This window comes from Kitasatospora sp. NPDC058063 (assembly GCF_042885395.1).
In the GTDB taxonomy this organism is placed as follows: Bacteria; Actinomycetota; Actinomycetes; order Streptomycetales; family Streptomycetaceae; genus Kitasatospora; species Kitasatospora lactacystinica.
On the sequence record NZ_JBHVSD010000004.1, the window covers coordinates 244,538 to 302,208 of the forward strand.

At 74.0% G+C, this 57,671-nt stretch carries 48 protein-coding genes (1 of these 48 cut by a window edge); 21 read left to right on the forward strand and 27 right to left on the reverse strand.

Going from position 1 to position 57,671, the window contains the following annotated elements:
* Window positions 1-333: 333 nt before the first annotated feature.
* Both ACFVUY_RS09045 and ACFVUY_RS09050 read left to right on the forward strand, forming a co-directional pair.
* Window positions 334-789, forward strand: coding sequence for a DUF6325 family protein (locus tag ACFVUY_RS09045; RefSeq protein WP_387686459.1), 456 nt, complete (start codon window positions 334-336; stop codon window positions 787-789).
* A gap of 103 nt (window positions 790-892) precedes the next feature.
* Window positions 893-1,183, forward strand: a complete 291-nt coding sequence (locus ACFVUY_RS09050; protein WP_387728459.1) for an SHOCT domain-containing protein — start codon at window positions 893-895, stop codon at window positions 1,181-1,183.
* A gap of 104 nt (window positions 1,184-1,287) precedes the next feature.
* Here ACFVUY_RS09050 and ACFVUY_RS09055 read toward each other — a convergent pair whose 3' ends face one another.
* Window positions 1,288-1,809: a hypothetical protein gene (locus ACFVUY_RS09055; protein WP_387728461.1), complete on the reverse strand. Its 522-nt coding sequence runs from the start codon at window positions 1,807-1,809 to the stop codon at window positions 1,288-1,290.
* Window positions 1,810-1,987: 178 nt separating this feature from the next.
* On the opposite strand from ACFVUY_RS09055, the gene ACFVUY_RS09060 reads away from it, so the two are divergent.
* From ACFVUY_RS09060 to ACFVUY_RS09075, 4 genes are all read left to right on the forward strand, one after another.
* Window positions 1,988-3,817, forward strand: coding sequence for a glycoside hydrolase family 15 protein (locus ACFVUY_RS09060; RefSeq protein ID WP_387686465.1), 1,830 nt, complete (start codon window positions 1,988-1,990; stop codon window positions 3,815-3,817).
* A gap of 12 nt (window positions 3,818-3,829) precedes the next feature.
* On the forward strand, window positions 3,830-5,242 hold the full coding sequence (locus ACFVUY_RS09065) for an MFS transporter (RefSeq protein WP_387728463.1): 1,413 nt from the start codon (window positions 3,830-3,832) through the stop codon (window positions 5,240-5,242).
* Between the two features lie 74 nt (window positions 5,243-5,316).
* Window positions 5,317-5,670, forward strand: coding sequence for a hypothetical protein (locus ACFVUY_RS09070; RefSeq protein WP_387686469.1), 354 nt, complete (start codon window positions 5,317-5,319; stop codon window positions 5,668-5,670).
* Window positions 5,667-7,073, forward strand: a complete 1,407-nt coding sequence (locus ACFVUY_RS09075; protein WP_387728465.1) for a DUF2252 domain-containing protein — start codon at window positions 5,667-5,669, stop codon at window positions 7,071-7,073. The genes ACFVUY_RS09070 and ACFVUY_RS09075 overlap by 4 nt, the downstream gene beginning before the upstream one ends.
* Window positions 7,074-7,144: 71 nt before the next feature.
* On the opposite strand, the gene ACFVUY_RS09080 is transcribed toward ACFVUY_RS09075, so the two are convergent.
* Window positions 7,145-8,752 (reverse strand): MFS transporter, encoded by a 1,608-nt coding sequence (locus tag ACFVUY_RS09080; protein ID WP_387728467.1) that lies wholly within the window; start codon window positions 8,750-8,752, stop codon window positions 7,145-7,147.
* Between the two features lie 317 nt (window positions 8,753-9,069).
* Here ACFVUY_RS09080 and ACFVUY_RS09085 point away from each other — a divergent pair, with 317 nt between their 5' ends.
* Both ACFVUY_RS09085 and ACFVUY_RS09090 read left to right on the forward strand, forming a co-directional pair.
* Window positions 9,070-9,960, forward strand: a complete 891-nt coding sequence (locus ACFVUY_RS09085) for a YhjD/YihY/BrkB family envelope integrity protein (RefSeq protein WP_387686475.1) — start codon at window positions 9,070-9,072, stop codon at window positions 9,958-9,960.
* A gap of 148 nt (window positions 9,961-10,108) precedes the next feature.
* Window positions 10,109-12,832: a LuxR C-terminal-related transcriptional regulator gene (locus ACFVUY_RS09090; protein ID WP_387728469.1), complete on the forward strand. Its 2,724-nt coding sequence runs from the start codon at window positions 10,109-10,111 to the stop codon at window positions 12,830-12,832.
* A gap of 33 nt (window positions 12,833-12,865) precedes the next feature.
* Here ACFVUY_RS09090 and ACFVUY_RS09095 read toward each other — a convergent pair whose 3' ends face one another.
* The gene (locus ACFVUY_RS09095; RefSeq protein ID WP_387686479.1) at window positions 12,866-13,729 is read right to left on the reverse strand and encodes a hypothetical protein; all 864 of its coding nucleotides are present in this window, start codon (window positions 13,727-13,729) and stop codon (window positions 12,866-12,868) included.
* A gap of 307 nt (window positions 13,730-14,036) precedes the next feature.
* On the opposite strand from ACFVUY_RS09095, the gene ACFVUY_RS09100 reads away from it, so the two are divergent.
* The 4 genes from ACFVUY_RS09100 (at window position 14,037) to ACFVUY_RS09115 (ending at window position 17,508) form a co-directional block, all read left to right on the forward strand.
* Window positions 14,037-14,432, forward strand: a complete 396-nt coding sequence (locus tag ACFVUY_RS09100) for an SHOCT domain-containing protein (protein ID WP_387686481.1) — start codon at window positions 14,037-14,039, stop codon at window positions 14,430-14,432.
* An 89-nt stretch (window positions 14,433-14,521) separates the two neighbouring features.
* The gene (locus tag ACFVUY_RS09105; protein WP_387728471.1) at window positions 14,522-15,193 is read left to right on the forward strand and encodes a HEAT repeat domain-containing protein; all 672 of its coding nucleotides are present in this window, start codon (window positions 14,522-14,524) and stop codon (window positions 15,191-15,193) included.
* Window positions 15,194-15,196: 3 nt separating this feature from the next.
* The gene (locus ACFVUY_RS09110) at window positions 15,197-16,201 is read left to right on the forward strand and encodes a HEAT repeat domain-containing protein (protein WP_387728473.1); all 1,005 of its coding nucleotides are present in this window, start codon (window positions 15,197-15,199) and stop codon (window positions 16,199-16,201) included.
* 65 nt (window positions 16,202-16,266) lie between these two features.
* Window positions 16,267-17,508, forward strand: a complete 1,242-nt coding sequence (locus ACFVUY_RS09115) for an MFS transporter (RefSeq protein WP_387728474.1) — start codon at window positions 16,267-16,269, stop codon at window positions 17,506-17,508.
* 110 nt (window positions 17,509-17,618) lie between these two features.
* On the opposite strand, the gene ACFVUY_RS09120 is transcribed toward ACFVUY_RS09115, so the two are convergent.
* On the reverse strand, window positions 17,619-18,434 hold the full coding sequence (locus tag ACFVUY_RS09120) for a hypothetical protein (RefSeq protein ID WP_387728476.1): 816 nt from the start codon (window positions 18,432-18,434) through the stop codon (window positions 17,619-17,621).
* A 145-nt stretch (window positions 18,435-18,579) separates the two neighbouring features.
* A complete protein-coding gene (locus tag ACFVUY_RS09125; protein ID WP_387686491.1) occupies window positions 18,580-19,122 on the reverse strand; it encodes a hypothetical protein in 543 nt (180 codons plus the stop codon).
* A gap of 177 nt (window positions 19,123-19,299) precedes the next feature.
* On the opposite strand from ACFVUY_RS09125, the gene ACFVUY_RS09130 reads away from it, so the two are divergent.
* The gene (locus ACFVUY_RS09130) at window positions 19,300-21,480 is read left to right on the forward strand and encodes a BTAD domain-containing putative transcriptional regulator (protein ID WP_387728478.1); all 2,181 of its coding nucleotides are present in this window, start codon (window positions 19,300-19,302) and stop codon (window positions 21,478-21,480) included.
* 35 nt (window positions 21,481-21,515) lie between these two features.
* Here ACFVUY_RS09130 and ACFVUY_RS09135 read toward each other — a convergent pair whose 3' ends face one another.
* Window positions 21,516-22,502, reverse strand: coding sequence for a LuxR C-terminal-related transcriptional regulator (locus ACFVUY_RS09135; RefSeq protein ID WP_387728480.1), 987 nt, complete (start codon window positions 22,500-22,502; stop codon window positions 21,516-21,518).
* 334 nt (window positions 22,503-22,836) lie between these two features.
* On the opposite strand from ACFVUY_RS09135, the gene ACFVUY_RS09140 reads away from it, so the two are divergent.
* The 5 genes from ACFVUY_RS09140 to ACFVUY_RS09160 all read left to right on the forward strand — a co-directional run bounded on the left by ACFVUY_RS09140 (window position 22,837) and on the right by ACFVUY_RS09160 (window position 34,002).
* Complete coding sequence (locus ACFVUY_RS09140) at window positions 22,837-23,073, forward strand: hypothetical protein (protein ID WP_387686497.1); 237 nt, start codon at window positions 22,837-22,839, stop codon at window positions 23,071-23,073.
* A 6-nt stretch (window positions 23,074-23,079) separates the two neighbouring features.
* A complete protein-coding gene (locus ACFVUY_RS09145) occupies window positions 23,080-23,343 on the forward strand; it encodes a hypothetical protein (protein WP_387728482.1) in 264 nt (87 codons plus the stop codon).
* A 217-nt stretch (window positions 23,344-23,560) separates the two neighbouring features.
* Entirely contained in the window at window positions 23,561-29,764 is a 6,204-nt protein-coding gene (locus tag ACFVUY_RS09150) for a DNRLRE domain-containing protein (RefSeq protein WP_387728484.1), read from the forward strand.
* A gap of 147 nt (window positions 29,765-29,911) precedes the next feature.
* The gene (locus tag ACFVUY_RS09155) at window positions 29,912-30,466 is read left to right on the forward strand and encodes a hypothetical protein (protein WP_387686503.1); all 555 of its coding nucleotides are present in this window, start codon (window positions 29,912-29,914) and stop codon (window positions 30,464-30,466) included.
* A gap of 257 nt (window positions 30,467-30,723) precedes the next feature.
* Window positions 30,724-34,002 carry an SdrD B-like domain-containing protein gene (locus ACFVUY_RS09160; RefSeq protein ID WP_387728485.1) on the forward strand — a complete coding sequence of 1,093 codons (3,279 nt, stop codon included), beginning with the start codon at window positions 30,724-30,726 and terminating at the stop codon, window positions 34,000-34,002.
* An 86-nt stretch (window positions 34,003-34,088) separates the two neighbouring features.
* Here ACFVUY_RS09160 and ACFVUY_RS09165 read toward each other — a convergent pair whose 3' ends face one another.
* A complete protein-coding gene (locus tag ACFVUY_RS09165) occupies window positions 34,089-34,565 on the reverse strand; it encodes a hypothetical protein (protein ID WP_387728754.1) in 477 nt (158 codons plus the stop codon).
* A gap of 435 nt (window positions 34,566-35,000) precedes the next feature.
* On the opposite strand from ACFVUY_RS09165, the gene ACFVUY_RS09170 reads away from it, so the two are divergent.
* The gene (locus tag ACFVUY_RS09170; protein ID WP_387728487.1) at window positions 35,001-35,783 is read left to right on the forward strand and encodes an alpha/beta fold hydrolase; all 783 of its coding nucleotides are present in this window, start codon (window positions 35,001-35,003) and stop codon (window positions 35,781-35,783) included.
* Between the two features lie 87 nt (window positions 35,784-35,870).
* On the opposite strand, the gene ACFVUY_RS09175 is transcribed toward ACFVUY_RS09170, so the two are convergent.
* Window positions 35,871-36,275 (reverse strand): cupin, encoded by a 405-nt coding sequence (locus tag ACFVUY_RS09175; protein ID WP_359898292.1) that lies wholly within the window; start codon window positions 36,273-36,275, stop codon window positions 35,871-35,873.
* Complete coding sequence (locus ACFVUY_RS09180) at window positions 36,272-37,753, reverse strand: MFS transporter (protein ID WP_387728489.1); 1,482 nt, start codon at window positions 37,751-37,753, stop codon at window positions 36,272-36,274. Before ACFVUY_RS09180 ends, ACFVUY_RS09175 begins: the two co-directional genes overlap by 4 nt.
* Window positions 37,754-37,945: 192 nt before the next feature.
* On the opposite strand from ACFVUY_RS09180, the gene ACFVUY_RS09185 reads away from it, so the two are divergent.
* Complete coding sequence (locus ACFVUY_RS09185; protein ID WP_387728756.1) at window positions 37,946-38,566, forward strand: TetR/AcrR family transcriptional regulator; 621 nt, start codon at window positions 37,946-37,948, stop codon at window positions 38,564-38,566.
* A 137-nt stretch (window positions 38,567-38,703) separates the two neighbouring features.
* Here the strand turns inward: ACFVUY_RS09185 and ACFVUY_RS09190 are convergent, their stop codons facing one another.
* From ACFVUY_RS09190 to ACFVUY_RS09235, 10 genes are all read right to left on the reverse strand, one after another.
* On the reverse strand, window positions 38,704-39,501 hold the full coding sequence (locus tag ACFVUY_RS09190; RefSeq protein ID WP_387686511.1) for a metal-dependent hydrolase: 798 nt from the start codon (window positions 39,499-39,501) through the stop codon (window positions 38,704-38,706).
* Between the two features lie 198 nt (window positions 39,502-39,699).
* Window positions 39,700-40,521: a lipase family protein gene (locus ACFVUY_RS09195; protein ID WP_387728491.1), complete on the reverse strand. Its 822-nt coding sequence runs from the start codon at window positions 40,519-40,521 to the stop codon at window positions 39,700-39,702.
* Window positions 40,522-40,795: 274 nt separating this feature from the next.
* Window positions 40,796-43,240 carry an ATP-binding protein gene (locus ACFVUY_RS09200; protein ID WP_387728493.1) on the reverse strand — a complete coding sequence of 815 codons (2,445 nt, stop codon included), beginning with the start codon at window positions 43,238-43,240 and terminating at the stop codon, window positions 40,796-40,798.
* Window positions 43,241-43,252: 12 nt separating this feature from the next.
* Window positions 43,253-43,870 (reverse strand): DUF6879 family protein, encoded by a 618-nt coding sequence (locus ACFVUY_RS09205; RefSeq protein WP_387728495.1) that lies wholly within the window; start codon window positions 43,868-43,870, stop codon window positions 43,253-43,255.
* A complete protein-coding gene (locus ACFVUY_RS09210; RefSeq protein WP_359898299.1) occupies window positions 43,863-44,132 on the reverse strand; it encodes a hypothetical protein in 270 nt (89 codons plus the stop codon). The genes ACFVUY_RS09205 and ACFVUY_RS09210 overlap by 8 nt, the downstream gene beginning before the upstream one ends.
* Window positions 44,133-44,556: 424 nt before the next feature.
* Complete coding sequence (locus ACFVUY_RS09215) at window positions 44,557-45,213, reverse strand: LuxR C-terminal-related transcriptional regulator (RefSeq protein ID WP_387728497.1); 657 nt, start codon at window positions 45,211-45,213, stop codon at window positions 44,557-44,559.
* On the reverse strand, window positions 45,177-46,607 hold the full coding sequence (locus ACFVUY_RS09220; RefSeq protein WP_387728499.1) for a sensor histidine kinase: 1,431 nt from the start codon (window positions 46,605-46,607) through the stop codon (window positions 45,177-45,179). Before ACFVUY_RS09220 ends, ACFVUY_RS09215 begins: the two co-directional genes overlap by 37 nt.
* Window positions 46,604-46,870: a hypothetical protein gene (locus ACFVUY_RS09225; RefSeq protein ID WP_387728501.1), complete on the reverse strand. Its 267-nt coding sequence runs from the start codon at window positions 46,868-46,870 to the stop codon at window positions 46,604-46,606. Before ACFVUY_RS09225 ends, ACFVUY_RS09220 begins: the two co-directional genes overlap by 4 nt.
* Window positions 46,871-47,402: 532 nt before the next feature.
* Window positions 47,403-47,942, reverse strand: a complete 540-nt coding sequence (locus ACFVUY_RS09230) for a hypothetical protein (RefSeq protein WP_387686519.1) — start codon at window positions 47,940-47,942, stop codon at window positions 47,403-47,405.
* A gap of 122 nt (window positions 47,943-48,064) precedes the next feature.
* Window positions 48,065-48,652 (reverse strand): restriction endonuclease, encoded by a 588-nt coding sequence (locus tag ACFVUY_RS09235; protein ID WP_387728503.1) that lies wholly within the window; start codon window positions 48,650-48,652, stop codon window positions 48,065-48,067.
* A 444-nt stretch (window positions 48,653-49,096) separates the two neighbouring features.
* On the opposite strand from ACFVUY_RS09235, the gene ACFVUY_RS09240 reads away from it, so the two are divergent.
* Window positions 49,097-49,507 (forward strand): hypothetical protein, encoded by a 411-nt coding sequence (locus ACFVUY_RS09240; protein WP_387728505.1) that lies wholly within the window; start codon window positions 49,097-49,099, stop codon window positions 49,505-49,507.
* A 74-nt stretch (window positions 49,508-49,581) separates the two neighbouring features.
* Here ACFVUY_RS09240 and ACFVUY_RS09245 read toward each other — a convergent pair whose 3' ends face one another.
* The 8 genes from ACFVUY_RS09245 to ACFVUY_RS09280 all read right to left on the reverse strand — a co-directional run.
* Window positions 49,582-50,022, reverse strand: coding sequence for an SRPBCC family protein (locus ACFVUY_RS09245; protein WP_387686525.1), 441 nt, complete (start codon window positions 50,020-50,022; stop codon window positions 49,582-49,584).
* A gap of 227 nt (window positions 50,023-50,249) precedes the next feature.
* The gene (locus tag ACFVUY_RS09250; protein WP_359898307.1) at window positions 50,250-51,161 is read right to left on the reverse strand and encodes a DUF5133 domain-containing protein; all 912 of its coding nucleotides are present in this window, start codon (window positions 51,159-51,161) and stop codon (window positions 50,250-50,252) included.
* Window positions 51,162-51,292: 131 nt separating this feature from the next.
* Complete coding sequence (locus ACFVUY_RS09255) at window positions 51,293-51,613, reverse strand: hypothetical protein (protein WP_387728507.1); 321 nt, start codon at window positions 51,611-51,613, stop codon at window positions 51,293-51,295.
* A 142-nt stretch (window positions 51,614-51,755) separates the two neighbouring features.
* Window positions 51,756-52,691, reverse strand: coding sequence for a SigB/SigF/SigG family RNA polymerase sigma factor (locus tag ACFVUY_RS09260; RefSeq protein WP_387728509.1), 936 nt, complete (start codon window positions 52,689-52,691; stop codon window positions 51,756-51,758).
* Between the two features lie 352 nt (window positions 52,692-53,043).
* Window positions 53,044-54,726, reverse strand: coding sequence for a multicopper oxidase family protein (locus ACFVUY_RS09265; RefSeq protein WP_387728511.1), 1,683 nt, complete (start codon window positions 54,724-54,726; stop codon window positions 53,044-53,046).
* Between the two features lie 83 nt (window positions 54,727-54,809).
* Complete coding sequence (locus ACFVUY_RS09270; protein WP_387728513.1) at window positions 54,810-56,027, reverse strand: ABC transporter ATP-binding protein; 1,218 nt, start codon at window positions 56,025-56,027, stop codon at window positions 54,810-54,812.
* A 99-nt stretch (window positions 56,028-56,126) separates the two neighbouring features.
* Window positions 56,127-56,960 carry a carbohydrate ABC transporter permease gene (locus ACFVUY_RS09275; RefSeq protein WP_387686537.1) on the reverse strand — a complete coding sequence of 278 codons (834 nt, stop codon included), beginning with the start codon at window positions 56,958-56,960 and terminating at the stop codon, window positions 56,127-56,129.
* A protein-coding gene (locus ACFVUY_RS09280) for a sugar ABC transporter permease (RefSeq protein ID WP_359898313.1) crosses the window boundary here: on the reverse strand, window positions 56,957-57,671 show its 3' portion. Its footprint extends 218 nt past the window's final position; the window shows 715 of its 933 coding nt (coding positions 219-933); its start codon lies off the right edge, out of view — the gene reads right to left on this strand; its stop codon occupies window positions 56,957-56,959. Before ACFVUY_RS09280 ends, ACFVUY_RS09275 begins: the two co-directional genes overlap by 4 nt.

The following is a 57,671-nucleotide window of genomic DNA, read 5'->3' on the forward strand; positions in this document are numbered from 1 at the left end:
GCGCCTCCGTTCACCGGCCCGCCCGTCGGGGGCTCGGACGGCTGGGGTTCACTCGGCCCGTTCAACGGCCCTCCCGGCATTCGCTGCGCGGCCACGGCGCCGCTGGACACCATTCACGCCGCAGGAGCCCCCGCCCGGCACCCCGGGCTGGGCCACCCGGACGAGGAGCGCGACCCGGCCGCCCGCCCTCCGCCCGGTCCGGGGCGTGCCCGGCACCGGGCCACCGCCTCACCCCGGACAGGTGATCCGCCGGCGCCCCGGCGGCCCCTACGGTCGGTACCAGCGGCCGGCCCGCCGGGCCGGGCGAGGGACTCCCCCGAAAGGAGCACCGCCATGGCCGAGGACGTCCTCGCCGAGACCGGGCCCATCGACTACGTGGTGGTCGAGTTCCCCGGCAACCGGATGACCGGGGAAGCGCTCCCGCTGCTGGTCGACCTGGTGGAACGGAATGTGATCCGCATCCTGGACTTCGCGTTCGTGCGCAAGGACGCCGACGGCACCGTCACGGGCATGGAGATCGCCGATTTCGACGGCGACGGCCGACTGGACCTGGCCGTCTTCGAGGGCGCCGGGTCGGGACTGCTCGACGCCGGCGACCTGAGCGAGGCCGCCGGGGTCATCGAGCCCGGCAACTCGGCCGGTGTGCTCATCTACGAGAACACCTGGGCCGCCCCGTTCGCCACCGCCCTGCGCCGGGGCGGCGCCCGGGTGGTCGCCAGTGGCCGGGTGCCGATGCCGGAGCTGCTGCACTCCCTGGACGAGCTGGACGGTACCGAAGGGACGACCTGACGGACGCGCCGGGCGGGCGCCGTCTCCGGGCCGTCCGCCACCGCGCGAAGCCACCGGAACGTGAAGCCACCGAGATCCGAAGCCACCGAGAGGAGTACGCGTCATGCCTGGACTGCTGCGCGGTGTCGCGCGCACCGCCGTCGTCGCCGGAACGGCGACCGCCGTGTCCAACCGGGTGTCCCGTCGCCAGGCGGGCCGCTGGGCGCACCAGGAGGAGATGGCCGAACCCGCGCCGCCGCCCCCGCCGCCGGCTCCCGTTGCACCCGCCGCGCCCGCCCCGCCGGGGATGGACGCGAAGATCTCCCAGCTGCAGCAGCTGGCGCAGCTGAAGGAGCAGGGAGTCCTCACCGAGGAGGAGTTCGCCACGCAGAAGCAGCGGCTCCTGGCCGGCTGACACCGTCGGCACGGTACGGAGCACCGTCGGCACGGCGCCGAGCACGGTCGGCACGGCGCCGAGGACGGTCGGCACGGCGAGCGGCCCCACCCGCCGCGGGTGGCTCAGTGCCCGACGGCGACCTTGGCCGCCACGATGACCAGACCCAGGAGCAGGTTGACCACCCCCTCGGCGGCGATCTGGCGCGGCGAGGCGCCCGCCCGGCGGGCGCCCAGCGTCGCCCAGGCCACCTGCTGCGCCACGGCGACACCGAGGGCGAGCCAGGCGTTCTCCCCCGCCCCCAGCCACGGGCTGACCAGCACCGCCAGGGCGGGCAGCGCCGACGCCTCGACCAGCGGCCATTCGTGCCGGCCGACCTCGCGCACCTGGCTCCAGGTGACCTGGCGGCCGGCCTCGCGCTCCCCGGCCACCAGCGCGTAGACGTGCGCGATCCAGAACACGATCCCGGTGATCACCAGCAGCAGGATGAGCGACAGCCGGGGGTGCGGTTCGGTGAGGCTGGAGGCCGCGATCACGGAGGCGGCGAGCATCGAGCCGTACACCGCTCCGGCGTAGTCGGTCCGCTTCCGGATTCCGCCCCGGGCCGGGTCGCGCGGGGAGGGGGCAGGACCGCGGGACGTTGTCACGACGCCTGCTCCCGTCATCGCCGCGGAGACGGCCGTTGGGGTCCGTCGCGGCCATCATCACCCGCGCCGCGGGTTCCGGCACGGCCGCGGTCACCCACGCCGGGTGACCCGGGCTCCGGCCACCGCCCCTAGCGTGAGGGGAAGGATGTTTCCCTGGTCGTCCGCCGAGGAGCTCGCCTTGAACCCCTACCCCCCGATCGCCGAGCACGGGGTCATCGGCGACCTCCAGACCGCCGCGCTCGTGGCCACCAGCGGCGACATCGACTGGTGGTGCGCCCCCCGCTTCGACTCCCCGAGCCTGTTCGCCTCCCTGCTGGACCACGCCGAGGGCGGCCGGTGCGGGCTCGCCGTCGACCGGGACGCGGTGCCCGACGCACAGGTGAAACAGCTCTACCTCGCCGATACGGCCATCCTGATCACCCGCTTCCTCGCCCCGCAGGGGGTGGCCGAGGTCGTCGACTTCATGATCCCCGACACCTCCGCGACCCCGAGCGACCGGCACCGGATCATCCGCACCGCCCGGGTGGTGCGCGGACGGGTGCCCTTCCTGCTGGAGTGCCGGCCGCGCTTCGACTACGGCCGGGCCTCCCACCGGCTCACCCTGACGGACGAACGCTGCGCGGTGCTCCGCGGCCCGGACCAGGAACTGTGCGTGCAGGCCACCGGCCCCGTCGTGCTCCACCCCGACGGCTCCGACGTGACCGCGCGGTTCACGCTGGACGCGGGAGAGATGGCCACCGTGCTCCTCACCGCCCGGCCGGCCGGCGCCGCCGCTACCGCCGCGCCCACCGAAGCGGAGCACCTCGCCACCTTCGACGCCTGCCGCGAGTTCTGGTACGGATGGCTCAAGTCCTCCAGCTACCACGGCCGTTGGCGTCAGATGGTGGACCGCTCGGCGATCACGCTCAAGCTGCTCAGCTACCACCCGACCGGGGCGATGATCGCCGCCGCGACGATGGGGCTGCCGGAGCAGATCGGCGGGGAACGGAACTGGGACTACCGCTACACCTGGATCCGGGACGCCTCGCTCTCCGTCCGCACCCTCATCGGCCTCGGCTTCCACGACGAGGCGCGCGCCTTCCGCCGCTGGGTGCGGGACCGGATCGAGGCCGCCGGCTCCGGGGGAGAACGGCTCCAGATCATGTACCGCATCGACGGTGACCCCCACCTGACCGAGGAGTCCCTCACCCAGTGGGAGGGCTACCGCGGCTCGTCCCCGGTGCGCGCCGGGAACGCCGCCGCCGACCAGCTCCAGCTCGACATCTACGGCGAAGCCGCCTACGCGTTCGCCGCCGACGAGAGCGACATGGGGGCACTGCGCGGCTGGGCGGCGTTCCGCGGGCTCATGGACTGGCTGACCGAACAGTGGGACCGCCCGGACGAGGGCATCTGGGAGACCCGCGGCGGACGCAAGGACTTCACCTACAGCCGCCTGATGTGCTGGGTGGCCTTCGACCGCGCCGTGCGCATCGCCCGCCGGTTCGCCCGCCCCGCGGACCTCGACCGCTGGGCTTCCGAGCGCGACGACATCCTGCGCCAGATCGTGCAACGCGGCTGGAGCCCCGAGCGCGAGGCCTTCACCCAGCACTACGGCACCGACGTCCTGGACGCCTCGCTGCTGCTGATGCCCAAGGTCGGCTTCCTCTCCCCCACCGATCCGTCCTGGCTGTCCACCCTCGACGCCATGGACCGGGAACTGGTCCAGGACAGCCTGGTCTACCGCTACGACCCGGCCGCCTCCCCCGACGGGCTGAGCGGCTCCGAGGGCACCTTCAACCTCTGCACCTTCCTCTACGTCGAGGCCCTGGCCCGGGCCGGCCGGGTCGACCGGGCCCGCTACGCGTTCGACAAGATGCTCACCTACGCCAACCACGTCGGCCTGTTCGCCGAGGAGATCGGCCCGTCCGGCGAGCAACTGGGCAACTTCCCCCAGGCGTTCACCCATCTCGCCCTCATCGACGCGGCACTCGCCCTCGACGAGGAACTCGACCGCCACGGGGCCTCCTGAGGGGGACGCGGGATGACCTCCACCGTCGCCACCGCCGCCGCCACGGCCGGACGCAAGGTCCTGGTCCCGCTGGCCCTGGCCCAGTTCATCTGCAGCTTCGCCGGCTCCAGCATGAACGTGATGATCAACGACATCAGCACGGACCTGGACACCAGCGTCCAGGGCGTCCAGGTCGCCATCACCGTCTTCCTGCTGGTGATGGCCGCGCTGATGATCCCCGGCGGCAAACTCACCGACCGCTGGGGCCGCAAGCGCTGCCTGATGGCCGGCCTCGCCGTCTACGGCGTCGGCGCCCTGCTCAGTGCGGCCGCCCCCGGACTCGGCGTCCTCATCCTCGGCAACTCCGTCCTGGAGGGCGTCGGCACCGCCCTGCTGATCCCCCCGGTCTACATCCTGACCACACTGCTGTTCACGGGTACCGCGGCCCGGGCCCGCGCCTTCGGCACCATCATGGCCCTCGGCGGCATCGGCGCCGCGGCCGGACCGCTGCTCGGCGGCCTGCTCACCACGGCCATCGACTGGCGTGCCAACTTCGGCTTCCAGGCCGTGATCGTGGCCCTGATCCTGTTCCTCACCCGCACGCTGGAGGACCCGCTCCCCGCCGACCCCACCCGGCCGTTCGACACCGTCGGCGCCGTCCTGTCGGCGGCCGGGCTGATCCTGCTGGTCACCGGCATCCTCGCCGCCGACAACAACACCTGGCTGATGATCGCGCTGCTGCTCGCCGGCGCCGCGGTGCTGGCCGGCTTCTTCCGCTGGATCCGCCGGCTGGAGCGCACGGGACGCGAACCGCTGCTGGCCACCAGCCTCTTCCACAACCGCACCTCGAACCTGGGGCTGGTCACCCAGAACGCCCAGTGGCTCGTCCTGATGGGCGTCTCGTTCACCGTCGGCGCCTACCTCCAGGTCGTCCGCGGCTACAGCGCCATCGCCACCGGCGGCGTCTTCACCGCCGCCACCCTCGGCCTGCTCGCCACCTCGCTCGCCGCCGAGCGCCTGGCCGAGCGCCACTCCCAGCGCACGCTGATCCTCACCGGCTTCGCGCTCACCACCGCCGGCATCGTCGTGCTGCTGCTCCTGGTCCGCGCCGTCGACAGCGTCTGGGCGTTCACCCCCGGCCTGCTGCTGATCGGGCTGGGCATCGGCCTGATGCTCACGCCCTCGGTCAACATCGTCCAGTCCGCCTTCCCCGACAGCCGTCAGGGCGAGATCTCCGGCCTCTCCCGCAGCATCTCCAACCTCGGCTCCTCGCTGGGCACCGCGATCGCCGGAACCATCCTGGTCTCGCAGCTCACCCGCAACGGCTACGCGGCGGCCATGGCCGCCCTCGCCGTCTGCGGCCTGGCCGGACTCTGCGCGGCGCTGTTCCTGCCGCACGACCGGACCACCGCGGCGGGCACCCCGGGCCCCGGACCCGGAGGATGAATGCCGAAGGAGGGCCGCTCCACCACCCCGACGACCCCGACGACCCTGTCGAACCCCCGAAGGAGGCGAGCCCCGTGCTCGGTATCCACCACCAGGCGTCACGTCCCACCACCACGACCTCACCCGACGAGCTCGGACGCGTCGGATGGATCGTGCTCGGCACCTCGATGCTCATGGCCGGCGCGATCGCCCACGCGCTGTCCGGCATCGTCGCGATCGCCAGGGAACTCCTGCGCCCCGCGCCGCAGCGCGCACCCACGCCGGTCCGCCCGGTGCACGCGGCCGACCTCGGCGTCGAGGAGAAGAACGGCTGGATCCTCATCACCGTCCTGTTCCTCCTGACCGGCACGATGGCCCACGCCGTCGCGCACGTCGTCGAGACCATCCGACAGGCCACCCGCACGACACACGGGCAGGTGCGGGCATGACGTCGGCACCGGCCGGGGCTCCCGGCCGGCCCCCGGGAGCCGACGGCGCCGAGCAGGTGGACCCGTCGGCCTCCGACCCGGTCTCGGCGGGGCGGCGGGTCCGCCGGAACGTGCCGCGCTCGGCCCACGGGACCTGGACCCCCGGGCCGGACCGCGCGGACCCCGTCGACATCCTGGAGGCCCAGGCCGCCACCCGCGTCCCGGAGCTCGTACCGATCCGCTACGGCCGGATGGCGGCCTCCCGGTTCGCCTTCCTGCGCGGCGCGCCCGCCATCATGGCCGCGGACCTCGCCGCCGCCCCGAACACCGGCCTCACCGTCCAGCTCTGCGGGGACGCCCACCTGTGCAACTTCGGGCTCTTCGCCTCGCCGGAGCGCGCCCTGCTCTTCGACCTCAACGACTTCGACGAGACCCTGCCCGGCCCCTTCGAGTGGGACGTCAAACGCCTGGCCGCCAGCATCGCCGTGGCCGCGCGCGAGAACGGGGAACCCGACGACTCCGCCCGGGCCGTGGCGCAGTCGTCCGCCCGGGCGTACCGGCTCGCCATGCGTCGGCTCGCCGGCCTCGGTGAACTCGACGTCTGGTACGAGCGGGTGGACACCGCCGAACTGCTGCCGCTGATCCAGGCGTCGAAGTACCGCAAGCGGGTGCGGACCACGATCGCGAAGGCACGCGCGCGCACCAGCCTGCAGGCCCTGGCCAAACTCACCGAACCCGGCCCGGACGGCGAGCCCCGGATCATCCACGACCCGCCGCTGCTGGAGCCGATCAACCGCGACGACCTGCCCCGCCTGCAGCAGATCCTGCTGGACTACCGGGACACCCTGCCGGAGGAGCGGGCGGCGCTGCTCGACCGCTTCGAGCTGGTCGACGCGGCCCGCAAGGTGGTCGGCGTGGGCAGCGTGGGCACCCGCTGCCACATCGGCCTGTTCCGCGCACGCGCCACCGGCGAACCGCTGTTCCTCCAGGTGAAGGAGGCCGAACGGTCCGTGCTGGAACCGCACCTCGCGCCCAGCGCCCACCGGCACCAGGGCCGGCGGGTGGTCGCCGGCCAGCGCCGCCTCCAGGCCGTCAGCGACATCTTCCTCGGCTGGGCCACCGGCCCCGCCGGCCGCCACTTCTACTGGCGCCAGCTGCGCGACATGAAGGGCTCCGCCGTCATCGACGGCATGCCCAGGGAGCTGCTGGACGGGTACGCCGAGCTGTGCGGCCGCACCCTCGCCCGCGGACACGCCCGCACCGGGGACCGCGTCGCCATCGCGGCGTACCTCGGTTCCGGAGACGTCTTCGACCGTGCCATCGCCGACTTCGCCCTCACGTACACCGACCTGACCGGCGCCGACCACGCCGCGCTCACCGCCGCGATCGACAGCGGCCGGATCACCGCCCGGCCCGGGGTGTGACACGGCCCCCGGGGGCGGGGCGGCCGGCGTCGGCGTCCCGGGCGAGCCGCCGCGCGGGAACCGGTGCGGCCCTACGCCCCGGCCGTCCCCCCGCCCCGGCGCTTCGGCCCGCTCCCGCCCGGCGCCCGCCGGGCGGGCAGGTGACCGGTGAAGGCGAAGCCGGTGAGCGTGATCGCGGCGGCGGCCAGCAGTGACACCTTGAGGCCGTCGAGCTGGGCCGCGCGGTAGGAGTCGACGACGGCGGCCGCCTCCTGCGGCGGGACGGTGGTCTGCGCGAGCGCGGTGGCGAGCTGGTCCGCGGGCACGAAGGCGACGCCCGCCTCGATCCTGATGCCCGCCTGCTGCTTCACGGCGTCGGAGATCTCCGGGTTCCCGGCCACGGCGTTGCCGAACGCCACCGTCAGGGCGCCGATCAGGATGGCGCCGATCAGCGCGGTGCCCAGCGACGAGCCGAGGTTCTGCGCGGTGTACTGCAGCCCGCCGACCTCGCTGCGGTCCTCCTCCCCGACACTCGACTGCACCACGTTGCCCAGCTGCGAGGCGAGCAGCCCCATGCCGATCCCCAGGGCGGCCATCGCCAGCGCGAACGACAGGTCGTCGAGCTCCGGCTGGACGGTGCCCACCAGCCACAGGGACGAGGCGAACAGCACCAGCAGCCCGATCCGCACCACCGTCCTCGGCGAGGCGAAGCGGGTGAGCAGCGGGCCGGACATGGAGGCGGCGAGCATCGTGATCGACACCGGCAGCAGCCGCAGACCGGTCTGGAAGGCGTTCTGGCCCTGCACGGCCTGGAGGTAGAGCGGGATGACGAAGAACAGCCCGAGGAGGATCAGGTTCTGGCTGAAGAGCATCAGCAGCCCGGACCTCAGCGGTGGGATGCCGAACAGCGCGAACCTGACCAGCGGATGCTCCCGGCGCAGCTCCCACGACCGGAACAGCACCAGGAGCACCCCGCCGAGCGCGACGGCGAAGAGCGTCGGTGAGAATCCGAGGACGGTGAACGGCGGATTGCGCGGCTGGAGCCAGCCCCAGGTGCTGCTCTGCAGCACGGCCAGCACCACCAGCCCCAGCCCGGACACCGACAGCAGCACACCGACCAGGTCGATCCGCTCGTGGTGCTCCGGTACGGGTTGCCGCTCGATCCAGCGCAGCAGGAAGAGGATGACCACCACCAGGACGACCTCGCCGGCGAAGACCAGCCGCCACGTCAGGTAGGTGGTCAGCCATCCGCCGAGCAGCGGCCCCACCGCGATGCCCGCCCCGGCCAGGCCGCCGATGACGCCGTAGGCGGTCGCGCGGTCCCGTCCCCGGTAGGAGCCGGCCACCAGCGCGGCCAGCGCCGGGAGGACCAGTGCCGCGCCCAGCCCCTCGATCACCGACCAGCCGAGCGCCAGCAGCCCCAGGGTGGGCGCCACCGCCGTGATCGCCGATCCCACGGCGTAGACCACCAGCCCCACCGTGAACATCCGGCGGCGCCCGAACATGTCGCCGAGCTTGCCGCCGGTGATCATGAACGCCGCCATCACCAGCGTGTAGAGCGTGATCACCGCCTGGATCGCCGTGACCTCGGTGTCGAAGTCCTCGACCAGCTGGCTGATGGACACGTTCATCACCGACGCGTCGAGCACCATCAGGAACTGCGCCATGCCCAGGACGATCAGCGCCCTCCAGCGTTTCACCGTGACTCCTCCCGCACACCGGCCCACGCGGTCCGTACGCGCCTGCCTCGTACCCTCGTCCCCCCGTGACCGGGTCGCCCGTCGAGGGCGCCGCCGCGGCGGGCGGTCACCCGCGGCGCGCCGACGCGCGGCCCGGTCCCACCGGATCGGCCGGGCCCGCCGGAGCGGGTGGGCACCGGTGCCCGCGGGTTGCGCCGAACGGCGGACCACCCGACGTGCCGCCCGCCGTCCTGTCGCCCAGTCTTGAAATCCTCGGCGCTCGGCCGACGACGGGCCGCGACGGACCGGGGGCAGGCATCGACCGGAGGGAGCCCGGGGTGGCGGCACAGCGTGGTGAGCCCGGCCGCGCCGAATGGTTCCGCGCCCGGACCGCCTGGCTGAGAGGGCGGACGGCCACCCTGCGCGACGTGCCGTTCCTGCGCCGGCTCGCGGCCCAGCTGCTCCACGTCCGGGTTCTGGACATGGCCACCCGCCTCGCGGCCCAGACCTTCCTGACCGCCATCCCGGTGCTGTTCGTGCTGGCCGCCTTCATGCCCCAGGAGGTGCGCAACACCGTCTCCGAGTCCCTGCGCACCGTCCTGGGGCTCCAGGGCGAATCACTCGACGAGATCAAGGGGGCCCTCCACCCCAGCGGCAAGGAGTCCACCACCGACACCTTCGGCGGCATCGGGATCCTGGTGACCCTGCTCTCGGCCACCAGCTGCAGCCGCATCCTGCAGCGCCTGTGCGAGCAGAGCTGGTACCTGCCCCACCTGGCGGGGCGCCTGGCGGCCTGGCGGTGGCTCGCCTGGCTCCTGGTCTGGCTCACCGCCCTGATCCTCCAGGGCCAGGTGCGGTCCGGGTTCGGGGCGGGCACCGGCCTCGGGGTCCTGGTCTACCTGGTCACCGCCACGCTGCTCTGGTGGTGGACCCAGCACCTGCTGCTCGGCGGCCGGATCCCCTGGCTCCCGCTGCTGCCCGGGGCGGTGCTGACCGGGGCCGCGCTGACCACGCTCGCCTGGGCGTCGCGGCTCTACGTCCCCCGCTCGCTGAACCGCAGCGTGACCCAGTTCGGCCCGCTCGGCCTGGTCTTCACCCTGCTCAGCTGGCTCATCGTGGTGTTCACGGCCATCACCCTCGGCATCGGCATCGGGTACGTGGTGGCGAGCCAGGGACGACTGGCCCGGCTCCTGGGGACTCCGGAGCCGGTCCCGGCGGACGAGGACTGAGCGGCCGCCGGACGGGACCCGAAGCGGCGGGCGGCCCCCACCGGTGGGCCGGGAGGCCCCTTTGCCAGGTCGGACGGCGTCGGCCAGGATGGGATCTGTCAGCGATCCGCGCTCACCATGCGCCGTACCCCACCCTGAGGTGAGCACCATGCCCCTCAGCCCAGCCGTCGACTCCCCCGTCCGTCCGGCGGACGCACCTCGACACCGCTCCGCCCGGCCGGCCCGGATACCCGGCGGCAACCCCGTGCTCGCGGCCCGCTTCGCCGTCCCCCCGGTTCCGGGAACCTTCGTGCACCGGCCGCGGCTGGCCGAGCGCCTCGGCGACGGTCTCCGGACGTCCCTCCTGCTGGTGAACGCCCCGGCGGGCGCCGGGAAGACCCTGCTCGTCGCCGACTGGCTGGCCACGACGCGGCTGCGCGGTTCGGCGGTCTGGCTCACCGCGGAGCGGGAGGACAACGCGCCGGGGGTCTTCTGGGCCTACCTGCTGGAAGCCCTCCGGCACCACGGCGTCGCCCTGCCGGACGACATCGGCACCCCCGCCCGGGCCGACGAGGTCGATCACGCGCTGCTGGCCCGGCTGGCCGCCCACCTGAGCCGCCGCGAGGCGCCCGTGGTCCTCGTCCTCGACGAGTTCGACCAGGTGTCGTCCGCCGAGGTGGCCTCCGGACTCCACTTCCTGCTCGGCCACGCGGGCCAGGGGCTGCGGCTGGTCCTGATCGGCCGCACGGAGCCGCGCCTGCCGCTCCACCGCTACCGCGCCTCCGGCTGCGCCACCGAGATCCGGGCCGCCGACCTGGCCTTCCGCCCGCGGGAGACCGCCGCGCTGATGCGGCGGCACGGCCTCGCCCTCTCCGCCGGAACCGTCCGGACGCTGACCGAGCGGACCGGCGGCTGGGCCGCCGGTCTGCGGCTGTCCGCCCTCGCCGCCCAGGGCGCCGCCGACCCCGAGGCGTACCTGAAGGAGTTCGAGGCCTGCCGCAGCACGGTCGCGGACTTCCTGCTCGCCGAGGTCCTCGACACCCAGCCCGCCGAGACCCAGGACCTTCTGCTGCGCACGAGCGTCCTGGACCGGATCCACCCCGAGCTGGCCGACGCCCTGACCGGCCGGCCGGACGGCGCGCGGATCCTCGCCGGCCTCGCGCGCGCCGACACCTTCGTCGAACCCGTCGGCCGCTCCTGGTACCGCTGCCACCCGCTGTTCGCCGAGATCCTGCGCGTCCAGCTGGCGGCCCGCAGCCCGGGGCTGGACCGGGCGCTCCACCGCAGGGCGGCCCGCTGGCTCACCGCCGCCGGACACCTGACCGACGGGCTGGTGCACGCCGCCGCGGCCGGTGACTGGGAGTTCGCCGCGACGCAGGTCGTCGACCGGCTGGCCATCGGACGGCTGTTCACCGGCCGCGACGCGGACCGGCTCGACCGCCTGTTCGCCGACATGGCGCCCGACGCCCGGGGGCCCGCCCCGGAACTGGTCCGGGCGGCCCGCGACCTCGCCCGCCACGACGTGGACCGCGGACTCGACCACCTCCGGCGCGCCGAGACGCTGCTGTCCGAACGCGGTGCCGAGGACGTTCCGACGGCCCTGCTCAGCGCGGCCCACCTCCGGGTGCTGGCGGGCCGGCTGCTCGGCTCGGCCGACATGGCCCGGGCCGCCGCCGTCCAGGCCGCGCGACTGGAGGAGGACGTCCCGCCGGCGCTGCTCGGCGAGCACCCGGAACTTCCCGCGCTCCGGCTGGCCGACCTCGGATCCGCGCTGCTCTGGAAGGGCAGCCTCGACGCCGCCGCGGCGGCCCTGTCCGCCGCCGCCGCGGCGGCCGACGACCCCACCACGGCCTGTCCGCGCCACGAATCGCTCACCCGGCTCGCCCTGATCGACGTGCTGCGGGGCAGGCCGGGGCCGGCGGAGGCCCACCTGCGGAAAGCGGGGGCCGAGGCCGAACGCTCCGGGCTGTCCCCGGAATCCCGCACGGGGGCCGGCCAGCTCGTGCTGGCCGCGCTCGCCGTCGACCGCGACGACCTGCCCACCGCGCGGGCGGCGATCGACCGGGCCGCCCGGTCGGCCGCGGCCGACCACGACCCGGCCGTCACCGCGGGAATCGCCATCGTCCGGGCGAGGACGCTACTGGCCGAGGGCCGCCCCCGCGCGGCCCTCGACCTCCTCGGCGGGCTCGCGGACGGCGGTCCCGCCGCCGACCCCCCGCCGCCCTGGGTGCGGGAGGCCGTGGCCGTGGCCGTTTCGGCCGGGCACCTCGCCGAAGGGGACCCGGCCGCCGCGCTGGAGGCGCTGGAGCGCAGTGGCGCGGACGGTCCGGAACACGCCGTCGCCGCCGCCCGGGCGCACCTCGCCGCCGGGGAGAACCGGGGCGCCCTGCGGATCCTGGAGGCGGTCCCGGAGCGCGACGGCCACGGGCCCGCGATCACCGTACGGGTCCTGCTGGCCCGGGCCCAGGCGGCCGCCGCCCTCGGCGACGAGGCCGCGGCCCAGCGCCTGCTCGCCCGCGCCCTCGCGGTCGCCCGGCCGGAGCGGCTGCGCCGGCCGTTCCGGGACGCCGGGCCGTGGCTGCGGCACCTGCTGCAGGCCCGGCCCGAGCTGGCGGACTCCCACGGCTGGCTGCCCGCCGACCTGCTGCCCGGCCTCCCGGCCGGGGCGTCCGGGAACACCACCGCGACCGACGCCCTGGTCGAACCGCTGAGCGACCGCGAACTGGACGTCCTGAGGCTGGCGGCCCAGATGCTGTCCACGGAGGAGATCGCCGCCGGGCTGTTCCTCTCGGTGAACACGGTCAAGACGCACCTCAAGAGCATCAACCGGAAGCTCTCCGTCACCGGGCGCAACCGGGCCGTACGCCGGGCGCGCGAACTGGACCTGCTCTGACCTCGTGCCGCCCCCGCGGCGGGCGGACCGCGCCTACCCCGCCCGGGTGCGCCGGTGCCTCCGGTCACGGAACCAGCGCCAGCCGACGGCCAGCGCACTCGCCCCGAGCAGCAGGAGGAACACCGCGAGCCACGCGTGGCCGACGACCCGGGCCCCGGTGAGCAGCACGACCACCACCGCGCCCGCGGTGGCCAGACACGCCAGCACGGTCCGCAGCGCCACCAGGAGCATGCCCGGGCGCAGGATCGACGAGGTCCTCCTCGCCTGGGCGGCCGCGGACGCCGTCAGCCCGAACCGGAGGAGGGCCCGGTCGGCGAGCTCGCCGGTGGCGCGGCAGTACATCTGTCCGCAGGCGGGCACCCACACGAACGGCACCACGGTTCCGACGAGGAGCAGTACGCCCAGGCCGGCCCAGCCGAGCCACTTGCGCACGGCCGAGCGCGCCGGGTCCTCGGGGGTCAACAGGCCGATCAGATAGGCCTGGCGGCGGACGACGGCCGGCCAGGAGGCCTTGTCCCGCCCCCCGGTTCCGGCCCGCGCCGCCTTCCGCAGGGCCTCCTGCGCCTGCTCCACCGTCGGATGGACCCCCTGCACCACCAGGATCTGTGCCGCCGCGTCGTCACCGCAGGGGTCGTGGCCGGCCAGGGCCGCGAGCTCCAGCACCATGCGCAGCTGGGCGAGCAGCGCGGCGACGAACGCGACCGGGAGCAGGAGCAGGAACGGGCCCCCGAGGAAGGAGCCCTCCACCACGGTCCGGCGCACGCCCCGGTCGATGATCTGCTCGGTGGGATCCTGCCGGGCCGTCCCCTCCTGCCCGGGCCCGCGCAGCGCCGCGGCCGTCTCGGCCGCCTGGGGGCCCAGGTAGTCGACGACGAAGGCCGCCAGCCGCTCGGGCATGTGGGAGGGATCCGCCCGGAGCGCCCTCAGCAGTCGTCCCACCACGCCGGGCTGTCGTCGCCGCGCACTCTCCGATCCGCCCATCAGCCGCAGAATAACCCCGCCGGTGGGCGGCCGCCCCGGGGCCGGACCACCCGGCCCGGGTGATGACGGGACGAACCCGCGGCGCGTCCCTGGAGGGTGGAGCACGTCACGGCTTCCCGCCCGGACCCCGACACCCCGGGTGGCCGCTCGGGGCGCACCCGCCCGGCAGACCGCGCCCGCGGCAGCCCGTTCGGGGCACGCCGTCGATGTCAGGAGGCTCGCGGTGGACTACCCACTGCTCGACATCTTCTTCACCACCATGTGGATCTTCCTGTGGATCATGTGGTTCTTCCTGCTGTTCCGCGTCTTCGGGGACCTCTTCCGCGACGACAGCGTGAGCGGCTGGGGCAAGGCCGGCTGGTCCGTGTTCCTGCTCGTCCTGCCCTTCCTCGGCGTGTTCGTGTACCTCATCGCGCGGGGCAAGGGCATGGGGCGGCGCGAGGTCCTGCGGGCGACCGACGCGGAGCGGGAGTTCCGCGACTACGTCCGGCAGACGGCCGCCGACAGCCCGGCACCCGCCTCCCACGTCGACGACCTGGCCCGGCTCGCGGAGCTCAAGGACAAGGGCGCCATCACCGAGGACGAGTACCAGCGCGCCAAGGCGAAGGTGCTCGCCTGACCGTCCCGGCCCCGCCCGGTTCCTCCCTCCCGGCCGTTTGACCTTGACACGGTGACAAGGTCTTCACTGCTGCCGAGGAGGTGGTCCTGATGGTCGGGACGGAAGAGGACACGAACACCCTGCGGGCCCTGCGGGGTCTGGCGCACGAGGACTCGTCGGTACGGCTGCGGGCGGCGATGGCCGTCGGCAGCGAGCCGGACCCGCGGTTCGTCGGCGGGCTCGTCGAACGGTGCGCGGTCGAGCCCGAGTTCACCGTGCGGGAGACGCTCACCTGGGCGCTCACCCGGCACGAGGCGGCCGTGACGGTCCCGCTGCTGCTCGACGAGGTGCGCGCGGACGGTGCCCAGGCACGGAGCCAGGCCCTGCACACCCTCTCCAAGATCGGGGACCGGCGGGCCTGGCCGGCGATCACGCCGGCGCTGCTGGCCGACGCGGACGAGGAGGTGGCCCGCAGCGCCTGGCGGGCCGCGGTCGTGCTCGTGCCCGAGGGTGGGGAGCGCGAGTTGGCCGTAGTCTTGGCCGCTCAGCTCGGACGCGGCGGACGCGAGACGCAGTTGAGCCTCAGCCGGGCGCTGATCGCGCTCGGGGAGGCGATGCTGCCGGCACTGGACGCCGCGGCGGCGGACCCCGACCCCCGGGTGCGCGCCCACGCACTCGCCACGGAGCGGCTGTGGCGCGACCCGGACGCCGGATTCGAGTTCGCGATCGAGGAGGCGAAGCGCACGGCGGTCCTCGGCGAGGGCCGCCGGGAGGGACGGTAGGCAGTGTTGATCGGCGACGTCGCGCGGCGGTCCGGGGTCAGCGCCCGCATGCTCCGGCACTACGAGTCGCTCGGGCTGGTGCGGCCGACGGGCCGTACCGGCTCCGGCTACCGCCGGTACGCCGACGAGGACATCCGGCGGATCTTCCACATCGAGAGCCTGCGGTCGCTGGGCCTGTCGCTGCGCGACGTCGGGCGGGCCCTCGACGACCCCGGTTTCGCGCCCGCCGAACTCGTCGACGACCTCATTCTCCGCACCCGCGAACGCATCGCGGCGGAGACCGAGTTGCTCACCCGGCTGCGGCGGATCGACGCCGCGGGACCGGCCGGCTGGGAGGAGGTGCTCCAGGTCGTCGCGCTGCTCCAGGCCCTGGAGTCGAAGAGCCCGGGGGCGCGGCAGCGCGCCGCGCTGTCCGCGGGCGAGGACGTCGCGGTGCCGGTGGAGGCGCTGGTCGAGGCCGTGCTGGGCGAGTCGGACCCGAATGTGGCCGGCGCCCTCCGCTGGGCGCTGGCGCAGACCGGAGGCGACGGTGCGGCCCTGCTCGCGCAGGGCCTGGGCTCGCCTGCGGCCGAGGTCCGCGAACGTGCCGTGCGGTCCCTCGCCGAGCTGCCGGACGGCGCCGCGACCGCACTGCTGCGGGACGCCCTCGGCAGCCCCGACGCCGTGGTCCGCAGGTACGCGGCGCTGGCGCTCGGCGCCCGTGGCGTCGCCGACGCGGTCCCGACGCTCATCGACATGATCGTCGAGGCGGCGAACGACGCCGACGCGGCCGACACCCTGGGCGCGCTGGCGAACGACCCCGCGCTGGCGGACCGGATCGCCACCGGGCTGGTGGACCGCCTCGCCCTCGACGGCCTCGGACCGGACGCCCGCCGGAGGCTGGCCCAGGCCCTCGCGGACGTCCCGGGGAGCACGACGTCGCGCGCCCTCGCGGAGCTGACGCGGGACGAGGACCGTGCGGTCGCGCTGACCGCGACGTACATTCTCAAGCTGCGCGACACGCGGTAGTCGCGACCGCGATCGGGGGGTCCGATCGGGGCAGGGGTGACCGGGGGTTCGAGGGTGGGGGTGGCGTGACAGGGGCCGGGCGGTTCCGTCGGCAGCGGCGGCTGTTCCTCTCGGTGGCGATCGACACGTTCGGCTCCGGCGTCTTCCTGCCGCTGTCGCTGCTGTTCTTCGTCACCGTCCAGCACTTTCCGGCGGCCGCCGCGGGCACCGCCGTGACGGTCGGGTCGATCGCGTCCTTCGCCGTCGTGCCGCTCTGCGGGCGGCTCGTCCAGGCGGCGGGGCCCAAGTCCTGCCTGCTCGTCAGCAGCGTCCTGACCGCGCTCGGGTACGGCCTGTTCTTCGCGGCCGGGAACCTGCCCGCCGTGGCCGCCGTGAGCTTCCTCGTGACGGCCGCCGACCGCCTCTACGGGGCCGCCTGGCCCACGCTGGTGGCACGGTTCGCGAAGCCGGCGGAGCTCACCGCGTGGTTCTCCGCGGTCACCGTGCTCAAGACCACCTCGCTGGGGGTCGGCACCCTGGGGGCGACCGCCCTGATGGCGCTCGCCGGCGGACACGGCCTGCAGGTCGCGCTCGCCCTGAACAGCGCGAGCTCCCTGCTCGCGGCCGTCCTCCTGCTCGGGGTCACCGTACCGGCCGCCGAGCGGCCCGCGCGCAGGGCAGCCAGGTCGAACACCCGGGCGGCGCTGCGCGACCGGCCCTTCATGTCCCTGGTCGCGTCCCAGACACTGCTGTCGGCGGCCTGGCTGATCCCGACGGTCGCCTTCCCCGTGTACCTCGTGGAAAGCCTCCACCAGGCCGCCTGGTGGCCGACCGTGGTGGTCGCCGTCCGCTACGCCACCGCCACCACCCTGCAGATGCGGATCAGCCGCCGGCTCTCCGGCTGGAGCCGCTCGCGGGTCCTGCGCCTGTCGATCGGCGCGGCGGCCGTCGCCATCGCGCTGACCGCGACCGTCTCCACCGCCCCGCACGCCGTCCAGGGCCCGCTCGCCGTCCTGGTGGCGGCGGTCCTGGCCCTGGCCGAACTGGCCTCGAAGCCCACCGCGGCCGCGGCGGCGGTCGCCATGGCCCCCAAGGGCGACGAAGGCCCGTACATGTCCCTGTTCCAGCTGACCTGGACGGTGTCCTACGCGGTCGGGCCGGCCGTCATCGGCCTGGGCCTGCAGAACCCCCCGCTGCTCTGGACCGCACTGGCCCTCTGCGTGGCCGCCGCCGCCCTGGCCCACCGCCTCCGCGGCCCACTGCGCCGCCCCGCGGTGCGACTCCCGCACGCCGCAGGCGATCTGCGGGAGGAGGCCGAAGTCCCGTAGACCGGCGCCCGCCCTTTCCATCATCCTTCGGTGTCTCCGCACGCCGACTCCCCGCACCGAACAGGGGATCCGCACCAGCGGGCCGAACCCTCCGGCGGGCACGGCAGGCGTCAGCGGCGTACCGGCAGCCCGTCGGTGAGCCCGTAGGCGCGCAGCTGGTACGGGAGCGCGGCCGGGCGGCGCCACTGGAGGTCGAGGCCGCAGGCGCCGAGGACGGCACCGAAGGCGTGCCGCATCGCGTCCTGGACGGCGGTGCGGGCCCGGGCGGCCCGCTCCGCGGCGGGGGTGTCGCCGTCGGCGGCGGCGGACAGCCGGCGGGAGGGGTTCCAGCGGAGGTCGGCGACGCCGGTGGTGTCGTCCCCGTCCTCGACGGCCGGGCACGGCGTGAGGGTGATGCCGGGCGCGTGGAGGTGGTCGGCGACCGGCAGGCCGGCGAGCCCGGCGGTGCGGCGCACCGCGGCGACGACGTCCGCGCCGATGCCGAGGTCCTGCGGGCGGGAGCCGGCCGGGGCCGGGGCGGCGGCGTCCTGGCCGGTGGCCGGGGCGGGTCCGTCGGCCCGTCCGACCCTGGTCTCCCCGTCGAGCCGGCCGGCCACGACCTCGATGCCGAAGGCCGGCAGGAACTCCGCGAGCGCGTTCCGCATGGTGCTGCCGACGACCCGTCGGGCGGCGAACGCCGGCTGCTGGGGCTGTTCCATGGCCGCGGCGGCCGCCAGCCGGGGGCCGGGCTCCCAGTGCAGGGCGATCAGGCCGGCGCAGTCGTCGGAGTCGTCGTACGGCCGGGCCGGGCGCAGGTGGACGCCGTGCCCGTGTCCGCCGTACCCGACGGGCAGGCCGGCCAGCAGGAGCGCCTCGGTGACGCGGTCGACGAGCGCCGGGTCGGTCCGGGGCCCGCCCGGGGACGTGCGTTCCGCAGCCGTGTCCACGCCGTCCTCCTCCGGGTCCCGGGCGGCGGCCGACCGCCGGCGCCCCGAGCGTACGGCGTACCCGGGCGGCCCGTCGGCGAATCCCGAAACCGGCCGCCGCGGCGCGCCCGCCGGGAGGGCGGGCGCACCGGCGGCGTCCGTCCGGTCAGTTCCAGGGGTTGGCCGGCTGGTCGTTGATGGCCGTCCAGAAGCGGGTGTTGTTCGGGATGTTGCCGTAGGCCCAGAAGGTCCAGCCGCCGGTCTGCGACAGGTCGGTGCCGTAGTGGCCGTCGTGGAACTCGGCCTCGCGCCAGCCGGCGCCGAAGGCGGCCTGGCAGACGCTGTCGGCCGCGGCCCGGCTGTTGAGGCGGGAGCCCTTGACCGGCTGGCTGAGGGCGACGGTGCCCTGCGCCCAGCCGTTGTAGAAGCCGAGGCTGATCCCGGACGGGGCCGGGCTGCCGTCGACGTTGAGGCAGAGCACGGGCAGCGAGACGGACGGCGCGGTGTCGCCGCTGTAGGCGTTGCTCGGGCTGCCGCCGGGGCCGCCGACCTGGACGGTGCCCTCGGGGCCGTAGGAGACGGCGGACCAGGTCATCCCCAGGTGGGTGGCCGGCCCGGTGGTGGCGGAGGCCGGGGCGGCGGTGAGCGGGATCAGGACGGCGGCGGCGACGGCGGTCGCGGTGGCGACGGCCTTCTTCAGACGGTTCATCGACTGCTCCAGGGTTCGGGTGCCTCGTGGGTGACCGGCTCGTTTCAGCCGGTGCACGACAAAGCTCTCAACCGAACGCACACAACTGGCATCATCTGATCATCACTTCGTCACACTCGTGCCCATCCACGCACAGCGGCGGTCCGGTCCGGCCCCGCGGCCCCCAGGGAGGGACGCATGGAGTTCAGGATCCTCGGCTCGCTGGAGGTGTGGACCGGCGACGGCCGACGCGTCCCCTCCGAAGGCTCCCGGCAGGAGCGGCTGCTCGCCACCCTCCTGCTCAACGCGGACAGCTCCGTGCCGGTCGCCCGCCTCGTGGACACCGTCTGGGAGGAGCGGCCGCCGGCCACCGCCACCCGCCAGGTCCGCAACCTCGCCGGCGTACTGCGCCGCCGCTTCGCCGAGGCCGACCCGGCCGCGCCGCCCGTCCTGCTCACCGACGGCCGCGGCTACCGCATCACCCTCACCGGGCACCGGCTGGACGCCCGCGACTTCACCGACCGGCTCGCCCTCGCCCGCGGCGAGGCCGCCGCCGGACGCACCCCGGAGGCCGTCGACGGGCTCCGCGCGGCACTCGCCCTGTGGCGCGGGCCGGCCCTGGACGGACTCGCCGTGGACGCGGACGCCCCGGGCGCGGTCGCCCTGGACGAACTGCGGCTGACCGCCTGGGAGGAGTGCCTCGACCTGGAGCTCGCCCTCGGCCGGCACCGCGCGGCCGTCCCCGAACTGACCGCGCTGGTGGCCGACCACCCGCTGCGGGAACGCTTCACCGGACAGCTGATGCGAGCCCTGCACGGCTCCGGACGCGCCCCCGAGGGGCTCGCCGCCTACCGCCGGTTCGCGGACCGGCTGGCCGACGAGCTCGGGCTCGACCCCGGTCCGGGGCTACGGGCGCTGCACCTGGAGCTGCTGGCCACCGAGCCGGTGCCCGCCGCCCCGGCCCGCGCCGAGGAAGCGCCGACCGCGCCGGCCCCGCCGCCCGCCCCGCCCGCTCCGCCACCCGCCGCCCCGGCGCAGGCGCCTCCCCCGCCGCCCGCCCAACTCCCGCCCGCCCTGGCCACCTTCGTCGGACGCGACCCGGAACTGCGGGCCCTGGACGCGCTGCTCACCGCCCCGGCCGGTGAGGAGCCCGGGCCGGCCGCCGCCGTGTGCGCCGTCTCGGGACCGGCCGGGGTCGGCAAGACCACCCTCGCCGTCGACTGGGCCCACCGCGTCCGGGACCGGTTCCCGCACGGCCAGCTCTACGCCGACCTGCACGGCTACTCCGTCGACGCCCCGCTCGCCCCGCACACCGTCCTGGCCCGCTTCCTGCGCGCCCTCGGCGTGCCCGGAGACCGGATCCCCGCGGCGGCGGACGAGGCGGCCGCGCTCTACCGCTCCCTGCTGGCCGACCGCCGGCTGCTGGTGGTCCTCGACAACGCCCGCGACGCCGAGCAGGTCCGCCCGCTGCTGCCGGGCGCCCCGGACTGCCGCACGGTGGTCACCAGCCGCACCCGGCTCGACGGGCTGGCCGTCCGCAACGGGGCCCGGCCGCTGGTGCTCGACGTGCTGCCCGCCGACCGGGCCCTCGAACTGCTGGCCCGCATCGTCGGCGGGCACCGCGTCCGCGCCGAGCCGCGCGCCGCCGCCGAACTCGCCGCCGCCTGCGGCCGGCTGCCCCTCGCCCTGGCCGTCACCGCGAGCCGCCTCGCCGCCAGCCCGGAGCGCGGCCTCGCCGACTACGCCGCCGAACTCCTCGACGCGGAGCACCGGTTGAGCGCCCTGCAGATCGAGGGCGACGACACCTCGGCGGTCCGCGCCGCCTTCGACCTCTCCTACCGCTCGCTGCCCGCCGAGGCCCGGTCGCTGCTCCGGCTGCTCACCCTGGTCCCGGCCGTCGGCATCGGCTCCGACGCGGCCGCCGCCCTGGCCGGCGCCCCGGCCGCCGCCGTCCGGCCCGTCCTCGACCGACTGGCCGCCGCCCACCTGCTCGCCCCCGAGGAGCACGACCGCTACCGGCTCAACGACCTCCTGCGCCTCTACGCCACCGAGCGCTGCTCCGTCGAGACCGGCGCCGCGGAGCGCCGCGCCGCCCTGGAGCGCCTCGGCTCCTGGTACCTGCACCGCGGCCGCTCCCCCGCCTTCCTCCCCGCCCCGCCCGCCGCCGGCCGTCCCGGTCGCCCCGGCAGGCCCGCGCACCCCGAAGACCCGGGCCACCGGACGACCGGCCCGCATCTCGACGAGTGGGTCGAGGTCGACCGCCTGGCAGCCGCGGCCGCCGACGCGACCCGGGCACCGGACCCGCCCGAGCCCACACCTGAGCCCGAGCCCGAGCCCGTGCCGGACCGGCGCTCCGCCACGGCGCCGACGCCCCCGTGACCGGCCCGCGGCGGTCCCGCCCGACCGGACGGCGGCTACAACCAGCCGCGCCGGGCGGTCTTCAGCCCGGCCTCGAAGCGGCTCGCCGCGTCGAGGCGCTCCATCAGGGCGGCCATCTGCCGCCGGACGGTCCGCACCGAGACGCCGAGCCGCTTGGCCGCCGCGTCGTCCGTGAGCCCGGTGGACAGCAGCCGCAGCAGCTCGCGCTCCCCGGCGGTCAGGCTCAGCGGGGCCGCCCCGTCCCGGTCGTCGGCGATCGGGACGGCGGTCTCCCAGGTCTGTTCGAACAGGGCGACCAGGGACGCGACGATCCCCGGCTCACTGGTGCACAGCGCGCCGGCCCGGGTGTTCTCCGGGTCGATCGGCACCACGGCCGTGCTCCGGTCGAAGACCAGCATCCGCGGCGGCAGCACCGGCGCGGTCCGCACCTCGCCGCCGAGGCCGGCCATCCAGCGGACGTAGTCGAGCGTCTCCGGGGCGTCGTGGATGCTGTCCTGGTAGATGGTGCGCAGGCTGACCCCGCGCCGCAGGGCGTCCTCGTCCAGCGGCCGGGACGCGGCCAGGCTGGCCGCGGACTGGGCGCCGCCGGGCATCACCGCCAGGACCTCGCTGGTCAGCCGGGAGGTCAGCACCTCCAGCTTGTCCTGGATGGCGTCCAGGCCGAGCAGCCGCTCGCGGTCGCCCACCGGGGTGTCGGCCCGCACCTTCGCGTACTCCCCCAGGGCGCGCGCGACGGCGGCCTTGGAGGCGGCGACCTCCTGCTGCCGGCGCGCGAGTTCCTCCTCCTGACGACGCAGCAGGATCTCCAGTCCGCGCTCCGGGCTGACCGGCCGCAGGGTGCCGGGCCGTTCGCGGGAGGCGCGCAGCAGGGTGAGGTCGGCGAGCCGGTCGAGGGCCGCGCGCACGGCGGCCTCGGGGAGGCCGAGCCGCTCGCAGAGTTCCGCGACCCCTCCCTCGGGGTCGGCGAGCATTTCCCGGTAGACGGCTTCCGCAGTGGCATCGAGCCCCAGCAGTTCCAGCACTTCTCGACCCCTGATCCCCGTGGACGGTTCCGTATGCCCGGCCGGCCCGGAGCTGATCATTCCTTCGGCCGGAACGCCCTCGCAAGGGCATGATCCGGTCAACGCCCCACCCGGGCCGTCGACACCCTCGGCGGGGCCCGCACGAGGGCGGAATTCCGGTCGCTGCCCGGCGCGGTGTTGCAGCATGCTGCCTGTCCTGATCCTGCCCGCGGATTCGCTTCCCGTGGCGGGCCGGGGAACGGGAGGATTCCCGGTGCGCGCACTCCCCGTTTCCCCGGACACCCAGAACTGCGGTCTCCCTCAGCGCAGTTCCCGCACAGAACAGGACCCTCCCGTGTCCGTCCGTCCAGTCGCCGCCGTCCTCCTGACCCTCGCCCTCGCCGGCTCCGCCGCGCAGGCCCTCGCCGCCGGTCCGACCGCCCCCGACGCCGCCCCGTCCGCCGCCCAGGGCCCGGGCGGAGGGATCGGCTGGGACGGCCCCGCCGCTCTCTCGATCGGCTGGGACACCCCCTCCACCCGGTCGATCGGCTGGGACGGCCCGTCGGCCGACGCCGCCGTCGGGCAGGTCTGACCTGCGGTGTTCGCGGTCCATCTGACCCTGCCGACCGATGCCGCCGCCCCCTCGGGAGAGGCGGCGGCCGCGGAGGTCCAGGCCGGACTGTGGGCGTGCGCCGGCCCGGGCGACGGCCTGGAGCACGTGCGTGCCCGCGCCGTCCCCGACGGCATCGGCCTGGTGCTCTACGTCCGCGCCCCCGACGAGACGGCGGCCCTGGCACGGGCGCGGGGCCTGCTGGACCGGGCGCTGGCGCGCACCGGCCGGCTCCCGTCCGGCCTCCGGTAGTCCCGCCGACCGACGGGGTCCGCGTCGGCCACCCGCCGTCCCGCCCGAACGGTTTCCGCTGTTCCGGACGGGTTTCCACCAATCCCACCCGGCCGGGAAGTTGGCTGGTTCATTGCTACCGCTTTACCCCGGCATGGCCGAAGGACCGTCAGCGGCCCGGCCGTGCCCCCGTTTCTCCACCCCCCTTCCCTCCCGCACAGAACAATCGAGGAGTTCCATGTCACGCCCCCCGGGCGGATCATCACGGCACCGGTCCGAAGCCGGCTCGCCGCCCCCCTCCACGCAGCGCCGTCGCAACGGCGTGCTGCGCAACACCGCCGTCGCGCTGGCCGTGGTGCTCTCCGTCGAGGCCGCCGCCGTCATCATGACGACCGGTCAGGCCGTGGCCGTCACCACGGAGCAGGCCCCGAAGCCCGCCAAGGCCCTGGGCCCGGCCGAGGCCAAGGACATCGCCACCGCCCACCTCAAGGCCCGGCTGGAGAACCGCCGGATCGAGGTCGTGGACGAGCGCACCGAGTCCACCACCAGCTGGATCAACCCGGACGGCACCACCACCCTGGACCTCGCCTCCGGGCCGGTGCGCTACAAGGACAGGTCCGGCAGGCTCCAGCCGATCGACACCGACCTCGCCCGGCAGCCGGACGGCAGCGTCAAGGCCAAGGGCCACCCGCTCAACCTCTCGCTGGCCGGCGCCACCCCGCCCGCCGCCGCGTCGGCCTTCAAGGCGGCCGGCGCCCCGGCCGGGGACCCGAAGGCCCCGACCACCCCGCTGGTCTCGCTGGACAACGGCAACGGCACCGCCATGTCGCTGTCCTGGCGCGGCGCCCTGCCCGAACCCTCGGTGGACGGCGCCAGGGCCCGGTACGCGAACGCGCTCACCGCCACCGACCTGGTCGTCGAGTCCACCCGGACCGGCTTCGAGCAGTTCCTGGAGCTCAAGGACCGCTCGGCGGTGGCCGCCAACGGCAGCGTGACGCTCACCCTGGACGCGGCCGGCCTGCAGGCCCGCCACAATGCGGACAACTCGGTGTCCTTCCTCGACCCGAACACCGGCGAGGAGAAGGGCCAGCTGCCCGCCCCGGTGATGTGGGACGCGCAGGTCGACGAGCGCAGCGGCGACCACACCCGCACCGCGCCGGTCGCGCTGAAGGTCACCCAGAACGGGAACGCGATCGACCTGACGCTGACCCCGGACGCCGCCTTCCTGACCGACCCGAAGACCAAGTACCCGGTCACCATCGACCCTGCGGTCAACATCGGCGTCGGCTTCGACACCTTCGTGCAGCAGGGCTACGCCACCGACGTCTCCTCGCAGACCGAGCTGAAGCTGGGCAACAACGGCTCCGGCCAGGTCGCGCGTTCGTTCCTGCAGTTCCCGATGGCGAAGATCAGCGGGAAGCAGATCACCGGCGGCAAGCTCAACCTGTGGAACTTCCACAGCTGGTCCTGCACCGCGAAGAGCTGGGAGGTCTGGGACACCGGCACGGCCACCACGGCCACCCGCTGGACCGCCCAGCCCGGCTGGAACAAGAAGTGGGCCACCTCCACCGCGACCAAGGGCTACTCCAGCTCCTGCAACGACGGCTGGGTGAACCAGGACATCACCGCCCTGGTCAAGGCCTGGGCCGCCAACGGGAACACCAACAACACCCTGGGCATCCGGGCCACCGACGAGAGCGACCCGTACGGCTGGAAGAAGTTCAACTCCGGCAACGCGACGTCCAACACGCCGTACCTGTCGGTCACCTACAACACCCCGCCGGCCGTCTCCACCCTGATCTCCCCGGCCGACGCCGCACTCACCGGCGACTCCACCCCGACGCTGTCCGCCAAGGCGACCGACCCCGACGGCGGCAACATAGCCCTCGACTTCGAGGTCTGGGCGTCCAACGGCACGGCCGCGCTGCAGTCCGGCCGCACCGCCATGGCGGCCTCGGGCTCCACCTTCACCTGGACCCCGGGCACCGCGCTGCCGGCCGGCGCCTACAAGTGGCGCTCCCGCTCCTGGGACGGCACCGCCAACAGCGCCTGGTCCGCCTTCCGCACCCTCACCGTGGACACCACCGCGCCCGGCGCGACCACCGTCTCCTCCGGCGACTTCCCGGCCGGCCAGTGGGCGGGCACCCCGGACGCCAACGGCGACTACAGCGGCACCTTCACCTTCACCCCGCCGAGCAGCGACGTGAAGGACGTCCAGTACAAGCTGGACGGCGGGGCCTGGGTCACCGCGGCCACCACCGGCACGCCGGTCAGCGCCAAGCTCACCTTCAAGGCGGGCGCCCACACCGTCACCGCGCACAGCCGGGACGCCGCGGGCAACGTCTCCGCCGACCGGACCTACGCCTTCTACGCCGGCAAGGGCTCCGCCCTGGTCGCGCCCGGCGCGGGCGAGCGCCCGGCCCGCCGCACCTCGCTGCAGGCCGAGGGCAACAGCACCTACACCGGGGTGCGCTACCAGTACCGCCGCGGCGAGACGGACGCCTGGAAGGACGTCCCGGTCGCCAACGTCACCACCACCGCCGGCCAGCCGGTGACCGCCTGGCCGCATCCCGCCCCCGGCGGCAAGCCGGCCGCGCTGACCTGGAACATCACCGACACCCTGGCCGAGAACGGCCCGGTCGACGTCCGCGCGGTGTTCACCGACGGCACCGCCACCGACGCCACCGAGCCGAACACCGTCACGGTGGACCGCAACGCGGGCACCGCGCCGGAGACCAAGGTCGGCCCGGGCTCGGTGAACACCCTCACCGGCGACCTCACCCTGTCCGAGACCGACGCCGAGGCCTTCGGCCTGCACGCCGAGCGCTCCTTCTCCTCCCGCCGGCCCGCCAACGGCTCGGCCCAGGAGGGCCAGGCGGCGATCTTCGGCCCGCAGTGGAGCTCCGGCACCACCGCCGAGATCACCGACGCCGACTACTCCTACGTCCGCAAGACCTCGGCGACCTCCCTCTCGGTGGTCTCCGCGGACGGCTCCGAGGTCGGCTTCACCGCCACCGGCTCCGGCGGCTGGAAGCCCGAGCCCGGGGCCGAGAACCTCACCCTGACCGGCGCGTTCACCGCTGCCTTCACCCTGAAGGACACCGAGGGCATCACGGTCACCTTCGCCAAGGTCGACCCGGCCGCCACCACCTGGCAGGCCTCCGGCTCCTCACTGCCCAGCGACAACTCCACCACCTCGGTGGTCTCGGAGAAGGTCGTCTCCGGCGGAAAGACCCTGGCCCGCCCGAAGTACGTGGTCGCGCCCGGCTCGGCGACCGCCTCCGCCAACTGCGCCGCCGTGCCGTCCACGGCCGGCTGCCGGGTGCTGGAGTACGTCTACGCCGACACCACCACCGCCACCGCGTCCGCCCCGGGCGACACGGCCGGCCAGGTGAAGCAGATCCGCCTGTGGTCCACCGACCCCGGCGCCGCGACCGCCACCCCCGTCGTCGTCTCGCAGTACGCGTACGACGACCAGGGCCGGCTGCGCGAGGTGTGGGACCCGCGGACCGGCCCGGCGCTGAAGACCGCGTACGGCTACGACGCGGCCGGCCGGGTCACCACCGTGACCGACCCCGGCGAGCTGCCGTGGACCCTGGAGTACGGCAAGGCCGGCAACGCCGCCACCGCCGGCGACGGCATGCTGCTCGCCGCCTCCCGTCCCACCCTCAAGCAGGGCAGCAAGGACGTCACCGACGGCACCGCCACCACCTCGGTGGTCTACGACGTCCCGCTGAGCGGCGCCAACGCGCCGTACCCGCTGGCGCCGTCCGACGTCGCCGCCTGGGGCCAGACCGACGCCCCGACCGACGCCACCGCCGTGCTGCCGCCCGACGCCGTCCCGGCCACCCACGACGGCAAGGCGCTCGGCACCGCCGGCTACAACCGCGCCTCGGTGACGTACACCAACGCCTCCGGCCGCGAGGTCAACACCGCCACCCCCGGCGGCGGCATCACCACCACCGAGTACAACGCCTACGGCAGCCCGGTGCGGACCCTCTCCGCGGAGAACCGCGTCCTCGCCCTGGCCACCACCGGCAACGACCTCAACAAGCTGCGCGCCCTCGGCATCGCCGGCCGCTCGACGGCCGACCGCGCCCAGGTGCTCTCCTCCACCTCGCTCCACTCGGCCGACGGCAAGCGCCTGCTGGAGCAGTACGACCCGCTGCAGCTGGTCACCCTGGAGCACGACGTGGCCGCCTCCGGCACCTCCCCGGCGCTCGCCGCCGGCGCCGAGGTCGCGGCCCGCGCCCACACCGTCAGCGGCTACGACGAGGGCCGTCCGGCGGGCGCCGCGGTCAGCGACATGGCCACCTCGGTGACGGTCGGCGCCCGGATCGACGGCTACGCCGCCGACGCCGACCCCCGCACCACCGCCACCGGCTACGACTGGGCCCAGGGCCTGCCCGTCAGGTCCGTCCAGGACCCGGCCGGTCTGAAGATCACCACCGCCACCGGCTACGACGCCAGCGGCCGGGTGACCTCGCAGAGCCGCCCGAACTCCACCGGCTCCGACGCGGCCACCACCGTCACCACCTACTGGACCGGCACCGGGACCGGCGCCTGCGCCGGCCACCCCGAGTGGGCCGACCTGGTCTGCTCGATCGCCCCGGCCGCCCAGATCGCCGGCGGCGGCGGCAACCCGCTGCAGCTGCCGACGAAGACCTTCCAGTACGACCGCTGGGGCAACGTCACGGTCCAGGCCGAGACCGCCAACGGCGTCACCCGCACCACCACCCGCAGCTACGACGCGGCCGGCCGCCCGGTGAAGATCTCGGTCACCGGCGGCACCGGCACCGCGGTCGCCGACACCGTGCTCGGCTACGACCCCGCCACCGGCGAGCTGGCCTCCCTCAGCAACGGCAAGGCCACCATCACCCAGGGCTACGACAGGCTCGGCCGCCAGACCTCCTACGACGACGGCGCCGGCAACGTCACCACCACCGAGTACGACCGGCTCGACCGCCCGGTGAAGAAGTCCGACTCGGTGCCGTCCACCGTGACCTACGGCTACGACACCGCCAAGGACCCGCGCGGCCTGCCCACCTCGCTCACCGACTCGGTGGCCGGTACCTTCACCGCCGGCTACGACGTCGAGGGCCGGCTGGTCTCGCAGACCATGCCCGGCGGCAACACCCTGACCAACAGCTACGACAGCCGGGGCATCCAGACCGGCAAGACCTACACCAACCAGGCGGGCACCGTCCTGCTGGCCGACACCGCCGACTACACCGTCCACGGACAGCAGGCGGGCCGCACCCAGAGCGACGGCAACAGCACCACCAGCGGCTACACCTACGACGCCACCGGCCGCCTCACCAAGGCCGCCGACAGCACCGGCCTGGCCTGCTCCACCCGGACCTACGCGTTCGACCGGAGCAGCAACCGGACCAACCGCACCAGCGTCACCGACGACTGCGACCCGGCCACCGCCGACGCCGTCACCCAGGCCGAGAACCACGGCTACGACACCGCCGACCGCCTCACCGACACCGGCTACGTGTACGACGCCTTCGGCCGCACCACCGCCCTGCCGAAGGGCACCCAGGTCGGCTACTACGCCAACGACCTGGTCCGCACCGAGACCCTCGGCGACACCCGCAGGACCTGGGACCTGGACGCCTCCGGCCGCCTCGCGGTCGGCACCACGGAGACCAAGGGCACCGACGGCACCTGGGCCGTCACCGAGCAGGACACCAAGCACTTCGACGGCGGCAACGACAGCGCCTCCTGGTCCAAGGACGCGGCCGGCCGGCTGACCCGCAACGTCCTGGACCTGACCGGCCAGCTCACGGCCGCCACCGGCACCGACGGCGGCGCGATCCTGCTGCTGACCAACCTGCACGGCGACGTGTCCGTCCAGATGTCCCCGGACGGCCTGGAGGACCTCGCGGTCTACCACTACGACGAGTACGGCAACACCGTCGACTCCACCGGCTCGACCGCGTACGGCTGGCTCGGCGGGGCGCAGCGCGAGGCCGACGGCCTCTCCGGCCTCACCCTGATGGGCGTGCGCCTGTACGACTCGACCACCGGCCGCTTCCTGCAGACCGACCCGGTCCTGGAGGGCTCGCCGAACGCCTACGGCTACCCGGTCGACCCGATCACCATGGACGACCTGACCGGTCTGAACTGGAAGAAGAAGTGGACGGCCTACTTCAGCCGGTCCGAGGGCAACACGATCGGTGCCCTGCTGTACGTCTCCGGCAAGATCGCCCAGGGCATCTCGAAGATCCTGCGCAGGCTCCCGCACATCGTCGCCCGGGCCGCCGGCTACGTCCTGTGGGCGCTGTCCTACCTGATGAAGAAGATCGGCAAGCAGTTCATCAAGGCGGCCAACAAGCGCGGCAGCCACGGTGTGATCTTCACCTTCGGGATCTGGCGCTCCAGCCACTGGTGGGTGCCGGACCGTCCGATCTACCGCGTGAACCCGCGGTACTGAGCCGGGAGGAGGCCTCTCCGACGATCCACTGATGCGGGACAGGTAGGGCCGGGCCCGGGGGTGATCCCCCGGGCCCGGCCGCTTGCGCACATCGATGATCATCCCGGCGTAGGCTCTCGGCTGATCACAGGGGCAGAGAGGGAGACAATGGGCCAGAAGATCATCCGGTTCTCGGACCTGACCGGCCGGCACGCGGAGAACGACCGCGAGCTGGTGCGGGTGGTGGTGCTCCAGCACCCCGACCTGACGGACGGTCCGGTCGAGATCGACGCGCTCGCCGGGGAGTTGGGCGAGGTGCGGGAGCTGACGCTCGACCTGGTCACGATCGAGCTGCACCACCCGGACCGGGCGGAGCCGCAGACGGTGGTGATGGAGGCCGAGACCTTCAACCGGCTGGCCTCGGCCGCGCCGATGGCCGAGGTGCTGCGCGGCGCCAGGCCGGCCGCCCGGGCCGCCGCCTCCGCGACGGCCCTCGCCGCCGGCCGGGAGCGGGTCAACTACGCCAGCCTGGAACACGCCGGGCGGCCGCACAAGGGCCGCACCACCGACGCGGAGAAGCAGGTCGTCCAGCAGCACCTGGACGAGATCAACGAGCGGCTCGCCGCCGAGGGCGTCCGCACCATCGACCCGGACAACGCCGAGCACGTGACCCGCTACGGCCTGGACACCCTGGCCCGGGAGACCGGCGTGATGTTCGGCTGACCGGCCCGGACGGCCGGGCCCGCCGGGCGCTCCGTCGGGCGGGCCGGCCTGGTGCTCCGTCGGGCGGGCCGGCCCGGGCACTCCCCGGACGGCTCCCCGTCGGGCCGGTCGCCCGCGGCCCGGCCCATGATCGGCCCTGCCGCCCGTTCCGGCGACCGCGGTGCGGCCGGGCGGGCGACCGCCGAGCAGGTGAATCGCCGCGACCACCCCTCGTGTCGCCGACCGGCCCGACACGGCGATCGGCTGGACTGCGCGCTATGCGTATTCCACACCGGACCGGACGGATCGTCTCGGTCCTGGCGCTGGTGGCGGGCTCGCTGCTGAGCAGCAGCGTGCTGGCCCCACCGGCCCAGGCCGCGATCTCCTTCACCAAGAGCGTCGACAAGGCGACCGTCTCCCCGGGGGAGAACGTCACCTACACCCTGCGCTACACCTGCTCCATCACCGAGTGCACCGGCGGGCACATCCTCGACACCCTGCCCTCGAACATGCAGTTCCTCGGCTGGACGCCGGACCCGTCCTCGGTGGACGTGGCCGCCTCCACCGTGCCCGCCGCGGGCGCGATGGGCGGCACGATGGACATCCGGCTGAAGGACCTGAGTCCGGGCACCACCGCCACCGTCACGGTGACGACGAAGTACCCGAACTTCACCACCCCGAACGGCGCCACCTCCACCAACTCGGCCACCATGTCGGCCAACGGCGAGCCCTCGCAGACCGCCACCGCCGACACCGCCGTCCAGGTGCAGCCGCAGTACACGGTGACCAAGGGCGTCCAGACCTCCAGCAGTGACGGACGCACCGTCACCTACCAGTTCAGCGCCTGCGCCACCGACAACGTGCCCAACGTCGACCTGGACACCAGCCGGCTGCTGGACACCCTGCCGCCCGGCGCGGTGGTGGACACCGGCCGCTCGCCGGGCTGGTCGCCGGTGGCCCCCGGCCCGGACACCTGGGGCTACGACATCGGCCCGTTCGTCTCCGGCAACGGGCGCGGCGGCTGCCGCATCCCCGGCGTCCTGGTCGTCAACTACCCGGAGGCCTCCTTCCCGGACGGGACGACCTCCGAGAACGTCGTGGCCCTGCACGGCGACCCGATCGGGCCCGACCCGGAGCGGCAGCTCGACACCGCGAACGCCACCACCGGCCCGTTCCAGCCGCCGGCCACCGGCGTGGTGGTGACCGCGAGCAAGGTCTGGCGCGACACCGCCGTCAACGGCGACCTCAACTCCTTCAGCCTGTCGGCCACCAACACCGCCGGACCGGCCACCAGCCTCACCGTCACCGACCCCGGGGCCGGCAGCACCGACGGCATCTACAACTGGATCTTCCCGCAGTCCCTCCAGCTGGAGCCGTGGAACCCCACCAGCATCCTGCTGACCCTGCAGTACCGCCTCAACGGCGACCCCACCTGGCAGACCTTCACCCCGGGCACCCCGTTCAACGGCTCCGACACCCGCCGGATCACCTTCGAACCGGGCGCGGGCGACCCGGCCAACGACGTGCTCGGCATCCCGGCCGGGCGGTGGCTGGACGGCCTCCGGTTCACCTGGAACGGCCCGATCCCCACCGGCTGGAGCCCGGGCAACGCGGTGCAGCTGGTCACCCAGGTCGCCACCCCCGGCCACGACGGACGCCAGGCCCCCGAGCCGCTGACCAACTGCGTGGACAGCACCGCCACCGACGGCACCGACAACGCCTCGGCCAACGCCTGCGCCCGGACCACCATCACCCGGGCCACCAACCTCGGCGCGGCCAAGACCACCGTCGCCGGCGAACTGTCCGCCCCCGGCGGCCGGGCGACCTTCCAGGTCATCCCGTACAACCGCAGCGCCCGCGACCTGGACCGGCCGCTGGTGCTCTACGACGTGCTGCCGGCCGGCGTGGTCTACATCGACGGCTCGGCCCGGCCCGACCCCAACTACCCGGACGCCAAGGCCCCTTCGTCGATCACCGTGACCCCCGGCCCGGACGGCCGGCAGATCCTGCGGATGGAGTGGCCGGCCGGCGCACCGGACATGACGTACCTGCACGACCAGCTGGCCTACCGGATGCTCTTCGACGTCCAGGTCGCCAACAGCATCCGCTCCGGTGACCTCACCAACGACGTCTACGTCACCGTGGACCAGCCCACCGCCCCGGTCGCCTGCATGTTCTCCGGCTCCGACAGCGGCAGCACCCCGGACGTACTCGACCTCAACGGCAACGGCAACACCACCGAGCTGCTCTGCCACGCCTCCTCGCAGATCCGGGTGGACGTGCCGTCGGTGCTGCGCTCGTACAAGGAGGTCAAGGGCGACCTGGACTCCGACTACGTGAGCATCGGCACCGCCACCCCGGGCGGCGGGATCTCCTACCGGATGACCGTGCGCAACGACTCCCCCGACCCGGTCACCGACTTCATCGCCTACGACAGGCTCCCCACCCCGGGCGACAACTACGTGCTCACCCAGGACGCCCCGCGCGGCAGCGCCTGGACCCCGTCGCTCAGCCAGCCGATCACCAGCAGCGACCCGACCGTGCTGATCGAGTACACCACCGACCCCAACCCCTGCGTGGAGCCCGTCGTCGTCGACCGCACCGGCTGCAACAGCGCGGCGGTCTGGAGCACCACCTTCCCCGGCCCCGGGACGGCCACCTGGTTCCGCATCCACCGCCCCGGCACCATGGCCTCCGGCGAGTCCTTCACCCTGACCTGGCCGATGGTCGCCTCCTACGACGCACCGGAGGGCGAGTACGCCTGGAACAGCTTCGCGTACACCGCCACCGACGCGGCCGGCCGCCGGCTGCTGCCGGCCGAGCCCGCCAAGGTCGGCGTCGCGGTCAAGCGGGTCACGCCCTCCGACAACGCGCTGGGCGACTTCGTCTGGCAGGACAAGGACGGCTCCGGCGTCCAGAAGCCCGGTGACACCGGGATCGCCGGGGTCACCGTGCACCTGCTGGACGGCAACGGCCAGCCGGTGCGGGACAAGGACGGCAAGCCGGTCACCGCGGTGACCGACGCCACCGGCCACTACCTGTTCGACAACCTGCCGGACGGCAGCTACGCGGTCCGCTTCGACCTGGCCACCCTGCCCAAGGGCGCCACCGTCACCAAGCAGCACGCCGGCACCGACCCGGCCAAGGACTCGGACGCCGACCCGGCCACCGGCATCACCCAGACCGTCACCCTCAGCGGCGGACAGCGCGACCTCGACCTCGACATGGGCGTGATCCTCCAGACCACCTCCCCCTCGCCGTCGCCCTCGCCGACCTCCTCCCCGTCGCCGACCTCCTCGCCCTCGCCGACCTCCTCGCCGACGCCGTCGCCGAGCCCGAGCCCGAGTTCCTCGCCGTCCCACTCGCCGAGCCCGACGGCCACCGCCACCCACACGCACACCCACACCCAGGTCCCGAGCCCGTCGAAGAGCGGCGAACTGCCGCACACCGGCGGCTCCTCCCCCGACACCCTCGTCGCGGCACTCGGCGCCATCGCCCTCCTCGGCGGCGGCACCCTCTGCTTCGTCGCCTACCGCCGACCGGGCCGGCACGGCTGACGCCCACCCGGACCCCGCTGAACGCCAGTGGCGCCGCCCCGTCGAGGGCGGCGCCACTGGCGCGTTCCGGATCGGACCCGGCGCTCCTAATCCAGTTGGGACAGCGCGTCGGTGACCAGCTTGGTGGCGAAGTCCTCGCCGTTGCCGGAGATCCGGTTGATGTACTCCGCGAGCAGGACGGCCGTCGCCTCCAGGGGGTTCATCTCCTCCTTGGTCCACGGTCCGTACTGGGCGCGCCACAGATTGGGGCTCAGCCCGGTGCCGGCGGCGATGAGCAGGCCGGCCATGGTGGGGATCACCTCCGGACTGAAGGTCCTCGGCATCATGCGCATGGTGGCCACCAGGCTGGGGATCGCGTGTTCGAGCACGTCCTCCTCGTGCTTCTCGAAGGCCGAGCGCAGCCAGTTCATGTACATGTAGACGAGCGTGCAGGCGCCTTCCACCAGCGCCTCGGCCTCGTCGGGGCCGAAGGACGCGGTGAGCCGGTCGACCATCAGCCGGTGCTCGGGGCCCGTCCCGGACTTGCCTTCGTAGACGGACCTGAGCCGGGAGTCGATCACCATGAGCGCCGCGCTCACATCGCCGACGGGAGCGTGTTGGGGGTCGCAGGACGACACGGGACTCCTTCTGGAACGGCCCCGGCCGGGACGGCCGGTCGGTTCGTAGGGTAGGCGACCGATCGGACGGGATCCGCCGGATCCGGCCGGGGGCGCCCTCGGGTGACGGTGCCGCGAGTGCCGCTCCTGGCGGACCGGGGCGGCACGGCGGCGGTGGGACGGGCCCTGGCCCCCGCCCCCGTCACCCGACAGCGGCATCTCACCCGTCAAGGTGACACTCCGGAAGCCGAGTTGACGGCGGCGGGTGGCGGGCGGCCGGCGACGGTCCGCGCCGGCCCCGGGCCGGCGGGCGACACGCCCGGCGTCACACGGCCGTCACGTTCCCGCTGGATACTCGGAAGGCCCACCGCCCGCGCCCCGTACGACGGAGGACCACCGCAGATGACCGCCGGCCCCGACCGCCCCGCCTTCCTCCTGGTCCACGGCGCCTGGCACGGCGCCTGGTGCTGGGACGCGGTGCGCACCGCCCTCGCCGCCGACGGGTGGCGCACCCACACCGTGGACCTGCCCAGCTCCGCCGCCCACCCCGACGGCGCCCACCCCGACGGCGCCCGCCCCGACGGCTCCCACCCCGACGCCGCCCGCCCGGCGGGCCTGCTGGAGGACGCCGACGCGATCCGCGACCGCCTGCGGCGGATCGACGGCCCGGTGGTGACGGTCGCCCACTCCTACGGCGGCGCCCCCACCACCGAGGCCATCGCGGGCGCCACCAACGTGGTGCGGGCGGTCTACCTCACCGCCTTCCAACTGGACGTCGGCGAAAGCGTGTTCTCCTTCCTCGGGGCTCCTGTTCCGGCGGACGACACGGGCCGCACCCCGCCGAACGCCGACGCCCGCCGCCTGCACTACACCGGCGTGCCCGCCGCCGAGGCCGACCGCGCCCTGGCCCGGATGACCCCGCAGAGCGTCCGGTCCTTCACCCAGCCGGTGACCACGGCGGGCTGGCGCACCGTGCCGTCCAGCTACATCGTGTGCGAGCACGACCGGGCCCTCGAACCGTCACGGCAGCGCGAGCTCGCCGCCCGCGCCGACACCGTCCACCGGCTGCCCAGCGGCCACGCCCCGTTCCTGTCCATGCCCGGGGAGCTCGCCGCCCTGCTGGGCCGGATCGCCGGATCCGCCGCTCCGCAGGATGCCGACGTCCCGAGCGACGAGGGGCGTTGACGGCGGGCGGGGCGGCCCGACCGGCTCCGGACCGCCCCGTCCGCCCCGTCCGCCCCGTCCGCCCCGCCCCACGGTCTTCGGCTCGGGTCAGCCGGCTTCCGTACGCGGCTCCAGCCGGGTGCCGCTGCGGAGGGTGATCGACATCAGGTCGCTGGGGGCGTCGAGCTCCAAGCGGTGCCAGCGCCCCCGGGGCACGATCGCGGCGGTACCCGCCGCCAGCCGCACCACGGACTCGGCGTCGCCGGGCTCGACGGGGCGGAGGTGGAGTCGCACGGCGCCGGCCAGGCAGCAGACCGCCTCCTCCGCCTCGGGGTGCATCTCCCAGTGGTCGGCGTGGACGTCGGCGTCGCTCTCCACGTGGAAGGTAGCGATCTGCCAGACCCCGGCGTCGCCGGCGGCCATCCGGCGCCCGGCCGCCCGGACGTCGCCGTCGGGGTGGATGTGCAGGGCCGAGGCGAACAGGTCCACGGCCGCGAGCGGAGTGGTCGTCATGAGCGGGTTCCTTCCAGTCGGTTCTCAGCGGGGGTGAGCGGGGCGGGGTGCCCCGGGGCGTGTCCGGCCGCCGGCGGCCGCCGCCGGGGCAGCACAGCGATCGCCACCAGCGCGGCGAGGGCGAAGAGCCCGGCGGCGGCGGCCAGGCCGGTGGCGTAGCCGGAGTTGAGGGCCGACGGGTCGGTGGCGCCGCCGGAGCGGTGGGCGGCGACGGTGGCCAGGGCGGCCAGGCCGACGCAGCCGCCGAGCTGGCGGGAGCTGTTGAGCAGGCCGGAGGCCGTCCCGGCCTCGCGGGCGGCCACCCCGGTGGTCCCGGCGGCGGCGACCGGGGCCAGGACCAGCCCGGTGCCGATGCTGGTGACCAGGGACGGGCCGAGGACGTCGGTAAGGAAGCCGCCGTCCGGGCTGATCAGCGCGAACCAGGCCAGGCCCGCGGTGGCCAGCACCGCCCCGGGCACCAGAGCGGCCCGGGGAGTGCGGCGCGCGACGACGCGGGTGGCGAGCACGGTGCCCGCTACCAGTCCGGCCGAGAAGGGCAGGAAGGCGAGGCCGGTGGCGGCGGCGCCCAGGCCCAGCACCTGCTGGAGGTAGAGCGAGACGAAGTAGAAGGCCGTGAACTGCCCGGCGGCGGCCAGGAACACCAGGACGTTGGCACCGGCCACCCAGCGGCTGCGCAGCAGGCCCGGGCGGAGCAGCGGTGCGGAGGTCCTGGCCTCGGTGACGGCGAAGGCGGTCAGCAGCGCGAGCGCGGCGGCGAGCGTCCCCAGGGTGGCCGGGGAGCCCCACCCCCGGACGTCGGTGCGGACGACACCGAACACCAGCAGCCCGACCCCGGCGGTCGCGAGGACGGCGCCGAGCACGTCCAACCGCTCCCGCCGTACGGGCGGTGCCTGGGCCGTTCCGGCCTCCTCGGCGGGACCGCCGGCCGGCAGCAGCGCGAGCGCCGTCGCCACGATCGGCAGGTTGACCAGCATGACCCAGCGCCAGCTCGCGTACTCGGTCAGCAGTCCGCCCGCCAGCACGCCCAGTGCCCCGCCCGCGGCGTTGGCCGCGCTCCACACGCCGAGCGCGCGCACCCGCCGGGGGCCTTCGGCGAACGTGGTGGTGAGCATCGCGAGCGCCGCCGGGGCCGCCGCCGCGGCGCCCGCGCCCTGTCCGGCGCGGGCGGCGACCAGTTGCCAGGGCGACTGGGCCAGTCCGCCCGCCAGCGAGCAGAGGCCGAACACGGCCAGGCCCAGCAGGAGCAGCCGCCGCCGGCCGTACAGGTCGCAGGCGCGGCCGCCCAGCAGCAGGAGCCCGCCGAAGGTGAGCGCGTAGACGTGCACGACCCAGGAGAGGTCCAGCGGTGCGAATCCCAGGTCGGCCCGGATCGCGGGCAGGGCGACGTTGACCACCGACATGTCCAGGGCGAAGACGAACTGGGCGACCGTCACCGCTGCGAGCACCCGGCCGGGGCACCCTCGTAAGTTTTTGTACATGTATAGAAAGTAGTCCCGGGCGATCCCCGCTGTCGAGCCCCGGGTGATGATGGGGGCATGCAGCAGCCCTCCGCCCAGCCGCCCTCCGCCCCGCAACCCACCGGATCGCAGCCGACCGGACCGCAGCCCGCCGGAGTGCCCGCCGCCCCGCGGCCCGGCACGCGGCGCAAGGCCACCGGCCGGCCGCCCCGGATCTCCCGGGAGGAGCTCGTCACCACGGCGCGCCGGATCGTGGACGAGGAGGGCGTCGAGCGGCTGACCATGCGCCGCCTGGCCACCGAGATCGGCAGCACGCCGATGGCGCTCTACCACCACGTCCGCGACAAGGAGGAGCTGCTCGTCCTGCTGCTGGACGACTACGCCGCGCGGACACTGCGACCGGTCGAACCGCCGGCCGACCCGCGCGAACGGGTCGTCACCGCGGCGGCCGCCATCCACCAGGCGCTCGCCGCCTGCCCGTGGATCGTCGAGGTCCTGACCGGGGACAGCCTGATGTCCGCCCACTCCCTGTGGTTCGTCGAGCAGATCGTCGACGGCCTGGTCACCTGCGGCCTCTCACCGGAACGGGCCGTCCAGGGCTACCGCGCGATCTGGTACTACACCGCCGGCGAGATCATGGTCCGCGCCACGGCCGCCCGCCGACGGCCCGCCGACGACCGCCCCACCCACCGCCAGCAGGTCTTCGCCGGCCTCGACCCGGAGCGACTCCCCCGCCTGGCCGGACTCGCGGACCGCTGGGCACCGCTCACCGCCCAGGACACCTACCGGGACGGCCTCGACGCCCTGGTGGACGGCCTGCTCGCGGCCCGCTGAGCGGCTGCGCGACCTTCCGCGCCCCGGCCCGCGGGGCGCCACGCAAAGGGCGCCGGCCGGCGGGAATCCCCCACCGACCGGCGCCCACCCTGCGGACGGAACCCCGACCCCGCCCATGTCCGGGGCCGTCGATCCCGTCAACTGCCGAAGAAGCCGAGCGCCCCCGCCGCGCAGACCCCGCCGGCCCCCATGAACACCGGGGTCAGCACCTTGATCTCCACCCAGCTGCCGGCCCGGAACCGCATGCCCTTCGGCGGCCCGATCGGGTACCAGCGCCGCCGCCCGAGCGGGATCGGCCACAGCACCGGGCAGCCCGAGACGGTCAGCGCGTCGCCCAGGCAGTGCACCAGCGCGCCGAGCGCGATCGGCAGCCCGATCCACAGGTACTGCTGCCCAGGCTCCTCGAACAGCCACTGCGAGCCGTTGCCGGGCTTGTCGAGGACCTCCGCGAGCATCCACGCGCTGGCCGCCCCCAGCAGCCACACCAGGACGTCGCTGGAGACCCGGGCCTGCCGCCACAGCAGACCCTCGATCGCCAGCACCATGTGCACGAACAGCACCACCAGCACACCCCAGCGGCCGCCGAACACGGCCACCGCCGCGGCGCCCGCCCCGCACAGCACCGCCCAGAGCCAGGTGTGCGTCAGCGTCCGGTGCCCGCCCGAGCGCCTCGGGTCGCCCTTGCCCCGGGTGGCCTTGTACACCGCGTACGAGAGGTTGTCGATCACCTCGCACAGCGCCCGGGACACCGGCCCGAACGCCCGGGATATCGTCGCCGCCTTGTGGTCCAGGTCCGGCGCCAGCGCCGCCCCCGCGCAGATCAGCGCCCCCGCGAGCAGGACCGGCCAGGGCATCGGCTCCCCCATCCCGGCCGCCACCGCGCCCACCCCCAGCCATGCGGCCGCACCCGACAGCGAATGCGCCGGTCCCATCATGTCCGTACACCACCGATCCTCATCAGCTCGGTCCCCACCGCGAGGACCTGACGTCACGGCAGCCTATCCGTCCAAGATCACCGACCCCGCCCCTCGCCCCCGGCCCGCTCCTCCCCTTCCTTCCCCCCTCCTTCCCCCCGATCCGGCCGGGCGGGCCCCACCCGCTCCGCCCCGCCGGACCGTTCGACGCCCCGCAGATCAGGCCAGGGCCTTCTCCAGCGCGGCGAGGTAGCTGCGCATCAAGTGGTCGCGGATGCCCTCCCCGTCCGGCGAGAACGCCGCCGCACCCAGGCCCTTGGCCCGGTCGGTCAGCCCGGAGACCAGCCCGACCTTCTCCGTGACGCGGCCCGAGGAGTCGATGTGGCGCAGCGCCTCGACATGGGTGAAGGCGGGCTCCGGCGGCAGCTCCGGGACGATGTCGTTGCCGTGCACGAAACGGTAGGTGCGCCCCCGCAGGCCCTTGTCGTACGCGGCGGCGAGCAGCCGGTCGCAGGTCCGGGGCTGGCCGAAGGTGTAGACGCCGTCGGCCGCCAGGCTCGGGTCCTCCAGGTCGAGCCGGGCGGCGACGAGCATGGCGAGGGCGCCGCCGAGGCTGTGCCCGGTGAACCAGACCGTCTGATTGTCGGTCCGCAGATCGGAGACGGCCTTGGCGACGTCCGGGTAGATCGATTCGAGGGCCTCGGCGAAGCCGTAATGGACGTAGCCCGTCCGGGCGGGGCCGGGCCAGGGCGGGGTGGTGGCGTCGGTGAGCCAGTCACGGATCTGCGCGGGTTCGGTACCGCGGAACGCGGTAACGATCATGCCGTCGCCGGCCATGGTGTAGGCCTGGGTGTCCTGGAGCGGGAACGGCGGGGTGAAGCGCGTCTGGTGGTGACGCACGGCGTCGAAGCCCCAGGCGTGGGCCTGCTTCTCGATCGCGGCCTCGTCCTTGTAGGCGAGATCGGCGGCCTTCGCCAGCCAGTAGGCGTGCGGGAGACTGTAGCCGGTGGCCTGCTGGTCGAAGTCGGTGGGTACGGCCATGGGGGGCACTCCTGTCGGATCGTCGGACGGAACAGCGGATCGGCCCCCAGGCCCCGACCGGCATCCGCCGCCGGATACGCACCGCAGTGTCCTGGTGACCGGGAGTGACGCCACCTCGCGCACAGTTCGTGGGCGACCGGGCCACACCCTCGCCCCGGGCACGCCCGTGCCACCCCGCCAAGCACCGGCGCGGGGAGCCCGCGCCCCTGCGCCCGAATCACCCGCCGATCCGGCAGCCACCAAAGCGGGCTGCGGCCGCCCACCGCAGTCGCCGTCAGTCCGCTTCCACCGACCGCGCGATCCGCTCTCGCGCCGCGACCGCCCGCGCGTCCTCGTACCCGTCCAGCAGCGCGAGCGCCTGCGTCCGGTGGCGCCGCGCCGCTTCCCCGTCGTCGGCGAGCACGGTCGCCGCCAGAGCGTCGAGGGCCAGTGCCTCGTGCCAGGGATCACCGAGTTCGTGGTGGGTGGCAGCGGCCCGGCGGAGGAAGGCGGCGGCCTCGGTGTGACGGTCGAGGTGACGGTAGGTCTCGCCCGTGCCCTGCCAGGCGAGGGCTTCGCGGCTGCGGTCACCGAGGCGGCGGTGGAGGACAGCGGCGCGTTGGTAGGAGTCGAGGGCGTCGGCGGTTTGGCCGTCGGCCCGTTGGGCGTCGCCGAGGGTGAGGAGCCAGAAGCCTTCCAGCCGGTGGTCACGGAGGTTCAGGGCGATGTCCAGTGCCGCGTGCGCCGAGGCGAGTGCACCGGCCGGGTCGCCGTCCTCGCGTTGGATGTCGCTCAGCAGGCGCAGGGCGTTTCCCTCGCCGCGCTGGTTCTTCAGCGCGCGGTGGGCGGCCAGTGCCTGGCCGACGGCGGCCGCGGCCTCGGGGAGGCGTCCGGCGCGACAGTGAGTGCTGGCGAGGTTGGAGAGTCCGGTGGCCTCCCAGTGGGCCTCGCCCAACTGCCGGAAGGCGGCGAGTGCCTGCTCGAAGTGCCGGGCGGCGTCGTCCAGTTGCCGGCTGTGCAGGTGGACCAGTCCCAGCAGGTTGAGCGAGTGCGCCTCGTTGAGCCGGTCGCCGAGTTCACGCCAGAGAGCCAGGGCTCTGCGGTGGCACTCCAGGCTGTCGCCAAGAAAGTTGACCCGGGTGTACGCCATGCCGAGGTCGGTGAGCAGCAGGGCGCGGGCCGTGTCGTCGGAGAGGCGTTCGGCGGCTGCCAGCCCGAGCCGGCCCGCCACCGGCCAGTCCGCGCCAGGGGCCGAGGGGGCCTGGGCGTTCCAGAGGACCGCGGCCAGCTGCCAGGTCCGCCGGTCCTCGCCTGCCGCGGACGCGGTGTGGACGGCCTGGAGGAGGTTGGCGCGTTCGCGTTCGGCCCAGTCCACGGCGGCGTTGTAGTCGGCGAAGACCGTCGGCCGGACTCCGTCGGCCGCCGGGTCGAGCGGCAGCCGGGCTTCGGCCGGCCGCAGCCACTGCTGGGCGGCGTCGGCGGTGTGCAGGTACCAGTCGAGCACCCGCCGCAGTGCGGCCCGGCGCTGTGCGGGGGCTTCCTCCTGCTGGGCCTGGTCGGTGGCGTAGGCGCGCAGGAGGTCGTGGAACTGGTAACGGTCGGGTGCGCCCTGTTCGACGAGGTGGGCGCCGACGAGGGAGTCGAGGAGCTGTCGGGTGCGGTTGGGGGTGAGGTGGGCGAGGGCGGCCGCGGCGTGGAGCCCGAAGTCGGGGCCGGGATGGAGCCCGAGGAGCCGGAACAGGCGGGCGACCTGGTCGGGCAGGGCGCGGTAGGACCAGGCGAAGACCGTACGGACGGCGTCGACGTCCTCTTCGTCGCCCACGCTGAGGGCGTCCCAGAGCGCGGATTCGTCGCGGAGGTCGTCGATCAGGTCGTCCAGACCCATGTGGGGCAGGCTGGCCGCGCGTTCGGCCGCGATCCGCAGGGCCAGCGGCAGTTGGGCGCAGAGGCGGGCCAGTTCGGCGAGCTTCGCGGGGTCGTCCTCGGGCCGGTGCCCGGCGGTGACGGCACGCAGCAGCGCGACGGCCTCCGCCTCGGGCAGGGTCCCCAGGGTGAGCCGACGGGCACCGTCGCGTACGGCGAGGCCGGACAGACGGCTGCGGCTGGTGACCAGGACGAGGCTTCCAGCGCTGCCGGGCAGAAGCGGCCGGACCTGGTGCGCGCTGGCCGCGTTGTCGAGGACGACCAGGAGACGGCGCTCGGCGAGGAGCGAGCGGTAGAGGGCGGCGGCCGCGTCGGGGTCGGGCGGAACGGACTGGGCGGCGACGCCGAGGGAGGTCAGGAAACGGTGGAGCGCCTCCCGGGCGGTGACGGGCCGGCCCGGATCGTAGCCGCGGAGGTTGACGTACAACTGGCCGTCGGGGAACCGATGCCGGGCCTGGTGGGCCCAGTGCAGGGCAAGTGCGGTCTTCCCGGCACCGGCGGTTCCGGCGATGACGACGACCGCGGCGGACGCGGCGGCCGTGGTGCCGGCGGAAGCGGCGGCATCGGGCGGGTTCCGGGCCTCGCCGGCCAGGGCCGCGTCCAGCTGGTGAAGCTCGTCCGTACGGTTCACGAAACCGCGTACGTCCGCAGGCAGTTGGCGGGGAGTCGGGGCGGCACTCGACCGGTCGGGCCGGCCGTGGAAGTGGATGCCTCCGCTGACGTCCCTGGCCTGGACGACGTCCTGGGCCGAGGACCCGGACACGGTGGAACGCGTGCTTCCCGGGCCGTCGATGCTCCCGCCGTGCTGGTCTGCCACTGCGCTCCGCTCCTATGCGGGTGGGAGGAGGTGTGCCACCTCGCGATCGAAGTACACCAGAACGTCCTCGCCCGCCCGATGGAGATCCGTGATGTAGCTCTCCCACCGGCGGACGAGATCGGGGTCGGTGTATCTGATCGCCCCGACGGGAATTCCTGTTTCCGAATACCGGACCTGATAGAGCGTACGGCCACCGAGAATGACGATTTCCGGCAGCTGCCCGGATTCCTCGGAAGCGGCCAGCGTCGTGGCGTCGACGATATGGATTCGCTCGCCGCATTCGGCCCTGATCCGCAACGAGTGCAGCTCCCACCGCAGGTACGGCGTCAGCGGCAGCTCGACCACCCGCACCCGATGAAAGTAGGACCGGCGCTCCTCGTCCTCCCGGCCGATCTCGCGCAGCGCCTCGCGTCGGCCTTCCAGGAGGTGCAGCGCCTCGTCCCAGTCGCCTCCACGGGCGGCCTCCCAACTCGGGCTGCCCTGCTCCTCGAAGTGCTGGCGCCGCTCCAGCTTCCAGGAGTCCCGGCCTCGCACCAGCGCATCCCGCTCGCGGAAGTCGCGCTTGTAGTCGTCCCGGGCGAGAACCTCTCCCCACTCGGCCCTCAGCTCGGGAGCCCGCCGATCAGGCATCCGCGATGTCCGCTTTTGCCGTGCTGAGCATGACGCCCGGAATGACGACGAGCCGCTCACCCGGCCCAAGGGCAACGTCCTCGGGAAGTCGGTCACGGTAGTTGTCGGTGAGGTCCCGGCCGATCACCGCGATGTCACCGTTCGAGAGCTGCCAGATGTCCGGGCATTCATCCCGGTCCTCGGACGTCCCGAGCTCCTTCGCCGACTTTCCCAGACGCTTCGCCAGAAAAGCGGAAGGATCGGCTTCCCATCCACGAGCCATGCCGCCCCCTATCGATATTGCTTTCGGCGCAGAACCGCGGGTTTGGTCATCCTACACCTGACGGTGGGCCAGGGGAATATTAGTACATTCGCCATGTACTTCTAAATGATCACTATCGCAGCACATCAGCACCATTTGCGGCGGTATTCATCCCCGGGGAGGGAGAAGTGGTCCGCCGCGCATATGCCACTGGCGCATGGACTGCTGCAAATGCTCCTTGAGGAGTCAACGGTTCGTTGCAGCACTGAAGTTCACACACCAACACGCCCAGCCGTGCAAAAGATGCCAACCCACCCCATCAGGCCAGGTCGCGGGAGGACCCCTCCCACACCCACGGGGGCCGACCGGCTCCCGGGGTGACGTCGGTCTCGGGGATGCCGCGTTCCCCGCACCCGCGAGGACCAGCCGGTCGTTGTCCGTGGCCTCAGGGTGTGCGTGTTCCGTTGAGGTAGGCGAGGACGGCGAGGACGCGGCGGTTGTCGTCGTCGGAGGCGCCGAGGTCGAGCTTCGCGAAGATGTTGGAGGTGTGCTTGCTGACCGCGCCCTCGCTGAAGTGCAGCCGTTGGGCGATGGCGGCGTTGGAGCGGCCCTCGGCCATCATCGCGAGGACGTCGCGTTCGCGCGGGGTGAGGAGGGCGAGGGGCTGGTCGTAGGCGTTGCGGGCGAGGAGGCGGGAGATGACCTGGGGGTCCATGACGGTGCCGCCGGCGGCGACGGTGCGGACGGCGTCGACGAACTGGTCGGCCTTGGAGACCCGGTCCTTGAGGAGGTAGCCGACGCCGCCGGTGCCGTCGGCGATCAGTTCCCGGGCGTAGAGCTGTTCGACGTGCTGGGAGAGGACGAGGACCGGCAGGCCGGGCCGTTCGCGGCGGGCGGCGAGCGCGACCTGGAGGCCCTCGTCGGTGTAGGTGGGGGGCAGGCGGACGTCGACCACCGCGATGTCGGGCCGGTGGTCGGCGATCGCGGCGGCCAGTTCGGGTCCGCTCTCCACCGCGGCGACGATCTCGTGCCCGTGGGCACCGAGCAGCAGGGAGAGGCCGTCCCTCAGCAGGACGAGGTCCTCGGCGAGGACAACACGCACGGTAGCTCCATGATCAGCCTGGTCGGACCCCCCGGGGGGCTGGTCAGCGTGAGCGTACCGTCGAACGGGGCGAGCCTGCGCCGGATGCCCTTCAGGCCGCTGCCGCCGTCCGGGTCTGCGCCTCCCCGGCCGTCGTCGGTGACCTCGGCGCGGAGCAGTCCGGCGGCGTGGGTGAGGTGCACGGCGGCGTGCCGGGCGTCGCCGTGCTTGACGGCGTTGGTGAGCGCCTCGCTGACCGCGAAGTACACCGCCGACTCCACCGGCGCCTCGGCCCGTCCGGGCAGTTCGGTCCGCACCTCGACCTTGAGCGGGACGTCGAGGGCCAGCGCCCGCACGCCTTCGGCGAGGCCGCGTTCGGCGAGGACCGGCGGGTGGATGCCGCGCACCAGGTCGCGCAGTTCCTGGAGGGCCTGGGTGACGCTCTCCTGGGCATCGGTCACCACCCGCTTGGCCTGCTCCGGATCACGGTCGATCAGTGCCGCCGCCGCGCCCAGACGCAGGCTCACCGCGACCAGCCGGGCCTGCGCGCCGTCGTGCAGATCCCGTTCGATCCGGCGCAGTTCGGCGGCCTGGGCCTCGGTGGCGTCCAGCCGGATCTCGGTGAGCTGCTCGACCCGCCGGGCGAGCCGGGAGCGTTCGGTGGGCCCGAGCAGGGTGCCGGTCCACCGGCCGTGCAGGCGCAGCGCGGGGCGTGCGAGGGCGAGCCCGGCGACGATCGGTACGGGCCCGAGGAGGCCGAGGAGCAGTGCGGGCAGGCCGCCGAACGGCAGGTCGTACGGCAGCGGTGCCTGGACGATCCCGTACAGGCCGGTGCCGACCAGCAGCACGGGTACGGCCGCGACGGCGCCGCCGACCAGCGGGTCGGCGATCAGCCACAGGGCGTCGCGCCAGGTCGCCGGGTCGTTCCAGAGCCAGCGGACGCTCAGGGCCATGCTCGCGAACCAGCGGTTCCTGTGGTAGTCGTGGCCGGTCCAGTACCAGCCGTGGAGCGTGCGTTCCAGGGCCGGGCGCGGCCGGTACGGCGGCGGCACGGGCACCTCCGACCAGTGGCCGGCCGCCCACCGGGCCGCCTCGGCAGCGGAGCGGACCATCCGGGTGGCGGCCGGGAAGAGTGGGAAGATCCCGAGGCAGCCCCAGAGCAGGAAGGACAGCAGGAAGACCGTCATCAGCGCCACCCCGACGGGTATCAGCAGCGTCAGGACGGCGAGCCGCCCGAGTGCCCTGGCGGCGGCGCGCAGCTCGCGGGCCGCGGCGCCCGGCTCGCGGACGGCGTCGGCCCATGCGCGGACGGCGTCGGCCCGTTCGCGGGCGTCGCCGCCGGGCGGGCGTACATCGCCGCCGGACCCACGGGCGTCGGCCCGTTCGCGGGCGGCTGTGGTCTGCGGGCTGCTCACGAGTCCTCCGGTCGGGTTCGGTGGTGCGGGTCGTTCATGATCGCAGTCGTCCGCCCGGGCAGCCGCGCCCGCGCCCGGCCCCGCACTCGGCCCCGCATCCGCCCCGGTGCCGAACGCTGCTGACCACTGGTCAGCCGGTGGAACGACCCGCGCGGCACGGGCAGCTCGACCCCGTCCACGGCCACCACCGAGCCGAACCGCTTGCGCAGCCCCGACAACCGCAGTGCCGGGGCCCGCTGCCCCGCACCCGCCGCTTCCCGCACCTCGTCCTCCCCGCGTCGTCACGGCCGCCCGCAGCTCAGGGCGGCACGCGATCAACGCTAGGGACGGCGGGACGACGGCAGAATCCACCTGCACCCCCGCCGGGGGTGGGGCTGGACCCACCCCGCCCCGATGCCTCCGCCGCGTCCGCGGCGCGCCCCGGACGCGCGGAGGGTGGCACAGTGACGGGTTTCCCACCACACACTCCTTCCCCCCGGGCCACAATGGTGAGCCCCAGCACCACCAGGAGGACGTCGTGAGCGACCGGATCCCGCGCGACCGGCAGGGCCAGTGGCGCAGGCAGCGAGGCCTCGGCTCCCGCGGTCCCACCAGGGTGCCCACCCACCCACCGATGCCATTGCCATTGCCATTGCCAATGCCGTTGCCGTTGCCGGACGGGATCGCGGCGCCGGAGGAATCCGAGCGGCGGCCGTCGGGCAAGGGAACCGGCAGGCCCGGCGAGCCACTCCCGGACGGCCCGACCCCGACCCCGCCCGCCGACCCGCCGCAGTAGCCCGGGCCGCGCACCAGGTGTTACGCGGCCTCGAACTTGACCATCGCGTCGCCGGCCGCCGCGGCCGCGGCGAAGAAGTCCCTCAGCCTGCGGAGGTCGGCGGTCAGAGCACCGGCCCACGCCTCGGACCACGGGGTGGCGAACCCGAGGGACACGACCTCGGCCGCCACCGCGGTGTCCACAGTCCTCACCAACCCGTCGACGCCCACCGCGTCCAGGAAGCCCGATGCCGTCCGGACCTCATCCGGCCGGAGCACCCACACCTTGATCTCGGTGAACTCGTCGCCACAGTCGGGATCCCCCTCGACGACCACCCGTTCCTCACCTCCGAACACCGGCAGTCGGGCTGTCGCCGAGTCCGGGCCCGAGCCACCGGCCGCCTTCGTCAGCGCGACGTCCATCAGGTACCCGTTGCGCTCCACGCCCAGCACCGCACCGGCCTCGTCCAGCGGCCCGAAGTCGTCGTCGAACCAGCCGGGCACCAGGGCATGGAGCTCCCTCGGCGACAGTTCGTCCAGAACCGCTCCGTCCACCCGCCGCCAGAAGAAGTCCACGCTCATGCCCCGCCCCTTTTCCTGTTCTCTGCGCCAGGTTAGGCGGGCCCTCCGACAGCCGCCGTCGTGGACGACCGGGCGCCGCCCGGGCGCCCGGGCCTACGGGCGCCGGCCACGGAAGCCGTGGCTCAGGCCCACGGCGGCCTGCCCCTCCCGTCCGCCCACAGGGCGAGCGCCCGCTGGTCGACGGCGCGGATGCCGACCTGGGTGCAGAACGCGGCGGCGGCCTTGGTGAACGAGCTGGTGGTCACCACGGCGGCCAGGTCGCAGTGGTGGACGTCGCGGTAGGTGCCGTTGACCTTCTGGACGTCATCGGAGCCGACGGACGTCCGCGGCCCGTACCGCTTGGCCTGGATGAGGATCCGCTGCCCGGCGGGGGTGGTGGCCAGGACGTCCGCCGCGAGGTCGCCGGCCCCGCCGACCACCTTCACCTTCGTGCAGCCGTCCCGGCGGCACAGGTCCGCCAGCGCGTGCTCGAAGGCCTTCGGGGTCATCGCCAGGAACGGCCCGATGTGCCGCAGTTGGGCGGTCCGCGCATCCAACTCCCGCTGCCGGGTCCGCACTCGCGAGCGCAGCACGGCGACACCCGCGCCCGCGCCGGCCACCAGCAGCACGGCGACCAGCACGAGGTGCTGGGCAAGCCAGCGGACCACCAGCGAGGCCAGAACGACCGCGACCAGCGCGACCGCCCCCAGCAGCGGCGCGTTCCGCTTCATCCACCGCACCCGGCGGGCGGTCATCGACCGACGTCGCCGAACAGGACTACGGGCCACGGCACTCCCCCTCACGCCACGGTATTCGGACGAGCGTAGAAGCAGCCGTGCCGGTGCGCCCGCGATCCGGGCGAACTCCGGCGGCCGGACAGCCGAGTTGACCGAATCCCGGCAACCGACGGCCGAACCCCCGCCGTCCCGACCTCCCACGCGTGCAGGCAAGGGCCCTCTCCGACCTGCGGCGCGGTACTGCCTTTGCCATTTCTTGACTATGCTGCGATGCCGGGTCGGGCGGTGCCACGAGGCGTGCCCATCATGCCCGTCGTGCCCGTCATACCCATCGTGCCCGTCGTGCCACGCGTCCGGTGGCGAGGGGCAGCCGCGGACCTCCGCTTCGGCCCGCCGCGCTGGATGTCGCCGCGTCAACCCCCTGGAAGGCTCAACACCATGACCCGTCTCTCCTGGCTGTCGCGGGCTGCGGCGACCGTGCTGGTCGTCCTGGAGTCGGTGGCGGTGGTGCTGTACTTCGGCATCGCGGTGCCGCTGCTCTACAACGGCATCGCGTTCGAGGACGAGATGGCGCCGCGGTCGAAGGTGGTACCGCACCTTCTGGCGCTCGGGGGGTACACGATGGCCGGGATCAACGGGTTGGCGGTGCGCGAGCTCTGGCGTCTGCGGCCCGGTGACGGCAGGGTCCTCGTCGTGGCGATGGCCGGGGTGCAGGTGCTGCTGCTGGGGTATGCGGCGCTGTCGGGCAACTATCTGTTCGCGATCTTCGCGGCGCCGGTGCTGCTGTTGCTGGGGGTGCTGGCCGCCTCCGAGTACCGGAGCGGCGCCCGCCGGGCCGCCGCGCGGTGACGGGGGCTGGCCCAAAACTTCCGCAGGGCCGGTGGCACCGTCCGGACTGTCACGCGCAGCGAGCCGCGGCCGGCTCAGCCCGGGCCGCTCGGCCCCCGTCCGCGTGCTTCGGCGTACTCCTTGAACCGTCTCAGGTCCCCCTTCACCCGGTGGTCGACGGCGGCCCTGGCTTCGCCGGTCTTCTCCCCCGGCCGCTCGGGCCGGAGGTCGACGGCGAGGGTGACCCGGGTGTGGCCCGGGTCGAGCCGCCGGAAGGTCACCTTCTCCTTCCGGTCCGCCTCGCCGTCCACGACCCGCCAGGCGATCAGTTCCTCGGGCTCCTGGTCGACGATCTCGGTGTCGTATTCGCGGGTGACGCCGTCGATGCTGGTGCGCCAGTGGATGTGGCGGTCGTCGAGCCGGGTCACCGAGTCGACGCCCTCCATGAAGCGCGGGAACTCCTCGAACTGCGTCCACTGGTTGTAGGCGGTGTGCAGGGGCACGGCCACGTCCACGGATTCCTTCACCGTGCTCATGAGGACCTCCTCGTAGGCTGCGGCCGGGGCCTTCCCGCCCGTCTGTGCACCTGCCCGTCCGGCACCGGCGCAACCATCCCGCATCCCGCCACCGTCCCGGCGGTCCGACCCGACCCCGACCTTGACCCCGACCCCGCCCCGGACCGGACCCGCCCGGACCAACCGGTCCGGACCAACCGACCCGGCCCGGGCCAAGCCGCCGGAGGGTCCGGCCCGACCGGGTCGGCTCAGGGCGCGGAGCGCGGCCCGTCGCCCTCGGCCAGGTGCCGGGTCACGGTGTCGAGGTCCGTGCCCAGCCGCTGCGCGGCGCCGACGAGCAGGCTCAGCGCGGTGTGCGGGGTCACGTCGAACCGTTCGGCGGTGATGCCGATGGCGAGGCCGGTGGCGTGCCTGCGGTCCAGCAGGTCGGCGACCGCCCGGGACAGCGCGAAGCGGTCGAGGGCGGCCGATGCCTGGAGGGCGAGCACCTCCACCAGGCCGAGGGCCGGGGTGCCGGGCTCGACCGGGGTGCGCAGGTAGGCGCTGAACACGGTGCAGCCGTGCGGGTGGGTGCGCAGGTGGGCGCCGGCCACGGCCCGTACGCCGCAGCGCCGGGCCCGGTCGGCGAACCGGTCCGACCGGCCGGGGTCCAGCCGGACCACGACCTGTCCTTCGCCCTGGCGGCGGAGCCGGGGCAGCGGGCCGGCTTCCGAGCCGCCCTGCGCGCGTTCGAGGGCGAGCAGGTAGGAGGGGGTCGCCGCGAAGGTCTCGACCGAGCCGTCGTCGTGCCAGGTGCTGACGGCGGCGCCCACGCAGTCCGGGACCGTGACCCGGGTCAGCTGCACCACGTCGTGCAGGCTCTGGAGGGGCCCGGACCGGACCCGTTCGTGGGCCGCGAGTTCGCCGAGTTCGGCCAGGAGCGCCGCGCGGGCCCGGTCGTTCGCCGGCGCCCCGGCCGCCGCCGTGGCGACGTCGGCCGGGCCTTGGCGTGCCAGCAGCAGGCGGGCCCTGGCGACCGCGCGGACCGCGTCGGCCTCCCCGGTGTAGATGCCGATCGTGTAGCAGACGTCGCGCAGCCGCTGCCCGGCTTCCGGCGAGCTCGACGGGGACAGGGCCTCGTACTCCGCGACCAGCCGGCCGAGCGCAGCGACATCCACCATGGGCATGAGCACCTCCGTGTGTTTACGGAAAGTATGCGCCGATCACGCAGCGAAACCGCGTCGTCGGTCGCCTCACCCCGGTGGTCGGCCCGCCGACGGCCGCCGACACCCGCCGCAGGACGTCGGGGCCGTCAGTGGCCGTCGGGGGCCGTCGAGGGCGTCCGGCCGTCGGCGCAGGCACGGAGCACCGCGAAGGCGGTCGCCAGTGTCAGGGCCCAGGAGCCCGCTAGGCCCCAGAGGAAGGGGGTCTTCGACGCCCCCAGTCCGGCGGCCAGGAGTCCCAGCGACAGCAGGGCGAGCCCGAGGACGGTCCGCGGCCGCAGGCCTCGCACCAGGTCCCAGGCCCGGCCGCGCAGGCCGAGCCGGACGGCGCGCAGCCACGGTTCCGGGGCGCGGTCGCGGCGCGGCGGCCTTCCGGTTCCGCGCGGTCGCGCCCGCTCGTGTCCGCCCATGGTGTCCGCCTCCTCGCCGCGCCGTCCCCCGTGGTCCCGCACCGGGTACCCCGGATGCGCAATCGCTAACGCCCGGCCCCGGCCACAGCCCGACCGCCCGGCGGCCCGACCCCCCGACCCCCCGCCGAGCCCACCGGCCGTCTCAGCCGGCACCCTCGGCCGCTCCGCCGGTCCCGTCGGCCCAGCCAGGGGCGTCGCGGTCCTCCAGTTCCTCGCGCAGCCGGGCCAGGGTGGCGCTGAGCAGTCGGGAGACGTGCATCTGGGAGACGCCGATCCGCTCCGCGATCCGGGACTGGGTCCAGCCGTTCCAGAAGCGGAGTTCGAGGACGGTCTGCTCGCGGACGGGCAGCCGGGCCAGCAGGGGGCGCACCGCGATGCGGAAATCGGCGAGTTCGATGCCGGGGTCGCAGCCGCCGAGGTGGTCGAGCAGGGCGCTGCCGCTCTCGTCGGTGTCCTGGTCGCGCAGGGCGTCCAGGGAGTTGGGGCGGTAGACGCGGCCCGCCATCAGTCCCTCGGTGGCCTGTTCGACGGTGAGGTCCAGGTCCTCTGCGATCTCCTCGGGGCGGGGCAGTCGGCCGAGTTCCTGTTCGAGGCGGTCCGAGCCGCGGGCGACGCAGAGGTAGAGCTCCTGCATGCCGCGCGGGACCCGTACCGGCCAGGAGGTGTCGCGGAAGAACCGTTTGATCTCGCCGGTGATGGTGGGGATCGCGTAGGTGAGGAATTCGACGCCGCGCTGCGGGTCGTAGCCGTCGACGGCCTTGATCAGGCCGATCGTGCCGACCTGGAGGATGTCGTCCATGTCCTCGGCGCGGTGGCGGAAGCGGGCCGCGATGAAGCGCACCAGTGGCATGTTGAGCTCGATGATCGTGCCGCGCACGTAGCTGTAGGCGTGGGTCTCGCGGGCCAGCCCGGCCAGCCGTCCGAACAGCGCGTCGCTCAGTTCGCGGGCCTCGGACTTGCCCATCCGGCGCAGTTCGGCCGCCGTCGGTCTTCGCGGCAGGTCGGGGGGCAGGCCCTCGGGCGGGGCCTCCCGGTCGGTCGTTTCCAGGTGGATGGACACGTGATCACTCCTGGGCATCGGGGTGGACGCCCGGCGACGCGTGCGGATCCGCACCTCGTGCGTCGCGGACTTCTTCCCCCAGGACCCGTGCCCGGTTTTTTCGAGCGCGGTCCCGGCGGCACCGTCCACGGTGCCGAGCAGCCGGAACGGTCACGGCCGCTGCATGAGTGTTCCTACCCCGGGGAGGCGTTTCCGAACGCACGTTCCAGGTGTTCTCCTGCTTCCGGGTGTTCTCCTGCCCGTCTTCCGGGCGGTCGCGCAACGGCACGGCCCGCGCGGGCGGGCGGGCGGCGCGCCTCCCGACCGGCGTCCGCGCGGTTGGTCGGGCGCGCCTCCCGACCGGTGTCCGCCCGGCCGGGAGGCGGCACGCTCAGTGGTCGAGCGGGCTGGGCCGTCCCGGCCAGGCGGGCCGGCCCGGCTCCCCGGGCCGCCGCGGCTGGACGTAGTCGACCAGCTGCATCATGCCGAGGTCCTCGTGCTGGAGCTGGTGGCAGTGCAGGACGGTGCGGCCGGTGAAGTCCTCGTACTTGACCAGCAGGGTGACGGTGTCGCCCGGCTTGCCGCCGACCAGGTCGACGGTGTCCTGCCAGACCGGCGGGTCGAGCCGTCGGCCGTTGCGGTGGGTGACGAGGACGTGGTTGGTGTGCAGGTGGAAGGGGTGGTGGAAGGCCGGCATGGAGTCGTCGGTGTGCAGGGTCCAGCGTTCGACGGTGCCGAGTTCCAGGGTGTGGTTGACGAACTCGGGGTCGAACAGGCCGTAGGCGGGGTCGCGGGTGAGGTCGCCGCCGGGGTCGGCCGCGGGGGTGGGGTGGCTGCCGAGGACGCGGTAGGCGTTGGGGAACGGCGGGTCGAAGACCTTCGCGTCGACGTGGAAGACCACCTCGCGGTCGCTGCCCGGGTCGGCGAGGTCCTTCTCGTCGAGGAAGGGTTTGCCCTGCGGCAGCGCGGTCGGCAGTTCCATCGGCGGCCGGACGGCCTCGCCCGCCACCTCGATCGTCATCAGCGGCACGGGCACGCCCTTGGCCCGCAGTTCGTACGTCCCGGCCTCGCCGCCCCGGACCAGCACGTCGGCGCGGTTGCCCACGGCCAGGGAGACCGTCTCGGCGGCGACCGGCGCGGGGAAGGTCACGCCGTCCATCGCGATCTGATGCATCGTCAGCTTCTGCTCCCCGGAGGCGATCTGGAGCGAGAGGGTGGTGAAGGCGGTCGCCGCGACGAGGCGCCAGCGCTGGACCTCGCCGGGGCGCAGCGCGAGGGTGGGGTTGACCGCGCCGTTGACGGTGAAGGTGGGCGGGACGGCGGCCAGGGCGTCGCCGGAGGTGAACTCGGGGACCTTCCCGTCCTTGAGCCGGAGTTCGTTGACGCAGACGACCAGGTCGGCGGCGGCCTTGATCTGCGGCACCTCGTCGACGTCGCCCTCGACGATGATGACCCCGGCCATCCCTCCGGCGATCTGTTCGGCGGTGGCGCCGTGCGCGTGGGGGTGGTACCAGTAGGTCCCCGCCGGGTGGCCGGGCGGGATCTCGACGGTGGTCAGGTAGCGCGGCTCGGGGGCGCCGGCCGCGGCCTCGTCGGCGCTGCGCGGCGGGAATTCGCGCATGACGTTGTCGGCGTTCCCGGAGGGCGAGACGTGCAGGCCGTGGGTGTGCAGGTTGAAGCTGTTCGCGCGGTGCGGCCGGTTGTGTCCGCCGTGGTGCGGCGGGTTCGGCGGGTTCGGTGGCAGGCCGTTGACCTGGGTCAGCCAGAGCGTGTCCCCGGCGCGCACCCGCAGGGTGGGCCCCGGGATGGTGCCGTTGTAGGTGCGCGTGGTGACCGTCCCGTAGCCCGGGACGGCGGTGTCCGTGAACCGGACGTCGAGTGCCTGGTCGAGCACCGCCCTCGACCCGTCGGAGGCGGACCGGGAGCTGCGGACGGCCGGCTGCGGGAAGGGGGTCGCGGCCGTCGCGGCCGTCGCGGGCCCGGCGAGGAGCCCGTCGGAGCCCGCCACGAGGATGGCGGCTGCGGGAACGGCCTTGAGTACCGATCGTCGACTGATTCCGACAATTTCTCTCATAGCCGGGCAATCTAGGTCGACTTTCGCGGGCCCCCGGTCAGGCACACCGCGCGCCTGCCGGGGGTTGGGCCTTCCGTACCACGCTACGAACGCTCCGGGTGGGTCAGGTTGGCCCCGTTGCGGGGGTCGAAGACGTGGATGCGCGACGTGTCCACCCACAGCTCCAGCGGCCCGCCCTCGGCGGCGCGGGTGGCCGGGTTCAGCCGGGCCACCACACGGTGCTCCTGCATCCCGGTGTCGGCCCGGCCCGAGTCGGCGGCGAGTTCGGCCAGTTCGGCGAGTTCGGCAATTCCGGCGAGGCCGGCGAGGCCCTCGGTCGCCGCCGGTCCGCCCGCCTCCGCGAAGTGGACGTAGACGTCCGAGCCGACCGACTCCCGGACCTCGACGGTCACGGTGACGGTGACCCCTCCGGTGTGCCCCTCGGCCAGGGCGGCGTCCTCGAAGTCCTCGGGGCGGATGCCGACGATCAGTTCGCGCGGCGCGTCCGCGCGCTCCAGGGCGCGCCGGGTGCGGTCATCCAGCGGCAGGTCGCCCAGCGAGGTGCGCAGGGCGACCTGCTCCAGTGCGGCGCCGAGGAAGTTCATCCCGGGCGAGCCGATGAACCCGGCGACGAAGAGGTTCACCGGCTCGTCGTACAGCTGCTGCGGCGAGCCGACCTGCTGGACGATGCCGGAGCGCATCACCACCACCCGGTCGCCGAGCGTCATCGCCTCGACCTGGTCGTGGGTGACGTAGACGGTGGTGGTGCCCAGCCGGCGCTGGAGGGCGGCGATCTGGGTGCGCATCTGCACCCGGAGCTTGGCGTCCAGGTTGGACAGCGGCTCGTCCATCAGGAAGACCTTGGGGTCGCGGACGATCGCCCGGCCCATCGCGACCCGCTGGCGCTGCCCGCCGGAGAGGTTCGCGGGCTTTCGGTCGAGGTGCCGGGTCAGGTCCAGGATGCGGGCGGCCTCCTCGACCTTGGCGGCGATGGTCGGCTTGTCGACCTTGGCCAGGCGCAGCGCGAATCCCATGTTGTCGCGCACGCTCATGTGCGGGTAGAGGGCGTAGCTCTGGAAGACCATCGCGATGTCCCGGTCCTTGGGCGCGCGGTCGTTGACCACCTCCCCGGCGATCCGCAGGGTGCCCTCGGTGATGTCCTCCAGCCCGGCGATCATGTTGAGCGTGGTGGACTTGCCGCAGCCGGAGGGGCCGACCAGGATCACGAACTCGCCGTCGGCGATGGTGAGGTCGACGTCGCGGACGGCGAGGGCGCCGTCCGGGTAGCGCTTGGTGATGCCGTCGAGGACGATCTCGGCCACGATCCGCCTTCCTGGCCCGCCGGGTGGGGCGGGCTCAACCTCGGGAACTCGATGCAAGAACTCGATGCGGGCACTCGATGCGGGCACTCGATGGAGGTCTCAGCCCTTGACCGCGCCGGCGGTGAGCCCGGCGACGATGCGGCGCTGGAACAGCAGCACGAAGACCACGATCGGGATCGTGATGATCACGGCGGCGGCCGCGATCGAGCCGGTCGGCTGCTCGAACTGGGAGCTCCCGGTGAAGAAGGCGATCGCCGCCGGTACCGTCCGGGCCGAGGTGGTGGAGGTCAGCGAGATCGCGAACAGGAAGTCGTTCCAGCAGAAGATGAAGACCAGGATGCCGGTCGTGAACACGCCGGGTGCCGCCAGCGGCGCGATGACCAGCCGGAACGCCTGCCACGGCGTGGCGCCGTCCACCTTGGCCGCCTTCTCCAGGTCCCAGGGGATCTCCCGGAAGAACGCCGAGAGCGTGTAGATCGCCAGCGGCAGCGAGAAGGTCATGTACGGGATGATCAGCCCGGCCCAGGTGTCGAACAGCCCGAGCGCCCGCTCGATGTCGAACAGCGGCGACACCAGCGAGATCGGCGGGAACATCGCGATCAGCAGCGACACCCCGATCAGCAGCCGCTTGCCGGGGAAGCGCAGCCGGGCCACCGCGTACGCGGCCATGGTGCCGAGCACGACGGCGATGGTGGTGGCGATCACCGCGATGCCGATCGAGTTGACCAGGGCGCGGGTGAACTCGGAGGTCTGGAAGATGCCGCGGTAGTTGGCCAGGGTCCACTGGCGGGGCACGAAGGCGCCGTCGGAGAGGGTGCTCGGCTCCTTGAAGGAGAGCGCCACGATCCACCACACCGGGAAGAGCGCGTAGAGCACGACCACCAGGTTGGCGATGCCCCAGCCGGTCAGGGTCCGGGTGTGCCGGCCGCTCATCGGTGCTCCGGTTCCGCGCCGGGCGCGGCCGCGCCGAACAGTTTGACGAAGACCAGCGCGATGAGGGCCACGCAGACGAAGATCAGCACCGAGATCGCCGAGCCGATGCCCAGGTTGAGCGCGGTGAAGAGGTTGTCGTAGCCGAGGATCGACACCGAGCCGGTGCCGTTGGAACCGCCGGTCAGCACGTAGATGTTGTCGAAGATCCGGAAGGCGTCCAGGGTGCGGAAGAGCAGGGCGACCAGGATCGCCGGCTTCATCAGCGGCAGGATCACCAGTCGCAGCCGCTGCCCGAAGCTCGCGCCGTCGACCATCGCCGCCCGGACCGTCTCGTCCGGGACGAGGGCCAGGCCGGCGAGCAGCAGCAGCGCCATGAACGGGGTGGTCTTCCACACCTCCGCGAGGATGATCAGACCGACGGCCGGCCACTGCTCCGTCAGCGGGGCGCTGCCCTCCGGCAGCAGGGCGGCCAGGTATCCGGTGCCCGGGGTCCAGGCGTACTGCCAGGAGTAGGCCGCCACCACGGTGACGATCCCGTACGGCACCAGCACCGCGGTGCGCACCGTGCCGCGCCCGAAGAGCGTCCGGTGCATCACCAGCGCGAGCGCCAGGCCGAGCACCAGCTCGACCGCCACCGACACCACGGTGATCAGCACCGTGACGCCGAGCGCCTGCCACCAGAACGGCGAGGTCAGCACCGCGCCGTAGTTG

Excerpts from the sequence above, each read along its gene's own strand:
- ACFVUY_RS09045 (WP_387686459.1), top strand. The coding sequence starts at position 334 with ATGGCCGAGGACGTCCTCGCCGAGACCGGGCCCATCGACTACGTGGTG.
- ACFVUY_RS09050 (WP_387728459.1), top strand. The coding sequence starts at position 893 with ATGCCTGGACTGCTGCGCGGTGTCGCGCGCACCGCCGTCGTCGCCGGA.
- ACFVUY_RS09065 (WP_387728463.1), top strand. The coding sequence starts at position 3,830 with ATGACCTCCACCGTCGCCACCGCCGCCGCCACGGCCGGACGCAAGGTC.
- ACFVUY_RS09075 (WP_387728465.1), top strand. The coding sequence starts at position 5,667 with ATGACGTCGGCACCGGCCGGGGCTCCCGGCCGGCCCCCGGGAGCCGAC.
- ACFVUY_RS09090 (WP_387728469.1), top strand. The coding sequence starts at position 10,109 with ATGCCCCTCAGCCCAGCCGTCGACTCCCCCGTCCGTCCGGCGGACGCA.
- ACFVUY_RS09095 (WP_387686479.1), bottom strand. The coding sequence starts at position 13,729 with ATGCCCGAGCGGCTGGCGGCCTTCGTCGTCGACTACCTGGGCCCCCAG.
- ACFVUY_RS09105 (WP_387728471.1), top strand. The coding sequence starts at position 14,522 with ATGGTCGGGACGGAAGAGGACACGAACACCCTGCGGGCCCTGCGGGGT.
- ACFVUY_RS09125 (WP_387686491.1), bottom strand. The coding sequence starts at position 19,122 with ATGAACCGTCTGAAGAAGGCCGTCGCCACCGCGACCGCCGTCGCCGCC.
- ACFVUY_RS09130 (WP_387728478.1), top strand. The coding sequence starts at position 19,300 with ATGGAGTTCAGGATCCTCGGCTCGCTGGAGGTGTGGACCGGCGACGGC.
- ACFVUY_RS09150 (WP_387728484.1), top strand. The coding sequence starts at position 23,561 with ATGTCACGCCCCCCGGGCGGATCATCACGGCACCGGTCCGAAGCCGGC.
- ACFVUY_RS09155 (WP_387686503.1), top strand. The coding sequence starts at position 29,912 with ATGGGCCAGAAGATCATCCGGTTCTCGGACCTGACCGGCCGGCACGCG.
- ACFVUY_RS09160 (WP_387728485.1), top strand. The coding sequence starts at position 30,724 with ATGCGTATTCCACACCGGACCGGACGGATCGTCTCGGTCCTGGCGCTG.
- ACFVUY_RS09165 (WP_387728754.1), bottom strand. The coding sequence starts at position 34,565 with ATGGTGATCGACTCCCGGCTCAGGTCCGTCTACGAAGGCAAGTCCGGG.
- ACFVUY_RS09170 (WP_387728487.1), top strand. The coding sequence starts at position 35,001 with ATGACCGCCGGCCCCGACCGCCCCGCCTTCCTCCTGGTCCACGGCGCC.
- ACFVUY_RS09175 (WP_359898292.1), bottom strand. The coding sequence starts at position 36,275 with ATGACGACCACTCCGCTCGCGGCCGTGGACCTGTTCGCCTCGGCCCTG.
- ACFVUY_RS09180 (WP_387728489.1), bottom strand. The coding sequence starts at position 37,753 with ATGTACAAAAACTTACGAGGGTGCCCCGGCCGGGTGCTCGCAGCGGTG.
- ACFVUY_RS09190 (WP_387686511.1), bottom strand. The coding sequence starts at position 39,501 with ATGATGGGACCGGCGCATTCGCTGTCGGGTGCGGCCGCATGGCTGGGG.
- ACFVUY_RS09195 (WP_387728491.1), bottom strand. The coding sequence starts at position 40,521 with ATGGCCGTACCCACCGACTTCGACCAGCAGGCCACCGGCTACAGTCTC.
- ACFVUY_RS09205 (WP_387728495.1), bottom strand. The coding sequence starts at position 43,870 with ATGCCTGATCGGCGGGCTCCCGAGCTGAGGGCCGAGTGGGGAGAGGTT.
- ACFVUY_RS09210 (WP_359898299.1), bottom strand. The coding sequence starts at position 44,132 with ATGGCTCGTGGATGGGAAGCCGATCCTTCCGCTTTTCTGGCGAAGCGT.
- ACFVUY_RS09230 (WP_387686519.1), bottom strand. The coding sequence starts at position 47,942 with ATGAGCGTGGACTTCTTCTGGCGGCGGGTGGACGGAGCGGTTCTGGAC.
- ACFVUY_RS09235 (WP_387728503.1), bottom strand. The coding sequence starts at position 48,652 with ATGAAGCGGAACGCGCCGCTGCTGGGGGCGGTCGCGCTGGTCGCGGTC.
- ACFVUY_RS09240 (WP_387728505.1), top strand. The coding sequence starts at position 49,097 with ATGACCCGTCTCTCCTGGCTGTCGCGGGCTGCGGCGACCGTGCTGGTC.
- ACFVUY_RS09245 (WP_387686525.1), bottom strand. The coding sequence starts at position 50,022 with ATGAGCACGGTGAAGGAATCCGTGGACGTGGCCGTGCCCCTGCACACC.
- ACFVUY_RS09250 (WP_359898307.1), bottom strand. The coding sequence starts at position 51,161 with ATGGTGGATGTCGCTGCGCTCGGCCGGCTGGTCGCGGAGTACGAGGCC.
- ACFVUY_RS09255 (WP_387728507.1), bottom strand. The coding sequence starts at position 51,613 with ATGGGCGGACACGAGCGGGCGCGACCGCGCGGAACCGGAAGGCCGCCG.
- ACFVUY_RS09260 (WP_387728509.1), bottom strand. The coding sequence starts at position 52,691 with ATGCCCAGGAGTGATCACGTGTCCATCCACCTGGAAACGACCGACCGG.
- ACFVUY_RS09265 (WP_387728511.1), bottom strand. The coding sequence starts at position 54,726 with ATGAGAGAAATTGTCGGAATCAGTCGACGATCGGTACTCAAGGCCGTT.
- ACFVUY_RS09275 (WP_387686537.1), bottom strand. The coding sequence starts at position 56,960 with ATGAGCGGCCGGCACACCCGGACCCTGACCGGCTGGGGCATCGCCAAC.